We start from the raw sequence: 56,936 nt of genomic DNA, 5'->3' as shown, positions 1-56,936 counted from the left end.
CAGGCATCCTCCAAAAGTCGCTGCCTGCAGAAGGCATCCGCCTGACCGAACAAAAAAAGCTGTTCGGCCAAAGCCAAACCTGGCAAAAGTGCAGCAGCCTGACGGGCCCCATCCCAGGCGCCAGAAGACGGTGTGCCCGCTTGCTGCCAACTTTGCAGTTCCTGAATTGCCAAGGCTGGATCAAGAGAATCCAAAACTTGCAATAGATTGCGACACGTAATTGGGCTATCGGAACCGTCATCGAGACTTCGCCTGTAGCAGTCGATTGCAGCATGCAGCTGATTGAGCCCGCGATGGGCATCACCGAGCTTGTGCTCTAGCCAAAAACTCCTGGCGGGATCGACACGCCGCGGCTCCAAAACAAGCTGACATCCTCGATAGTCGCCCTGCATCAACAGCACATAACCAAGCGTGTCCCACACCTCGAGCGGTGAAGCAGGCGCAAGCTGCAGAAAACGGCGCAGTAGACCCTCGGCCTGTTCCCATGCACAATCGTCAACAGCTTGATGGAGCGATGCCCATAAGGCATTGAGCCGATGCTGCACAGTCGGTTGCTCTTGAATGACCCTCACCTCCTCAAACGATCAACCACGACAGTGTGACCTGAGCTGGCCCAACTCAGAGCTGCGCGAAGCCCTGGAGCGGGTGGATCTGTTCACCCTCTGGTTGGGACGCAGCATCGAAGCCTGCGTACGTGGTGATCAAAGCCTCGAGCAGTGGCAATCAGAAACGTTTGAAGTTGCGGCTCGGCAACGCTTTCTGGAGCTGGGATCCGCCCTCGATCGAGTTTGCCTTTCTGTGCTTCAGAGCGATGACACCCATCTCGCCCAGGAGTGGTATTTCAAACTTCAGGATGGCGATGCCGACTTTGGGAAATTGGCACCCCAATCTCTGGGAAGCAGTCGCGACAGTGGCGGTCACGTAGGCCCCCTTCGCATCGAAGAATTGCAAGCCCCACTGGATCGCATGGTGCTTCGCGCGCAGCCTGGAGTGATCCAACCCCCCTTGCGCATTCCCAACGGACGCAGCATTGTGCTGCGACTGGATAGCCGCCTCCCGGCCCAGTGGGACGACGCCACCAGCCGCGAGCTGACACTGCGCCTCCATCGCGACTGGCTTACAAACACGATCAACACCCTGCTGGCCTCCGATCCACGGCCCGAATCGGTCTGCTCCCTACCCCTTCCATGAGTCAAGACACTTCGTCGCTACCCGTACCACTGCAGGGAGTTCTTGCCTCTCAGCGATCCAAGCTGCAGTGGCTGCGCTATCGAACCGGTCAGGCACTGTTACAAGCCGATCGGCTGCCCCATCAGGTGATGTTCATCGCTGAAGGAGCCGTACGCCTGATCGCCGATGATCCAGCCACAGGGCCCTTCACGCTGGCCCGGCTTGGCAGCGGCGATGCGGTGGGCTGGTGTGGATTGTTGCGCAACCGCCCCTGTGAAGCAGCGATCGCCATGGAGCCCACCCTGGTGGCAGCGCTTCCTGCCAAACTGTTTCTTGAGCTGCTCGGTCTGGACCCTTCGCTACAACAGGGCTGCCTTGAACCCAACCGCAGCGAACTCGCCGAACTGCTGCTGGCATGGCTAGCTCGTCAACCCCAACGCTACGACGATCTACCGGGCCTGCTTGCAGAACTTTGGCGTCCCGGCGCACTCCAACTTGTCATCGGCGAGCAGCTCGGGGATACGACTGATCTTGACTCTGAGTATTTGTGGCTGCAAAGCGCACCTTTACCCAGTGAATCCCCCGTAGGGAGTGAGATCAAACACTGGAAAGCAGATTCGGCCAGCAACGCATTGCCCTTCGGCGGACGCTTGATTGGCATCCAGCGTGCCGCCCTCGACGAAGCCCTGTCTGCTCGCCGCACCCGACCGCAATCCGCCGACAAAGCTGATGGGCGCGTTCACGAAGATCTCTGGCGCCAGGCCGGCGATGCCGACGACTTACCAGGGCCCATTGATCCTGAAGAGCTCGGACTCAGCAGCGGCAGAAGACGGTTACCTCCGATGCATGAGCGCGGCGATGGTCCTCTGGACACAGCACTCATTTGCCTGCAAAGGCTGGCCAGCCGCTATCGCTTCCCCTTTCCTCGGGACATGGTGGAGCAAGTATTGCTCGACTGCGATCAGCGACTGGGTGGGATCTCCTTGCTGCACCTGGGTCAGATCCTGGAAAGCCTCGGCTTGGAGGTAAGACCGCTCAACGCACCTGCCAAGCAACTGCATCGGCTGCAGCCACCAGCGCTGGTGAAATTGCAGGACCGTTTCCTGCTGATCGAGGAGGCCAGTCCTCGTGGCTTGGTGGTGGCTGACCCAAGCCGCGGCCTTGTTTCATTGAGCACTACAGAACTTCAGCAGCTCAGCCCTGATGGCTTCCAGCTGATGCTGGTCAGGCCAGCGGAATCTGCTGATGTCGACGCCCAGGCAAGCCGATTTGATCTGGGCTGGTTCTGGCAAGTCATTAGCCCTTACCGCGCTCAGATGGGGCTGGTATTTATTGCTGGCTTCACCAACAAGGTGCTGGAGATTGGCTTCACGCTCGCCATTCTTCAAATCGTGGATGTCGTAATTACAACCCGCGATCTGAGCCTGCTTTGGCCAATCGGGCTGATGATGAGTTTGATTGTGGTGGTAAAGGGGGTTCTGGCGCTGCTGCAGAACAACCTCATAGTCGATCTCTCTGACCGTATCGACACCAGCCTCGGTAGTCAGGTGGTGGGGCACATGTTCCGACTGCCAATGAAATTTTTTGATCGGCGTACTGTCGGCGATCTCTCCAGCCGCTTCAACGACCTGCGCCGGGTACGCAGCTTCCTCACAGGAACCGTGATCAACACCGCCCTTGATCTGGTGTTCATCCCATTAGTGGCACTGGTTATGTTCGCAATTCAGCCCATCCTCGCGCTGGTTGTGCTGAGCAAAATTCCACTGATGTTCTTGGCCACCTGGTTCAGCAGCAAACCAATCAAACGCGGCATCACCCGACGCAACAGGGCTTGGTCGCGGGCTCAGGGGTTTCTTGTGGAATGCCTTAGCGCCATCCGGACAGTCAAAACCCAGAACTTTGCAACTCAAGCCCGGTGGCAGTGGCTTCAGCGCTATCGAAGCTTTTCCAGCGAAGACTTCCAACTGCAACGACTGCAAGTCTTTGCGCGTGAACTGAATTTCCTGATTCCTAAGGGGACCCGACTCGTTCTGATGATGGTGGGCGCCGTTTTGGTCGTTCAAGGTGGAACCTCTGTCGGTTCCATCTTCGTATTCCTGATCCTTGGCGGACAGCTTGCGAGCTCAATGATCCAATTATCCACGGTGTCAGACCAATACCAGGATGCCCGTGCCGCAATGGATTCCCTCGCAGACGTGCTTGGTCAAAAGCCAGAGGATTCTTTGGCTTCAAGCTATATGCTTCCTCTGCCTGCAATCGAAGGTCGCATCGACCTGGAAAATGTCTCGTTTTCCTATGGCCTCACCAGCAAACGCCAGCTCGATCAGTTCTCCGTGTCGCTGGAAGCTGGCCAGGTGATTGGTCTGGTAGGCACCAGTGGCAGTGGCAAGAGCACTCTGGTGCAGCTGATCGACGGTCTCTATCAACCCGAAGAGGGGCGTATTTACATCGACGGAACCGACATCAGCAAGGTTCAGATCGGCAGTCTGCGCCGGCAGGTGGGTTTCGTCCCCCAGGAATCGATCCTCTTCGATGGAACGGTGCTCGACAACCTGCGACTCAACATGCCTGATGCCCCCTACGAGGCCGTGATTGACGCCGCCAGAGTGGCCTGCGCCCATGAATTCATCATGAAGCTTCCAGATGGATACAACACCCGGGTTGGCGAACGAGGAGGCGGGCTCTCCGGAGGTCAGAAACAACGCATTGCCATCGCTCGCATGGTGCTGCAAAACCCTCGGCTGGTGATCCTTGATGAGGCCACCTCGGCCCTGGATCCCACCACAGAAAGCATCGTGATCGAACGATTGCATCAGCGTTTCGCCGGTCTCACCCTGGTGATCGTCACTCACCGGCTTGCCTGTTTGCGCAACGCTGATCGCATTTTGATGCTCGACAGCGGCGTTCTGCTTGAGGATGGCTGTTGGAACGAATTGATGGCGATGCAAGGCTCCTTTGCCAGCCTCGCCGCCCAACAGCAGGCTCACGCCGCCTGACCCCTCCGATCTTTCCGACTCAACCAGGCACCCATGGCTCGCTCGAAGTCCAACACCAGCTCTGCACTGGTCCATAGCCGGCGATCACGTCTTGATGCCGATGAGGAGGAAGCCCTTCGTCTGGAAACACGCCCTTCTCCCGTGCTTCCAGCAGTGTTGGCTGGCAGCCTCTCAGTGCTGATCCTGGGGCTGATCAGCTTTGCAGCTCTGGTGAAGGTTAATCAGGTGGTCACGGTGCCTGGCCGGCTGGTCACCCGCCGCAGCACTCAGGACCTCACCACACCAGAGCGAGGGGTGGTGCGCGAAGTGCTGGTTCAAAGCGGCCAAAGGGTGGAAGCCGGCCAGGCGCTGGTGGTGCTTGATCCACGCGTTCAACGCAGTGAAGTGGCCGAACTACGCAGCCAACTGGAATCGGAAATCAGTCGCCAGCAGTCGGATCAGGCCCGTATCCGCGAACGCATCACCGGTCTCGAGCGCCAGCTCGACATCGATGAACGGCTTCTGGCTCCGATCCGAGCCCTGGCAGCAGAGGGAGGCACCTCTCAGATACAGGTGATCGAAAAGGAACGAGAACTCGAAATCACTCGTCGCAACTTGGCCGAAGCTCGCCAGGAGGAGCAGACTCTGAATTTTGAATCACAGCGCACCCAGGCCCAGCTGCGCGCCGAGCTGGTGGACGCCCGCTCCAAATTGGATCTGGTCACGCTGCGTGCGCCGGTGTCCGGCACCGTGATCGATCTTCAGGCTCAGACAGGCCAGGTGGCGAATGGCAACGAAGCGCTGCTCAAGCTGGTTCCCAACGATGAACTGCAAGCCCAGACCTTCGCCAGAGATTCCGATATCGGTTTTATTCGAGCTGGGCAAACTGCTGAGATTGCCTTCACCAGCTACGACAAAAGCGTTTACGGCACCCTGCCAGCCAAGGTCAGCCTCGTGAGTCAGGACTCATTACCTCCGGAGCCTCCTTACGACTACCCCCATTTCCCTGTCAGTCTCGATCTCAGCGGACAAACATTGAAGAAAGACGGCAAGAGTTTCGAATTACAGCCAGGTATGGCCTTGAACGCTCAGATCAACTTGCAAAAACTGACACCGCTGCAATTGTTTTTCAGCCGCTTAACTCGCACAGCCGATGCCGTCCGCAGCATGCGCTGAAGCTGAAAGCGGCGAACAAGTTCGTGTGCTGTTGGTGCTGATCGCCCACCACCCACCGGCTGAGCATATTGAGCGGATCATCAGTTGTTTGTCTCAACTGTCAGATAGGTTTCGATATGCCGTGGTCATTAACAACCATCGACCAGGCGAGGCCGCTGAAGCTTTGTTGCCCAAAGCCGACATGGCCATCGTTCAACATGCCAATCCAGGCTTTGGACGTGGTTTTAATCAGCTTTGGCACCAATGGTGCACCCAGCATGGTGTGCCTCCCCTGGTAGCAGTACTGAACACAGACCTGTCCTGGGACAGTTCGGGATTTGAACGGCTGGTCTGCTGGCTCGAACAACACCCCGACGTCACCGCCGCCTCACCGGAGCTGCGCTTCCCCAACGGCCGTCGCCAGTTTCTCTGCAAGCGCAATCCCACCCTGCTGGCCCTGTTGAGCCGCCGCTTCATTCCCCGTCGACTGAAACCGCATCGTCTACGTCGCTATGACCACTGGTACACCATGCGCGATCAGCCCTATTCGCAGGTGTTCAAATCGACCTACCTGAGTGGCTGTTGCCTATGGATGCGCGGCTGGGCCGTGCAAGCGATCGGTGGCTTTGACCCCCGTTTCTTCCTCTACTTCGAGGACGCCGACATCACCCGCCGCCTCGCAAGCCATGGCCCAACCGTGAACCTGCCGATCACAACCGTGACTCACCACTGGGGCAGAGGCAGTTACAGCAGCATCTGGCTCACCCTGGTGAATTTACACAGCGCCTGGCACTACTTTCGCAAATGGGGCCTGCAGCTCTGGTGATACCCAATGTTGAAGTGTTGCTCGCCACCTGGAATGGAGCGCCTTACCTAGAGCAACAGCTGGAAAGCCTGCAGAGGCAGAGCCTGAAGCCAACCCGCGTACTGATGAATGACGACGGTTCCACAGACGGCACCCTCAGCATTCTCAATCGCTGGATCAAGGCACATCGCGGCTGGATCAAGCTTCTCGCTCCCCTTCACAAGCGCCTGGGCCCAACGCAAGCTTTCAACCGCCTGCTGCTCGCCAGCCAGGCGCCTTACATCGCACTCTGCGATCAAGATGATGTCTGGCATATTGATCGTCTAAAAACCGGCCTGCAACAACTTCAGGCCACAGAATCGAAATCCAAGCTCGGACAGCAGCAGCCTCTCTTACTACATTCCGATGCGACGTTGATTGATGCTCAAGGACATCAACTGAGCCGCTCGCTTTGGCAATGGCACCAGGTGAATCCACAACATTGCTCACTGGTGCATCTTGCTCAGAGGAACCAAGTCACGGGATGCACGATCCTCTGCAATCGATCGCTGCTGCAATGCGCTCTGCCGATCCCGAACGAGGCTGTGCTTCACGACTGGTGGCTTGCCCTGGTGGCCTGTCAGCAGCACGGACTGATTGCCTGCCGCCAGCGCTTGATCGCGCATCGACGCCATGGCGCCAACCACAGCGGACCGCACAAACAGCAAGAGCAACTGATGCAACGCTTGATCGAGCGTTTCAGCTCGCGTCGTTGCCAATGGCTTTGCCTGCATCAACGCCTTGGACTGAGCTGGTTGCAACGACTGGCATGGTGGCCGCAAGCCCTGATCACCCTTCTTCAACGCTGGAAAGCATGATCGGAACATTCCATAAGTCTGGTTATGTCCGGTGGTGATCCAACAACAGATCCGTCTCTAGCCGACCCCTGGCTACCCGTTGGCAAAGTGGTAGGCGTGCAGGGACTACGCGGCGAGCTGCGCGTCAACCCTGCCAGTGATTTCCCCGAACGCTTCACAAAGCCAGGCCCCCGCTGGCTGCAGGCCCAGGGAACATCACCTAAAGAGGTCATCCTCACCAATGGGCGGCAACTACCGGGAAAAAGTCTGTTCATCGTTTGCTTCGAAGGGATCGACAACCGAGAGGCAGCCCAGGCTCTGGTGGGTCAGAAACTTCTTGTGAGTTCAGCAGATCGACCCGAGCTGCAGGAAGGTGAATTTCACTTGCTCGACCTGGTTGGCCTTGAAGCCCGTCTCAACAACTCAAGTGAAATGATCGGCCTGGTGAGTGACCTGATCAGTGGCGGCAACGATCTGCTTGAGATCACGAGAAACGACGGCCACAAACTGCTGATTCCTTTTGTTGAAGCGATTGTTCCAGAGGTGCACTTGGAGGAAGGCTGGCTGCTGCTCACACCTCCGCCAGGCTTGCTTGAGCTTTAACACTTGTGATAAAGCCCTTGACCAAATGTGATGACAGGACTTGACCGAGTACGTAAAAATGGCTAGCGAATCGCCACCGAACGCGTGACCACCCCTCTGACTCCGGTGATCCTCTGCGGTGGCACAGGCACTCGTCTCTGGCCTCTCTCGAGAGCCAGCTATCCGAAGCAATACTGGCCCCTTGGCGGAAGTGGCGAGGAAACCCTGCTGCAGCAGACTCAGCAGCGCCTTGAAGGAATTAAGAGTCTCAATTCTCCTCTGCTTATCTGCAATAACGATCACCGCTTCATCGTGGCCGAACAGATGCGCCAGATCGGGGTTGACCCGGAGGCCATTCTCCTCGAACCCATGGGACGCAACACGGCCCCAGCTGTCGCAGTGGCGGCCCTACAGGCCACGGCCCGCGGTGAAGACCCACTGCTGCTTGTCCTGGCTGCAGACCACGTCATTCGAGATGCAGAGCACTTTCAGTCAGCGATTGAGGCGGGTCGCATTGCAGCCGAGGCCGGGCGACTGGTGACCTTTGGCATCGTGCCGACATCACCTGAAACCGGCTACGGCTACATCGAAGCCGCCGAATCACTGGACACCGGTTCCCTGAAGCCAGTGCCGATCGCTCGCTTCGTGGAAAAGCCCGACCTGGCCACTGCCGAACAGTTCCTGGCCAGCGGCCGATTCACCTGGAACAGTGGCATGTTCCTGTTCAAAGCCAGTGCCATACTGGCAGAGCTTGAGCGCCTGGCACCTGAGGTGGTGAGCTGTTGTCGCGCAGCACTTGAACAAGATGAGGCAGACCTCGATTTCCTGCGCCTCGAACGCGAAGCTTTCGCAAAGTGCCCCAATGACTCCATCGATGTGGCCGTAATGGAACAAACCAAGCTGGGATCAGTGCTGCCTCTCTCAGCAGGCTGGAGCGACGTCGGCAGCTGGAGTGCCCTGTGGGACACCGCCGATCACGACGACGATGGCAATGTGCTGCGCGGAAGGGTGATTAGTGAAGGCAGCCGAAACTGCTACCTGCGCAGTGAGCACCGCCTCGTTGTGGGCCTGGGCGTGGAAAACCTGGTGGTGGTCGAAACCGATGATGCCGTTCTGATCGCCGACCGCAGCCAGGCCCAGAACGTCAAAACGGTTGTGAAGCAACTGGAAGCTGATGGCAGCCCGGAGGGCAAAGCACACCGCAAGATTTATCGTCCCTGGGGTTCCTACACCGGCGTGGTGGAAGACAGCCGCTGGCAGGTCAAACGCATATCGGTGAAACCAGGTGCCAGCCTCTCCTTGCAGATGCATCATCACCGCGCCGAACACTGGATCGTGGTCAGTGGTACAGCCCTGGTGGAACGTGATGGAAAAACAGAGATGGTGGGCGAAAACCAGAGCACCTACATCCCGCTCGGCTGCAAACACCGTCTCACCAACCCGGGTCGCATCCCCGTGGAACTGATCGAAGTGCAGAGCGGCGCCTATCTGGGTGAAGATGACATTGTGCGCTTTGATGACGTCTACGGCCGCAGCGACATCGCAGCGGCAGCCCAGGCTGCAATCACTCCACAGTGACGCTCTTGGCCAGATTCCTGGGCTGATCCACGTCCAGACCTCGGTGAGCTGCAATGTGATAGCTCAGCAGTTGCATTGGCACCACCGTGAGCAAGGGGCTGATCCACTCGCTCGCGTCAGGAACCGGAAGGAGTTCATCAAACAACTCCGTGTCGGCGCAGATGGGGGCCACACCGATCAGCTGAGCATCCCGGGCCTTGGCCTCCTGTGCATTACTGAGCACTTTTTCGAACACGACGCCAGGTACGGCAATGGAGATGACCGGTACGTGCGTATCGAGCAGTGCAATCGGTCCATGTTTCATCTCGCCGGCCGGGTAACCCTCTGCGTGGATGTAACTGATTTCCTTGAGTTTCAGAGCTCCTTCCAGAGCAATCGGGTAGTTGATGCCGCGCCCGAGGAAAATCACATCCTGGGTTTCTGCAAAACGGTGGGCCAATGCCTCCGAAAGCTGATCATGTTGCTCCACAAGGGCACTGAGCTGTTGCGGCAAACCACGTAACTCACTGACCAACGCAGCAATCTCTGACTCGCTGCGGCTGCCGCGCCGTGCTGCAAAGGCCAGTGCAAGGGCATAGAACGACAGCAACTGACCGAGGAATGTCTTTGTGGCTGCAACGCCGACCTCGATGCCGGCTCCGATATCAAGGATGTAGGAGACCTGGCGAGCCAGTGAACTCTCCACCCGATTGGTCACGCCTAACTGACGAGGGGCATAAGCCGGATCCGCCTGAACCTGTCGCCGCTCAGCGTCCATGGCCAGAGCTGCCAACGTGTCTGCCGTTTCACCGGATTGGGTGACACCGATGGTGAGCGTGTTGGGAGCGAGTGGAGGAGGTGCGTAGCGAAACTCACTGGCATAAAACACAGTGGTAGGAATTCCCGCAAATTGCTCCAGCAGATAGGCCCCAACGAGAGCGGCATGTCGACTGGTGCCGCAGGCCAGAATCTGAATGCGCTCGATCCCGGCGTAAAAGTCTTGATCAAAAGGCAGGGCCACAGGATTGGAACCCTGCAGATTCAGCGGCAGATGCCTTTCCACCCATAGGCGTGCTGTGTCTGGCTGTTCATGAATCTCCTTGAGCATGAAGTGGCGGAACTGGCGCTTGTCGGCCACCTGGTCCTCACCGCTGAGCAGGGATGGATTCCGCTGCTGACGCTCACCCTCAGCGTCGTAGAGCTCAATGCCAAGCGGACTGAGCAGCGCCACCTCTCCATCTTCAAGCGGCAGGATTGTGCGAGTGAAGCCAGCCAGCGCAGGCGTATCGCTTGCACAGATGAACTCGCCCTCACCCAGACCGATCAACAGTGGTGCTGCTTTGCGAGCGACTACCAGAGCGCCTGGAACATCAGCCCACAACACCGCAAGGGCATAGGCACCCTGCAGTTTCGGAAGCACGGTTTGCACGGCAAGCAAAAGCGTGCTGCCGTCGGCAGGCAAACCATCACTGCGCAGCCGCTGTAATTCCGCTGAAAGCAGATGCGGAATCACTTCGGTATCGGTATCTGAGCGGAAGTTGACTCCTGCACCGGCGAGTTGCTCACGCAGGGCCCTGTGGTTTTCGATGATGCCGTTCTGCACCACCGCCACCTGCCCAGGGCCATCACAGTGAGGGTGAGCGTTGTGCTCCTCGGGCTTGCCATGGGTTGCCCAGCGGGTATGGCCGATTCCACAGAAACCAGGCGCAGATACCCGCTCCACCTTCTCGGTGAGATTCGCGAGCTTACCCTTGGCACGAATGCAATGAAGCCTGGCGGCAGCGTCTGAGGTCGAGGTCTCGATGGTGGCGATACCAGCGGAGTCATATCCGCGATATTCCAGTTGCCGCAAACCCTCCAGCAGCAGTGGCGCAGCTTCTCTGGAACCAATCACCGCAACGATTCCGCACATACTAAAAAGCCCGGGCAATGCCGGGCAGAGCTTATGAGTTAAGAGGGCTTAAAAAGAAACTCTGTGGTTGATGCGCCGATCAGTACGCAAGACCCATGCTTCTGGTGGTCTCGTTCCCCAGATAGACCCTGATACTGAGAAAGTCGGTGGGGCAGGCTGTTTCACAGCGCTTGCATCCAACACAGTCTTCTGTGCGAGGGGATGAGGCGATCTGACCAGCCTTGCAGCCGTCCCAAGGCACCATTTCGAGCACATCAAGAGGGCATGCGCGGACGCACTGTGTGCAGCCGATGCACGTGTCGTAGATCTTGACGGCGTGGGACATGCTCCCGTCTCGCAGCAGGTGACTTGGGAATAACTTAAAGGGGAGTGTCGAGACTGAGGGCTGGCTTGCGACGGGCCGTCACTGTTGTTAACGCCAGGTTCGGTGTCAAATCACGAAGTTTGAAAGAACGGGGCCAGCCCGTAGGATGCGGCGTCCCGTCTTCACGGCCATGTCCCAGGAAGCGATCCTCGAAAAAGTCCGCTCGATCGTGGCAGAGCAGCTCAGCGTCAATGCGGGCGAAGTCAAGCCCGAATCCAATTTTCAGAATGATCTGGGTGCTGACTCCCTCGACACCGTCGAGCTGGTCATGGCACTGGAAGAGGCCTTTGACATCGAAATTCCAGACGAAGCTGCTGAGGGCATCGCCACAGTCGGTGACGCCGTCAAATACATCGAAGACAAGCAAGCCTGAGGATCGGCAGCATGGTGGAGGGTCTCCAACGCGTTGTGGTCACGGGCCTCGGCGCGGTGACGCCGATCGGCAACAACGTCGCCGAGTACTGGTCCGGCCTCACCTCCGGCAGGAATGGGGTAGCAACAATTTCACTGTTTGATGCCTCACGGCACGCCTGCCGATTCGCCGCTGAAGTGAAGCAATTCGATCCGGCTGGATTCATTGAACCCAAGGACGCAAAGCGCTGGGATCGTTATTGCAAGTTCGGTGTTGTCGCAGCCAAACAGGCCCTTGACGATGCAGGTCTGAAGATCACCGAGGCCAACGCCGACCGGATCGGAGTGAGCATTGGCTCTGGAGTCGGAGGGCTGCTCACGATGGAAACCCAGGCCCATGTGCTTGAGGGGAAGGGTCCCGGACGGGTGAGTCCGTTCACAGTGCCGATGATGATTCCCAACATGGCCACCGGCCTTGCTGCGATCGCCCTTGGTGCAAAGGGGCCCAGTTCAGCCGTGGCCACAGCCTGTGCTGCGGGATCGAATGCGATCGGAGATGCATTCCGTCTGCTGCAACTGGGCAAAGCTGATGCAATGGTTTGCGGCGGTGCTGAGTCCGCCATCACGCCGTTGGGGGTGGCCGGTTTTGCCAGTGCCAAGGCACTGTCCTTTCGCAACGATGATCCAGCCACGGCCAGTCGCCCGTTCGACAAGGAACGAGACGGTTTTGTGATCGGTGAGGGCTCAGGGTTGTTGGTGCTGGAAACACTCAGTCATGCCGAAGCCCGCGGCGCCACGATCCTGGCTGAAATTGTTGGTTATGGCACCACATGCGACGCCCACCACATCACCTCTCCAACCCCCGGCGGTGTTGGCGGTGCAGCCGCGATGCGTCTTGCCCTGGATGACGCTGGCCTCAATGCTGAAAGCATCGATTATGTGAATGCTCACGGCACCAGCACTCCTGCCAACGACAGCAACGAAACTGCCGCCATCAAGAGTGCCCTTGGCAATCGCGCCAGCTCAATCCCGGTGAGCTCAACCAAGTCGATGACCGGCCATTTGCTGGGCGGCTCCGGGGGCATCGAAGCCGTGGCCTGTGTGCTGGCACTGCAGCACAATGCTGTCCCTCCAACCATCAATTACAGCAATCCCGACCCCGACTGTGATCTCGATGTGGTGCCCAACACCGCCCGTGAGCACACACTGGGAACGGTGTTGTCCAACTCGTTCGGCTTCGGCGGCCACAACGTCTGCCTTGCCTTCAAGCGCATGAACTGAACCCCTGGTTCAGGTTCACCACCGGTGCCCCTGACCATGCTGTTTCAGACTGCTCCAACCTCTTACTGCTTCTCCAAGCTCACGCCATGGTCGCCGCGCCCGCTTCTCTCGACACCCTCTGCATCAACAGCATTCGCATGCTGGCCGTGGATGCAATTAACAAGTCCAAGAGCGGCCACCCTGGCCTGCCGATGGGTTGTGCACCGATGGGGTACACCCTCTGGGACAAGTTCCTGCATCACAACCCCAAGAACCCCAAGTGGTTCAACAGAGATCGCTTCGTGCTGTCAGCCGGCCATGGCTGCATGTTGCAGTACGCGCTGCTGCATCTCACCGGCTACGACTCGGTGTCGATCGATGACATCAAACAGTTCCGCCAATGGGGCTCAAAAACACCGGGACACCCTGAAACCTTCGAGACCCCTGGCATCGAAGTGACCACAGGCCCACTGGGCGCTGGTATTTCCAATGCTGTGGGTCTGGCGATTGCCGAGTCTCACCTCGCCGCGAAGTTCAACAAGCCCGACGCCACCGTTGTCGATCACTTCACCTACGTGATCATGGGCGATGGCTGCAATCAGGAAGGGGTGTCTTCCGAAGCAGCGTCATTGGCTGGCCACCTGAAGCTGGGCAAACTGATTGCTCTTTACGACGACAATCACATCACCATCGATGGCCGCACGAACGTGTCCTTCACCGAGGACGTACTCAAGCGTTATGAAGCCTACGGCTGGCACGTGCAGCACGTCGCTGACGGCAACACCGATGTGGATGGCATCGCCAAGGCGATCGAAGCCGCCAAAGCTGTCACCGACAAGCCATCGATCATCAAGATCACAACCACCATCGGCTTCGGCTCACCCAACAAGAGCGATACGGCCGGCGTGCACGGAGCTCCCCTCGGAGACGAGGAAACGGAACTGACCCGTCAACAGCTGGGCTGGAACTACGGCCCCTTCGAAGTACCCCAGGACGCTTACGACCAGTTCCGACAGGCCATCGATCGCGGGGCCAGTCTGGAAGCCGAGTGGAACCAAACTCTCGCCACCTATCGCTCCAAGTACCCAACAGAATCAGCGGAGTTCGAGCGCATGCTGCGCGGTGAACTGCCCCAGGGCTGGGACAAGGACCTTCCCACCTACACCCCTGACGACAAGGGGCTGGCCACCCGTAAGCACTCCCAGATCTGCCTGGGTGCTCTTGGCCCAAATCTGCCTGAACTGATTGGTGGCTCTGCAGACCTCACCCACTCCAATTACACAGACATCAAGGGTGAAACAGGTTCCTACCAGCCTGAAACCCCCGAGAAGCGCTATCTGCACTTCGGTGTGCGTGAGCACGCCATGGCAGCCGTGCTGAACGGTATCGCTTATCACAACAGTGGCCTGATCCCCTACGGCGGAACCTTCCTGGTCTTCGCCGACTACATGCGCGGCTCGATGCGCCTGTCGGCTCTGAGCGAGCTGGGCGTGATCTATGTGCTCACCCACGACTCCATTGGCGTTGGTGAAGACGGACCCACACACCAGCCGATCGAAACAATCCCTTCACTCAGGGCCATGCCGGGAATGCTGGTGTTCCGACCAGGCGACGGCAACGAGACAAGCGGTGCCTACAAGCTGGCGATTGAAAATCGCCATCGCCCCAGTGCTCTCTGCCTCAGCCGACAAGGCATGGTGAATCAAGCCAATTCCTCGATTGAGAAAGTGGCACTGGGTGGCTACATCCTCGAAGACTGCGACGGAACCCCCGATCTGATCCTGATCGGTACCGGCACCGAACTCGACCTCTGTGTGCAGGCCTCCAAACAGCTGAACGCCGATGGCAAAAAAGTCCGCGTCGTCTCGATGCCCTGTGTTGAATTGTTTGACGAGCAGAGCGACGCTTACAAGGAAGAGGTGCTGCCCGGTGCCGTTCGCAAGCGAATCATCGTTGAAGCCGCAGAAAGCTTCGGGTGGCACCGGTTTATCGGTCTTGACGGAGACAGCGTCACCATGAATCGCTTCGGGGCTTCAGCCCCTGGCGGCACATGCATGGAGAAATTCGGCTTCACCGTGGAGAACGTCGTGGCCAAATCCAGAGCATTACTTGGCTGAGCCCAATTTTGCAGAATGCACAAAGCGGAGGATTGAATCCTCCGCTTTTTTTTGATCAGCACCATTGAGATCTGGATCAGATGCGTAATCTCATCACCGGCGGGGCTGGATTTCTCGGATCCCATTTGGTTGATCGCCTGATGCAAAAGGACGAAGAAGTCATTTGCCTGGACAACTATTTCACAGGAAGAAAGTCGAATATCAACGAATGGATTGGACATCCTAATTTTGAACTCATTCGCCACGATGTCACTGAACCGATCAAGTTGGAAGTTGATCGAATCTGGCATCTGGCCTGCCCCGCTTCACCGATTCATTACCAGTTCAACCCAATCAAAACAGCCAAAACAAGTTTTCTTGGCACTTACAACATGCTGGGCCTGGCAAGACGGGTTGGCGCTCGCTTCCTGCTGGCAAGCACGAGCGAAGTTTACGGAGATCCAGAAATTCACCCACAACCGGAAAGCTACCGAGGCTGCGTCAACACGATCGGAATTCGCAGCTGTTACGACGAGGGCAAGCGCATTGCCGAAACCCTTTGTTTCGACTACCAGCGCATGCACGGCACGGAGATTCGGGTGATGCGCATCTTCAATACCTATGGACCGCGCATGCTCCCGGACGATGGACGTGTGGTGAGTAACTTCATCGTTCAGGCCCTCCAGGGAAAACCTCTGACGCTCTATGGAGAGGGCAATCAAACCAGATCGTTTTGCTATGTGGATGATCTGATCGAAGGCATGCTTCGACTGATGAGTGGGGATACATCCGGTCCCGTCAATATCGGCAACCCCAATGAATTCACCATCCGCCAGCTGGCTGAGCTCGTACGTGATCAGATCAACCCCAACCTTGAACTGATCCGCAAGCCACTACCTCAGGACGATCCTCTCCAGCGCCAACCCGTCATTGATCTTGCCAGGAGGGAACTGGGCTGGGAGCCGAAAATCTCCCTCCAAGAAGGACTTCAACCGACAATCAATTGGTTTCGAGAAACACTCGAAACCAGAACCAGATAACCCGAAAACTCTGAAAATCATCACCCAAAAAATCAATGATCCTGGGTGATGCTCTTCAGAGCGGACTTACTCAGCCTTGTCCATTTTCACCCCGGACAATTCAGCTCCACCTTTCACCTCCAGCACCTTCTCCAAACCTTCGAGATCCTCATCGGTGATCTTGGTCTGCATCGGACAGTGTTTGGGGCCACACATCGAGCAGAATTCAGCCTGCTTGTAGATATCAGCAGGCAGGGTTTCATCGTGATATTGCTTGGCCCGCTCGGGGTCCAATGACAATTCAAACTGCTTGTTCCAGTCGAAAGCGTAACGAGCCCGGCTGAGCTCATCATCCCGATCACGGGCACCTGGACGATGCCTGGCGATATCGGCCGCATGTGCCGCGATCTTGTAGGCAATCAAACCCTCACGCACATCGTCGGCATTGGGGAGACCCAGGTGCTCTTTCGGTGTCACATAACAGAGCATCGCCGTGCCATGCCAGCCGGCCATGGCCGCACCGATCGCCGAGGTGATGTGGTCATAACCAGGTGCGATGTCCGTCACCAGAGGGCCCAGAACATAGAAAGGTGCCTCGTTGCACTCCTCCATCTGTTTTTTCACGTTGAACTCGATCTGATCCATCGGCACGTGGCCTGGACCCTCAACCATTACCTGAATATCCTTCTCCCAGGCACGACGCGTCAGTTCACCAAGGGTGTGGAGCTCGGCAAGCTGAGCCGCATCGGAAGCATCATGCTGACAGCCCGGGCGCAGCGAATCACCCAGTGAGAACGTGCAGTCGTAACGCTTGAAAATCTCGCAGATGTCGTCAAAACGCGTGTAGAGCGGGTTCTGGCGGTGGTGATACAGCATCCACTGGGCGAGTATGCCCCCTCCGCGACTGACAATCCCGGTGATACGGCCTTTCACCTTCACCAGGTGCTCAATCAGCAGCCCAGCGTGGATGGTCTGGTAATCAACCCCCTGCTGACAGTGCTTCTCGATGATGTGCAGGAAGTCGTCCTCAGAGAGGCGTTCAATCGAGCCATGCACACTTTCCAGCGCCTGATAGACGGGAACCGTGCCGATCGGCACGGGCGACGCCTTGATGATTGACGTTCGAACCTCATCCAGGTTGACGCCACCGGTGGACAGGTCCATGACGGTGTCGGCACCGTATTTCACCGCCAGATTCAGCTTCTTGACCTCTTCCTCGGCATCAGAGGCGTTGGGTGAGGCGCCGATGTTGGCATTCACCTTGCACTTGCTGGCGATCCCGATCGCCATCGGCTCCAGATTTTCATGATTGATGTTGGCAGGGATCACCATGCGCCCCCGTGCCACCTCCTCCATCACCAGGGTCTCGGGCAGGTTCTCCCTCCTGGCCACATAGACCATCTCCTCGGTCACCAGGCCCTGACGGGCGAAATGCATCTGGGACACGTTCGGCTGTCCGCGACGGGACTGAACCCAGGAAGCACGCATGATCCATTCAGCGAAGGAACTGCCAGGAGCCGGCCAGCTGGCCGCAGATCACATTGGTCACTTCCCTGTCGCCGGAATGACCCGGATCAGGTTCGGAGGGTGTGATCTCAGCCAATGGGATCGCAAACGATCCAGGGCACCCCTAGTGGTGCTCAATTACTAGCAACGCCGTTGGGAACACACCGTCAACGCAGCTGCAATCCGTTCAGCGCCGCTGCCACAACACGGTGGTCAACGTCTTTCTGGAGAGGCAACAACAGAGTTCTGGCCTGCTCGCTGATCGGATGATCAGCGTTTTCACGCACAATCCGACCCAGGATCTCCGCTCCGCTGACGCGCACCGTGCCGTCTCCATCCGTGATCGCTGCACTGGCCAGCTCCAGCAGCCAGCCGAAATCGATCTCGGATTGCTCCGCCAGAGCCGAGAGAATGCTGCAACGCACTAGCCAGGCGCTGTCGGCATCGAATGCGGCTTTCAGCAAGGGCCAGGCTCGCGCAACGCCATAACTGGCGAGGGCATTGGCCGCCTCGGCTCGCACATTCGCATCAGCATCGCTGCGCAGCAGCCGCTCCAGAACCACCCAACCCTGCTCGGTGCGCTTGTATCCCAGACCGCTGCAGCTCAAGGAGCGCACCAGGAAGGCCTCCTGCTCACTGCCCAGCACCAGAAGAGGAACAGCATCCTCATCGCTGCAGAATCGCAACTGGGTGAGCGCCGGCATCGCCCTGACTGGATCACCTGAACCGATGGCCTCCCTGAGAGCATTCAGATCGGGCTCACCCCCCTGTGATTGTTGCGGTGTGGACGCCATCGATTCAATTCTCCTGAAAACGGCTGCTTCGTAAAGCCACCAGCAGCTGGTGGCGACGGCGGCGGCGACCCACCACTGCGTGGATCACCAGGCCGGAGCCAACCAGGATGGCAGGAACGGACTGCCAACGCTCCGTGCCCTCACGCTGGACAAGAGCCAGAACTCCCAGACCGATCAGCAGGGGAGCCGCCAGGGACAACAACACGTGCAGACGCGTGCGAGGCGGGCGATTCATGGTGTCGGTTCCCAGGCCAACATCACAGCCGTCAGCACCCGAATACCGACCCCAAGGCAGCGTTCATCAGGGAGAAAGTGGCCGTTGTGCAGCGGCGCACATCCCTCAGGACCCGCCACACCGAGGCGAAACATCATTCCTGGCACATCTCTGATCAACTCAGCGAAATCCTCTGCCCCCAGAGAGGGCTGCTCCAACCGCAGGACCTGATCGGGACCTAATTGCTCGATGGCACATCGCTCGAGCAGGGCCGTGAGCCTGGTGTCGTTATCAACGGGAGGCGCAATACAGCGATAACGGACCGTGGCAGTGGCGCCGAAACCCTCGCAAAGAGACCGAACCGTTTGCTCGATCCAAGTGGGCAGCTGTTCATGCACATCGTTGGACAGACAACGAACCGTTCCAAGCAGGGTGACCCGATCGGCAATCACGTTGAACGCCTTGCCCCCTTCGATGCGTCCGAAACTCACCACCACAGGGTGAAGGGCATCAAGCCTGCGACTGATGGCTTCCTGGAGACCCGTGACCACCCTCGAAGCGATCCAGATGGCATCAACCGACTGATGAGGCCTGGCACCGTGGCCGGCCTGACCATTGATCTCGATCTCCAGCTCACCAGCCGCGGCCGTCAGGCTGCCGCTGCGCAAACCCACGCTGCCCACAGGCAAGCTGGGAAAGACGTGCAAACCCAGAAGAGCGTCCAGCCCCTCAGTGGCTCCCGCTTCACGCATCCAGCGAGCACCCTGCGCGATTTCTTCTGCAGGCTGGAACAGCAAACGCATCCCAACGGGTAATTGCGGCTCAGCCGCCAGCAATCTGGCGACCCCCAGACCGACCGTGCTGTGCAGATCATGTCCGCAGGCATGCATAACGCCCTGCCGCAGGGAGGCATAGGGCAGGTCCGTTAGCTCTTCAATGGGCAGTGCATCCATATCCACTCGCAAGCCGAGTTTCGGGCCCTGTTCGGGGCCAAGATCAGCCACTAGACCCGTGCGACCCACGCCTTCGCGAACGCGCCAACCGGCCTTTCGCAGGTCTCCGGCGATCAGAGCAGCAGTGTGATGTTCTTCACCGCTGAGCTCAGGATGGGCGTGCAGATGGCGGCGAAACTCGATCAGCTCCGGCAACAACGCTTCCAAACGCTCCGACCAGGTGGCTGTGAGATTCATGACATCTCCAGAGCGAGAAACCGCTCAAGATCGGCAATCGGCCGGGGAGGCCAGCGACGCACCTCAGCAAGCCAGGCCGAATCGCTGTAACTGGGATCAAGACCTGAAGCTGCAGCCCAATGGCTTTCCGCTTCACCACGCGACCCCTTACTCCAGAGCAAGGCACTCAAGGCTGCCCGTGCATCGGCGAACATCGGGTAGCGCCTGATCAGATTGCGCAGGTTTCGTTCGGCTTCCTTCAGATCATTGAGCTGGTACAGAGCCAGCGCATCACTCGCTCTGGCCATCGCAAATCCAGGCCTGGCATCGGCCGCCAAGCGATAGAGACGCTGGGCTTCCTGCCATTCACCCTCCGACCCACGCACATTGCCGAGGTTGTAGAGAGCCGATGCATCGTCTGGATTCCGCTCCAGAATCCAGTCGTAGTCTGCCGCGGCCTCGGACCAGCGCTGCAGAGCCTCTTCAGCAGTCCCGCGATTGAGATGGGGATCAGCATCGTCGGGTGCCAGCTCCATGGAACGAGTCTGATCGGAGATGGCACCCTCCGGATCACCAAGCATCAGTCGCACATTGCCGCGGTTACTCCAGGCCGCTGCATCGTCAGGGGCAATCTCCAGAACCTGATTCCAGACAGGAAGTGCTTGCTGCGGATCCCCCGCGCGACTGAGCGCAAGTGCACTATCAAACAGCTGTGGCAACTGATCAACCTCGGCAGCGAATGCGGCGCCGGGAATCGCCATCAGAAGCAGCGGTAAGAACCAGCCGGCGAGACGAAGCATCCATCTCATGCGCCTGACCCCCGGTCATTGCATGAACCCGAATGACAACTCGACACCACGATTCGCATCACACTGAGCGAGGGGTGATGAGTAGATCATCTGGTTGCAACCAAAACAGCTGGGTCACTGTTTTTCAATCTCAGAGCGTTTGTTCAGCGTATCGAGCACAACCGGCTCTGTGAGAAAGCTGAATAAACCTCAGATCTGTCATCAGGCCGCAGCGAGATGGTCGCGGCCTGCTGCAGTCACCACCCGGCCACGCGGAGTGCGCTGCAGGAACCCGAGCTGAAGCAGATACGGCTCAACAACCGATTCCAAAGTGCTTGGATCTTCTCCAAGCGCTGCGGCCAGAGTGTCCAGTCCGGCAGGACCACCCCCGTGGGATTGGAGCAGCAGCTCCAGCAGCCTTCGGTCACTGGCATCGAGTCCACGACCATCCACTCGATGAAGGGTGAGAGCTTCATCGACCAACAGTCTGTCGATCGGCCGGGAACAGTCACGGACACAGGCCACATCTCGCACCCGACGCAGCAGCCGGTTGGCAATGCGAGGCGTCCCCCTGCAGCGGAGAGCAATCTCAGCGCAGGCATCAGCCGTCAGATCAAGCGCAAGCAATCCTGCAGCACGCTCCACAATCGACCGCAAGTCGTCCAGGCCATAGAACTCCAGACGCTGAATCAAACCGAAACGATCACGCAGCGGTGAACTCAGCGCACCGGCTCGTGTTGTGGCGCCGACCAGGGTGAAGGGAGGAAGGTCCAGCGAACGGGTACGTGCGGTGCTTCCCTTGCCCACCGTGAGGTCAAGTCGGTGATCCTCCATCGCCGGATAAAGCAGCTCCTCAGCCACCCGACTCAATCGATGAATTTCATCGATGAACAGCAGCTCCCGTGGCTGCAGGTTCACCAACAGACCAACGATGTCGCGGGGGCGCTCAAGAGCAGGGGCACTGGTGATACGGCACTTCACCCCCAACTCTTCAGCCAGCACCATGGCCATGGTTGTCTTGCCCAGACCGGGAGGGCCGTAGAGCAGCACATGATCGAGTGCATCTCCCCTCCCCAGCGCGGCTTTCACCGCAATGCCAAGCACCTGTTTGAGCTCGCGTTGACCGATGTAGTCCCGCAGACACCTGGGCCGTAATCCGTCGTCACGTGACGCAGGCACTGCCGGATCGAGATCATCTCCTGGCTGCCGGGCCGCGTCGACAACCCGATTGGGCTCACGCTCCTTGCGTGGACGCGGGGATCCTGCGCTTGAGGAAACAATGGCCATGTGGGAAGAGTACCGAGACCTGGATAGGGTCGGAGCATCAAGCGGCCGAAAGGCCAGACAGGCCATGGCCAAAGGTGGAGGCAAGAAAAACGCGGCAGCAAGGGCGGCGGCCAATCGCTTGCTGGCTGACAACAGGCTCGCCAGGCATCAGTACGACATCCTCGAAACGCTGGAAACCGGCATTGAACTGGTGGGCACCGAAGTGAAATCGATCCGGGCTGGCCAGGCCAACCTCAGGGACGGATTCTGTCTGATCCGCAATGGGGAAATGCAGCTGCACAACGTGCACATCTCACCCCATACCCATGCCAGCGGTTATTACAACCACGATCCGCTGCGCGTACGCAGGTTGCTGGCCCACCGACGCGAAATTGACAAGCTGCGCGGGCAACTTGATCAGAAGGGGCTGACGCTGATCCCTCTCAACATGCACCTGCAGGGATCCTGGATCAAGCTCACCATCGGTCTCGGCAAAGGCCGCAAGTTGCATGACAAACGTGCGGCCGAAAAGGACAAACAGATCAGGAAAGAAACACGGGCTGCCATTGCGCGCTACTGAATCACTGCTGCCTCAAGCACAGCGGTCTCAGGGGTTCTGATCACTGAACTGCCGCCACGGTGCAATTGATTCAAGGGTGGATTCAAGAGTGGACTCTCGGTTGGATCCATCGGTTGTATCGGCCTCTTCAACAGGGGGATCCTCCGCACCTGCAGGCCTTGGACCGGGAGGTTCGGGAAGCTCCTCGACGGGGCCCTGCACCCCGGTCGCCGGATCGGGAATCGGGTTGAGGTCAACCTCCGGCAACGGCGTCGGTGCCGGTGCATCGGCACGGCAGGAGAGTGTCAGCAAGCCTGAAGACACACCGTCATTGGTCACCAATACCTGAACCGGCGATCCAGCTTCCACCGGCAGAGTCACAACACGCAGCGGTCCTCGCTCGGCAGCCACCTCACCATCAGATCCGTAGACAGTCATCTGCATCAGTGGTGTGCCGTTGATGCCCAACACCAGCCGGCGACCCGCTGGGACTGAAATCGAGATCAGGCGTGCACCACCAGCTGGCACGCGACTGGAAAGAACCGTGGGCGCCGGTGAACGCGCTTTGACCTTTTCAATGCGGACATCCTCAAGACTGCGCAACGCTGCGGCGATCCACAGCTGACGGAAAGGCTCGGGCGGCTTGACCCCTGCAGGAACGCCCGGAAGCAACGCCTGTGCCGAAGCGCTGACCAGCTGCTCGACGACCTTATTGTTCACGCCCTGCGACACAAGAGCCTGGCGCTGCTTCTGCCAATCAGCAGGCTTGAGCTGTCCAAGGCGACTGCGCTGCCCTGGCGGCAGTTGCTCAACCCTGGCTAACCACTCCTCTGCGAGTTCATTCCAGACGCTCCTCAAAGGCGCGTCTTCGAGGGAATCGCTGGGCAGGCGGCCACCACGCTCCGGGAAACGGGCCATCAGGCTTGCATCCACCAACTGCAGAAACCAACTGCGATCAACCTGCAGGGCACGCAGACGACTGAGCAGCTGCTGGCGTTGATCGACCTCCGCAGGAGGAAGGCTCGCGGAAGGAGAACGACCGATCACGTCACGCTCAGTGGAGGGGGCACCCGCAGGGGGATTGCCGCGCGTCAGCAGAAACCAACCGATGGCTGTTCCAACCAGAGCCGAAACCAGCAGGGCACCGACCACCGGCCATAAACGGCCTTCTGCCGCAAGCTGACGCTGCTCTGCGGAGGGCCGGCGCCGTTTTTCCTGCTGATCAACCGCGATTCTCGGCAGGTCAGGAGACCCATTCGCAGCGGGCAGTGAGTCATCTGCAACCACAGGGGCCAGAACCAGGGTGCGATCGGCACGGGGCTGTGGCCCTGTTGTTTCAGGCATCGACACAGCCTGCAAAGCCTGAAGGGCCTCAGCAGCGCTTTCAAAACGGTGCTCAGGCTGCTCAGAAAGCAAACGTTCCAAGACCTCCCGGTAGGAAGGATCGAGGTCGAGATCGGTGGGCAGCAGCCAGCCCTCTTCATCGCCCTTCAACAGCTGCGCGGGAGGTCGACCGCTCAACAGGGTCAGAGCCGACACGCCAAGACCATGCAGATCCATCCAGGCTGCAGCAGGTGCGCGTCGCACCTGAGCGCGAGGAGCAAAGACCGGCGACGCAGCAGTCAGAGGCTGCTGACCACTGCGCTGCAACAAGCCGAAATCCAGCAACACGGGCAGACAATCCTGATCACGCCTGAGCAGGTTGCGGGGGTTGATGTCGCCATGAACCAACTCCTGACCATGCAGCACTGCAAGCGGCGGCAGCAGCTGCCTCATCAGCAGGAGCACCTCACCGGAGCCGAACACCAACTGACGCTGCAGACGTTGGTTCTGGATCTGGCTCAGAGTGGAGCCCTCCTGCCACTCCCGCACGAGCCAGAGGCTGCCCTGTTCCTCGAGCAGACCTCCAAAGCGTGGAATCTGCGGATGGAGCAGTGACTGCATCGATGACCACAGACTGCGGAAGCGGTCCTGGGTCTTTTGATCGTTGAGTTGCCGCAGCGCAACAGGTGCGTCAGACGCCAGCTGATCAGCGGCACGCCAGAGGATCCCCTGGGGATGGTCCGGATCCGAAGACAGACAGCTGTCCAGGCGATACCGGTCGGCCAGCAACGTGCCGATCACAAAGGAGCTGCGGTTTGGGCTGATGGTAGGGGCAGTGCTGCGCTGACACTCGACAGGGATCCCACTAACGTCACCGCCAGCATGATTCCCCTCCATGGCCTCCGGCTCGCTCCTAAATCGATTGATGGAGGTGCGGCGTACCAGTGAGGCGCTGATTGAACCACTCAACACGGAAGACCTCAACCTGCAGGGCATGGCCGATGCCAGCCCACCGAAATGGCACCTGGCTCACACCACCTGGTTCTTCGAAACCTTCGTGCTGAAGCCCCACCATCCCGACTATGTGCCTGCGGACCCTCGCTGGAGCTATCTGTTCAACTCCTATTACGAGGCTGTTGGCCCACGTCAGCCACGGCCCCAGCGAGGACTGCTCAGCCGACCACCGATGGAGGAGGTCTCAGCCTGGCGGAAGCGAGTGAACCAGGCACTCGAGGAGCTTTTGGAGCGCCACAGCGAAGCTCCGTGGCTGAAGCTGGTGGAGCTGGGTCTTCACCATGAGCAGCAGCACCAGGAACTAATGCTGATGGACCTACTGGATGGATTCAGTCGTCAGCCCCTGGAACCGGCCTATCGCACTGACTGGTGTGGGCAGATTGCTGATCAGCCCGTCACACCCTGCATCAAAACAGACTCACAGAAGAACGGACCCTGGCTCGACTGCCGCGGAGGGCTGGTGGAAGTGGGCCACAACGGTGATTCCTTCCACTTCGATAACGAAGGCCCGCGGCATCGAACCTGGCTGGAACCTTTCCGCATTGCCACTCAGCTGGTGAGCAATGCCGCTTACCGATGCTTCATCGATGATGGCGGTTATCAGCGTCCTGAGCTCTGGATGAGCGAGGGCTGGACGGAGCGCAGCGAGCGCAACTGGGAAGCACCCCGCTACTGGCGACGTGATCCTGATGGCCAAGGTCCCTGGCGCTGGGAGTTCACCCTGGCTGGCCGCTGCCCGCTGGAGGATCACCTGCCCGTGCGTCACCTCAGCTGGTTCGAAGCGGATGCCTACGCACGCTGGTCCAGCGCCCGCCTTCCCAGCGAAGCGGAATGGGAACTGGCCAGCACTGAACACGGTGATTCACTGCAACAGAGCCATGGTCAGCTCTGGCAATGGACCTCAAGCCCATACCGCCCCTACCCAGGATTCCAACCTGCAGCCGGCGCTGTCGGCGAATACAACGGCAAATTCATGACTTCCCAGTTCGTGCTGCGGGGCAGCAGCCAGCTCACACCCAGAGGGCATTCCCGCGACACTTACCGGAACTTTTTCACCCCGGCCAGCCGCTGGATGGCGGCGGGTCTGCGCCTGGCCCAATGACAACCCAAACGCCTGCGCGTCCCCAGCTGATCGATCTGCATCCACCCAGCGCGGACATGAAACGACTCGTGCAAGACGGCCTGAAACGTGAACCCCGCCAGCTGCCGGCCTGGTTCCTGTACGACAACGAGGGGTCACAACTGTTCGATCAGATCTGCCAGCAACCGGAATACAGCCTTACCCGAACGGAAATCGCCCTGCTGGAGTCATCAGCTGCAGACATCGTCAATGCCATCGGATCAGGAGTGATCGTTGAATTCGGCGCAGGCAGCGCACGCAAGGTGGGGCCGCTTCTGGAGGCGATGCACCCTCACGCCTATGTGGCTCTCGACATCAGCGCTGAGCATCTGCGCCGGTCAACAGCGACACTTCAGGCTCAACATCCTCGGGTGCCGATGTTGGGGATCTGCTGCGACCACAGTCAGCTTGAGGCCCTGCCAGACCATCCACTGATCCAAGGTGAAAGAAAAGTGGGGTTCTTTCCTGGAAGTTCCCTCGGCAACTTCACTCGTGACGAGGCCGTTGCGCTGCTGCACAGATTTCGCGTACTTCTCAGTGGCGGACCGCTTTTGCTGGGACTTGATCAACCAAAGGCAAGCTCCAGGCTGGAGGCCGCTTACGACGATGCGGCAGGCATCTCTGCTGCCTTCGCCCGGAACCTGCTGCGAAGACTGAACAAGGATCTGGATGCTGACTTCAACCCAGACAAGTTCCTCTATGAGGCTGTCTGGCAGGAAGCAGAGAGCCGCGTCCGCATGGCCCTGATCAGCGAGGTTCACCAGACGGTCTCGGTAGCTGGCGAGCCATGGACCTTCAGCGCAGGACAGCCCCTTGTGACCGAATACAGCGTCAAGTACTCAGCGGAGATGGCCCGTGAACTGGCCAAAGACGCAGGCTGGCGCTGGTGCGGTCGCTGGCACGATCCTGCCGATGACCTCTCCCTGCACTGGCTGGAAGCTGCAGACTGAGCTGAGACGCATCAAGCCCTGGACTGATGTCACCGACATGGCTCGATCAGCTTGAACGCAACCTGGAAGAGCGGTTGGATGCCTTTTTGCGCTCCAATCCCGACCAGGACCGCATGCTGCGGCAACAGCATCTGCAGGATAGACAGCGCGATCTCAGCAGCCGACGCGACCAGATGCAGATCCAGGCCAAAGACCTTCGACGCCAGCTGCTTTCACTGGCAGAACAGGTTCAGGCCTGGGGAGAACGTACAAAAAAAGCCAGCAACGCCGGAGCCGATGACCTGGCGTTGCGGGCTGAAAAGCATGTGAACAACCTGATGAATCAGGGAAGGGATCTCTGGAACGAGCTGGATGAACTGGGTCGGAATTTCCGAGACCTGGATCAACAGATTTCCCTGCTCAATCAGAAGGCCTCACAACAAGGAGGAGATCGCAGCCTGGATGAAGACTGGGCCTTGTTTGAAGCCCATCAGGAACTTGAAGAGCTGAGGCGTCGCCAGGGCCTCAGCTGATCGGCCAGGCAATCAGGACTTGGGAGCTGGAGGCTCGAGGCTGACATTCTCGGGCGGAGGAGTGGGATCAGGATCGGCAATCAGCATGTGCTGAAGCACGATCTCAGGACGCTCGCTGTCACGCCAGCGAATGCGATAGGCGGGCATCTTTGTGCCTCGACTGGTGGTCTGCTCAACAGGCTCCATCACCCAGCCGCGGCGGGAGCGCCCCTGGGGATTGCGCTTGACCACCGCATCGGCGTGCTTGAAGCGGAAACCTACGCGCTCACCACTCATTGGAAAGGGACCTTGCCACTGTGCTCCATTATCCACCCTGAGGGCGCAAGGCAACCGTCCCTGACAATCAGACCTCTGGACGCAGAAGCGGGAAGGCAATCACATCGCGAATCGAGGGGCTGTCAGTGAGCAGCATGACCAATCGATCGATGCCGATACCGAGGCCACCCGTGGGAGGCATCCCCACCTCCAGAGCATTGACGAAATCCTCATCAAGACCCTGAGCCTCAAGATCGCCGGCGGCTTTGCGCTCCTGCTGAGTCTCCAGACGCTGTCGCTGATCCACTGGATCAGTGAGCTCACTGAAGGCATTGGCATGCTCTCTGCCAACGATGAACAACTCAAACCGTTCCACCAAGCCAGGCTTGCTGCGGTGTGGACGTGCCAGAGGCGAAATCTCAAGGGGATAGTCCAACACAAATGTGGGCTGGATCAAAGTGGACTCCACAGCCTGCTCAAACGCCTCATTAAGAAGACGTCCCACGGAATCTGCCAACGCAGGAGCATGCAGACCCTGCATCTCCATGGCCGCTGCGGCTTCCTCCCGGGTTTTGAAAGCCTGGAAATCCAGGCCGGTGGAGTCCTGCACCAACTCATGCATGGTGGCCCGTTTCCAGGGAGGGCTCAGATCAATCTCAGTGCCTTGGTAAGTGATGATCTGGCAACCGCAGACCTCCTGACAGACAGCACTGATCATCTGCTCAGTGAGCTCCATCATCCCGAGGTAATCGGAATAGGCCTGATACACCTCAACTGAAGTGAATTCAGGATTGTGTCGGGTGCTGATGCCCTCATTGCGGAAAATTCGACCAAGCTCATACACCCGCTCGAAGCCCCCCACAACCAGCCTCTTGAGGTGCAGTTCCGTGGCGATCCGCAAGGTCAGCGGAAGGTCCAGAGCGTTGTGATGCGTTTCAAAGGGTCTGGCATCAGCCCCACCCGGCTGACTCTGCAGAACGGGTGTCTCGATTTCCAGGAAGTCGCGATCATCCAACCAGCGCCGGATCGCGCTCACCGTTAACGCACGGCGCCGAAACGTTTCCCGCGACTGAGGCGTCACGATCAGATCGAGATAGCGCTGTCGGTAACGCTTTTCCACATCGGCAAGGCCATGCCACTTGTCAGGCAAAGGCTGCAGCGATTTGGTGAGCATGGTCCACTCAGACACTTTCACAGACAGCTCACCGCGATCAGTCCGGCGCAGGATTCCGCGCACCCCGATCAGATCACCCGCATCGACAAGTGCCGTGATCTGTGCAAACGACTCACCCAGAGATGATTTTTCCAGAAACAGCTGAATCGTGCCTGTCTCATCAGACAAGGTGAAGAAGGCAAGTTTGCCCATCACCCGTCGCGTCATCACCCGACCTGCGACCGCCACGCTGAGATCTCGCTCTTCGCCTTTGGGCAGGTCAGCGTGGGCATCCTGCAACTGCGCCATCCGATCGGTGGGATCGAAGTGGAGGGCATAAGGCTCTACACCCAGCGCTCTGAGAGCATTCGCCTTCTCCAAACGGGTCTCTCGCAGTTCAGACACAGGAAAGAGTTCAGATGGGCGCCATCCTGCCGGTCGACGGTGCCGGCAAGCCAGAGAAAAGTCAGAGCTCTACAGAGCCAACTCAGCTTGCAACTGCAGCAGGAGCGTTGTCACCCATGCGCTGAGAGGAATAACCAATGCCACGCACAGTGAGAATCAGCTCTGGATTACGAGGATCCGGTTCAAGCTTGCCGCGCAGGCGGGCCACGTACACATCAACAACCCGAAGGTCTGCGGCACGACGCGGCGGATAGCCCCAGAGCTGCTCAAGAATCTCAGCACGGGGAACGACTCGGCCAGGCTCCCTGAACAGGAGTTCAAGCAGGCTGAACTCGGTGTAGGTGAGTGAAATTCGTTCACTGCCGCGAGTGACCTGACGGCGATTGGTATCGACAACAAGGTCACCCACACGCACCACGCCTTGGCCGGTGGGAAGCTCGCGAGGCTCAGCAGTGGCAGAACCTCTGCCCACTCGACGGAGAATTGTGGCGATTCTGGCTTCAAGCTCTTTGGGACTGAAGGGCTTCGGCAGATAGTCATCCGCACCGAGATCAAGGCCGGCGACTCGCTCTGAAATGGCTTCCAGTGCCGACAGAAAAATGATCGGTACACAGGATTCGGCCCGCAGACGCCGACAGACTGCAAAACCATCAAGTTTCGGCAGCATCACATCCAGAACCACGAGGTCCGGAGATTCGCGATGGAAGACCTCTAAAGCTTCCTCTCCATCCTCTGCGCAGACAACGCGGTAACCGGCGAGTTGCAAACGCATCACCAGGACCCGACGCACAGCTGGCTCGTCATCAACGACAAGCAATGTGGCTTTGGCAGACTCTGGAGCTCCCTGGAGAGTCCCATCGCCATCATGTCGGTGGGATGGGCCGTCGGGCATACACTCCATCAGGTAAGAATTGCAACCCTACCGTTCGACGTGTGCGGAACGGGCTCCGGGATCCAAACCGGGGACAGGTTTTGGCTTCTTTTAAGAATTGAAGCGGTGTCCAGCCCAGGGGTTCAGGGCCAGCGGGCAGCGGCGTAGCGGTTCCACTGCTGCTCTGCTTCAAGCACGGCCTGATCACTGCTGATCTGGCCCAACATGGCTCGCTGCAACTGGGTGTAGACAATGCTTTGCAATCGCTTGACCCCAGGAGTCGCAGGCACAAGCACCCGTGCACTGTTCAACGTTTCAGCCGACAGCAGACGCGCGTCACGGATCTGAGCCTCGGCCGCATCGGATGGCTGCTCGGCCTCAAGCTCCGCACGAACAGCCGCCAGGGCCTCCAGAGAGGAGGGAAGAACTCTTGCCTCGCGGGCAAAACGAGCCTGATTAGTCCCGTTGGTCAGAAACAGTGCCAGTTCAACAGCGTCGCGAGCCTGCTGACTCTGCCGAGGCACCGCCAGCGTCATCAAGGCCACGTTGGCGGTGCCGTCGGGGCCGGTGAGCGGTGGCTCAGGTGAAGTGACCGCCGCCACGCCTGGAGCATTGGTCTGAATGCTGCGCAGAAACTCAGGACCGCTGGCCAGCAATGCCAGTTCACCGCTCTGATAGAGCTCGATGGCCCGCCGCTGGCCCTGGCTCACCACTTCCCGGGGCAACAAGCCTTCGCGATACAGATCCGTCCAGAATGCAAAGGCCTTTCTGCCAACCGGCGTGTTGAACGCAGCTCTCTGACGAGCATCAAGAAGGGTCACACCCATCTGTACCAGCGACTCCAGCAGCTCCGCGGAATCATCGGGGACAACCGTGACAAAAAGACCGTAACGACCTGTGCGCTCGCGGATGCTGCGTGCATAGGCAGGCACCTCCTCCCATCGACGAGGAGCCCCAGAGAGTCCAGCCTGACGCAGAAGATCGCCGTTCACCAGGCTCAGGCGGACCGTCAGATACCAGGGGATGGCAATCTGACCCGCCTGAGGATCCCTGGCCGCCTTCCAGACCGATGGCAGGTAGATCTGCTCTGCACCCGGCGGCAACAGCGGCGTGAGATCGGTGAGGCCACCCTTGCTGGCCAGATTGGCCGCAAAGGGGGGATTGAGATTCACCACATCAGGGGCAGTGCGGGCAAACACGGCCGCCAGCAGCTTGCGCTCCACCGATCCCCAGGGGAGATCAGTCCATCGAACCGGAGCCTCTGGATGCAGCGTGTCCCAGGCCCCAAGCACGCCATTCATGTACGGATTGAACTTGGGGGCCAGTTGCAGAGTCCAGAGCTGCAGAGTGCCGTCAGGGACTGATCCCGGACGACACCCCCAGATGAACACCGACAAACCGGATAGAGCCAGGCCGGTCAGGAACCTGCGCCGTCGCAGAGAGAAGATCATGCTGGAGCTCGCCGTCGCCACAGAAGCAGCTGCCAGGATCCAACCAATGGCGCCAGCAGTCCAGTGATCAAAGACTGGGCGAAAATGGTCTGCAGTGCCCACGTCTGGAGGAATCCCTCGGACGATCCCAGCACCAGCCACTGAATCCATAAAGACAGGCCGAGCACCAGCGTTCCAATCCAGGCCAGCAGGCCCAGGTTGAGGCTGCGCTGAATCGGCGGACCGCGACGGCCCAGACGCCCCCACCACCAACCCATCAGGACAAGGGCGGGAATCTGACTGACGTCACCGAGGCTCAGACCATCCAGAGCAAGCCCAATCGCAGCTCCTGCAATCGCACCTGCAAAAGGGCCATCCACCAGCGACCAGGGAAGCAGCCAGAGGATTGCCCAGCTGGGCGGAACACCATCCAAACTGAGCCAGGGGGGTGGTGCCACCTGCAAGACCGGCACCAGAAGGGCGGATGCCACACAGATTGGTTGTCGATGCAGGAACGTCATTCTCTAGCGCACCTTCACCTGAACCCAATCAATGGCATCAGGCGGCGCAATCAGCTGCACCAGAGCAGTAGGTGCCGGAACCGATCTGGCATTGAGCGACTGCACCACTGCCACCGGCAGGTTGGGGGGCAACAGCGTGCTGGCAGGAGAGGTGCTGACCAGGTCACCCGGGCGGGCCTGGATGTCCTTGTCAAGAAACTGCAACTGAGGCCGGGCTGTTCCAAGGCCCACCAGCAGACCATGCTGCTGAGTGCGCGGCAACCAGACACCGATGCGACTGCCTGGAGCCGTCAGCAGGCGAACCGTGCTGGTGATGGGCGTCACGCTCTGAACCCTGCCGACCAGGCCTCCAGGGCCCACCACGGCATCGTCCTTTGCCACACCTTCCAGAGATCCCTTGCCCAGCATCAACTGTTGCCACCAGCCCGATGTTGAACGGGAGATGACCGCAGCCTGAAGCCAGTCACCGGATGACTGCTGATCCAGGGCCAAAAGCCCGCGCAGTCGTGCATTGTCCTGCTCCAAAAGCTCCAGGCGGGAGAGCTGCTCCTGCTGTTGAGCAGACTCAATCCACTCGCGTTGAGCGGAGCCCGGCCAGAAAGGACGAGTCAATAAAGCGAAGGCATCAGCAAATCCAGCCCCTTTGCTGAATCGGACCATTCCCAGAGCCAGCAGCAAGAGCAACCACGGCCACAGACGCTTCATGGAGCGCAGCCTTGCCCCCTGGGGCCTCTGGGTGGAGCCCATGGTGATCAGAGAGCAGCAGCTGAGCGAACGAATTCAGGTGTGTCAAGCACCCTCTGAAGGCGCTTGTAATCATCAAGAACCTGCCCACAACCTTTGACCACACACAACAGTGGCTCCTCTGCGATGTGGGTGAAAATCCCCGTCTCATGGCTGATCAGATCACTGATGCCGCGAACCAAAGCGCCACCTCCTGCCAGCATGATGCCTCGATCAACAATGTCGGCGGCAAGTTCCGGAGGAGTGCGCTCGAGGGTGCGCTTCACAGCCTCAACAATCACGTTCAGAGGTTCAGAGATGGCTTCACGCAGATCACCTGCCTGCAACTGAATCGTTCGAGGCAGCCCGGAGAGCAGATGAAGGCCCCGAACATCCATCACCGTCTGATCAAACTCTTCATCGGGGAAGGCGGAACCGATGCGGATCTTGATTTCCTCGGCAGTGCGCTCACCCACAACAAGGTTGTGCACTTTCTTGAGATAGACGCCGATGGAGTCGCTGATTTCATCTCCAGCGACTCGTACGGACTCGCTGAGCACCGTGCCACCGAGGCTGAGAACCGCCACCTCCGTGGTGCCGCCTCCGATATCAACAATCATTGTGCCGACAGGCTCGGTGACCGGCAGTCCGGCACCAATGGCAGCCGCGACAGGCTCGTCAATCAGATGAACCTCGCGCGCTCCGGCGAGACCGGCTTCACGCACGGCACGACGCTCCACACCGGTCACCCCACTGGGAATTCCCACGACAAGACGAGGGGCCACGATGCCGCGGCCTTCATTACCTTTTTGGATGAAGGTTTTGAGCATCTGTTCAGCCGCATCGAAATCAGCGATCACACCATCCCGCAGAGGGCGAACAGCACGGATATTTCCAGGCGTGCGGCCAAGCATCAGTTTGGCCTCGTCTCCAACGGCCATGGTCACACCGCGTTCGAGATCCAGAGCCACCACGGAAGGCTCCTGCAGCACGATCCCCTTGCCCGAGACGTAAATCAGGGTGTTGGCAGTGCCCAGATCGATGCCGATGTCACGGGACAACTGGAAACGGCGGAACAGCACTGGCGAGTACACATTTCAGCGAATCATAGGTGCAGTTTCAGGGCTCTCCTGTTACGAATTCGATGGAGGGTGGAACTTCTAGAAGGCAGCCACAGCAACCGTCAGTTCTGACAACCGTGGCGCATCATTGACCCACAACAGGAGAGATTCAATGGGTGTCAATTCCGTGACTCTGGTTGGCCGTGCCGGACGGGATCCAGAAGTCAGGTATTTCGAATCGGGAAGCATGGTGGCGAACCTCACCATCGCCGTGAACCGCAGAAGTCGCGACGACGAACCCGACTGGTTCAATCTTGAGATCTGGGGAAAACAGGCCCAGGTTGCTGCCGACTACGTGAAAAAAGGGTCCCTGCTGGGGATCATCGGCAGCTTCAAGCTGGACCGATGGAATGACCGGAACAGTGGTGAAGAACGCAGCAAGCCTGTGGTTCGCGTTGACCGGCTTGAACTTCTTGGCTCGAAAAGAGACAACCAGGAGGCAAGCAGCAGCTTCGGAGGCGGGAGTCCCAGCGATGAAGAAGTGCCCTTCTGAATCCTGAGTCAGCCGATCAGTCCGCCATCAATCCGCGGACTGTCGACGCCTCCAGATCCGGAGACCTAACCAGATCCCCCCGGCCAGCACAGCGACCACCAGAAGAATCTTGATCACTTTGCTGACCGGATCAATCCAGACCTCCACATTGCTGTAACCCTCACCGAGCACCATGCCCGCAACAGTCAGCAAGAGGGTCCAGATCAGACTGCCGGCGGTGGTCCAGATCAGAAACGGCGTCACCGGCATCAATTCAATTCCTGCAGGCACAGAAATCAGAGTGCGAATGCCGGGCACCAGACGTCCCCAGAACACCAGAGCGGTCCCATAGCGACTGAACCAGCGTCGACTGCGGGACAACTCCTGAGGACTGATGCCAATCCAGCGGCCATGGCGACTGAGCCATTGCTCAATTCTTTCTTCATTGATCAGCCTGCCAATTCCATACCAAGGCAGTGCACCAAGAACTGTTCCCACCAAGCCCGCGATGACCACAGGGATCAGCTGCAGCTGGCCTTGCTGAACGTAAAAACCTCCGAGAGGCATGATCAGCTCGGAAGGAATCGGTGGAAACAGATTCTCCAGAAACATGGCTGCAAAGATTGCGCCATATCCCGCCCAGGGGTTGGCTTCTACCGCCTGACCAATCCAGTCAGGCAGTTGTGAAACGTATTCGGTGAGCCCCATGGACCGCTCTGAAGTCGACGCAAGTCTTCCATGAAGTGGGCCGTCCGACGCATTGGAGCTGATTAATCGTCCTCAAGAATCAACACGACTGCTTTTCAAGACTCCTGTCAATTCAACACTTAACCAACCAAAAGCAACAACAAAACCAATCAGAGAGCCTAACAATTTATTTTTGATCTGGCGGATTCGCAATTGGCAGCAGCTTGATCAAGATGGTTTCACGATTCAGACGAAATAGTCGAAATTCTGACCGACAAAGGGATTGAGCTGCAGCGCAGTCCGGCAGATTGGAGCGATCAAAATCAGCATCCTTGACACGATCGAGATTTAAACCATAAAAAGCAAGTTGGCGCAAACCATGAGACCAACCGTCTTGAAGAAGCCTGGGCACGAGTCGGTCAATCAATGGGAATTTTCGGACGGTATTGGATAGCAGTGGAGAGGCTGGCATCACACCTTCAACCAGTGCATGACGAAACTCATCTGCAGGAGAAACACTTTGAAGTTCAGAAACCCCCCAGATCAGACGAGATATTCTTTGCTGTTCAAACAGATTCTGCGCCTGAAAAGAATGGCCATAGGCATAGGAGAAGACCAGCAAAAACCACGCGAAAGCCACTAGCGAACTTTTAGCGCAGACGGTGCTCATCAAAGAAAACCAACTCTCACATGCTGACGTGAATCTGAATAGATGAGCGCAACCAATTGAACAGATACAAACGTCATCAATGGTCCCAAGAACAGCAACATTCGAGGCACATCAAGCATCGAGTCCTTGAGTAACAGCAATGGACCGGGAGAGGCACAAGCAACCAGAATCGCAAAACCAAGAAGAGCCAAGCCACGGGGAAAACCTGCCCTTCTCAGTACCATCCACCCATAGGAAGCAACAAGGCCAAGCAAAGCCAACAAAGGAAGACCCAGACCAAAATCGTCAACAACCTGAGCCCAAACTTCAACCAACCTTCCAGCAAATGCAAGAGAGAAAATTTTGGAAGTATCCATCACCTGACTCAACCTTTCCCCATAACCATTCCACTGCTCAACCATCAACAAAGCAACGATGCGATAAGCAAGCAATGCCGCGCCAAAAGCAACAGCAGATCGTAAAAAGCGTGCGCGCAGACTCATCACAGCAAGGCGACCGCTCAACAGATGCAGCTCAGCGCCGATCATCAAGAATCCAGCAGAAGGAATGAATCCTGAGGCCCCAGGCTGATACAAACAAAATGCAAACAACAATAAAAAGACAGCAACAAATAAAACCGAACCACGAAGCGAAGCCTGAAGAAGAATCGCAGCAACAACGGCCAATGCAACGGACAGTGACATCAAGATGGAATCGAAGCCCTAGGAGAGATTTTCCAATCCGTAAGGCTGCGCAAAAAGGGGCAGCACAGCCAAAGCTGACCAAACAGAAGAACGCAGGCCGAAAGCTTTCGCAATCAGCAACCCCACACAGGCATACAAAAAGATAGACAGCAACAGATAAAGAGGCGCAACCGCTGTACCAGGCCGCCCAAAATTAATCAAATAAAATACAACATCAGCCAGCGGTCTTCCAACATGATCCCAACCCAAATGACCACGGAAAGAACGCCGATAATCATCAATATAACGATGCACAAACAGCATGACTGGCAACAGAGCAATGACGCCAGCGGCAAAGATTGAAAGAAATTGAAGGCGACAGTTCCTCCAACAGAAACCTCTCAATGGCCCCGGAAAATCAAGAAGCTTCATCAGCCATTCAGTCATCGTGGAAGCCTTGCTCTGGTCGGTTCAACATGCGCCTCATCGGGCATGCATCAAGGATTAGCAGTTGGAGGTATTGAAGCAAGCAAAGCAATCAGATGAACCGAAAAAGCAAATCTTGTTCTACTGTTCTGCCATTGTTTGCAGTGACAATTCACTCGTGCGACGCATCACATCAACCGATTGTTCAGATCGCACTGGATGTGAGGCTTTCAATTGACTTTGTCTCTCGGACACAAAGAACGAGCCGCGCCAGTGCATAGGCTCGACCAAGGCATCAACCTGGGGAAGCCCGACCTTGTTGCTCCAGTGGCCGGGTGATGAACATAAAAAAGCCAGGACGCGTGAACGCCCTGACTGAGATTGAAGATCACAGCAGTGATGCTTCGAGACTGATCAGTAACGGTAGTGATCGGGCTTGTAGGGACCCTCCACAGGCACATTGATGTAGTCAGCCTGATCCTTGCTCAGTTCGGTGAGCTGGGCACCAATGCGCCCCAGGTGCAGACGAGCCACCATCTCATCAAGGTGTTTCGGCAATACATACACCTCCTTTCCATATTCTTTGCCCTTGGTGAAGATCTCAATCTGAGCAAGCACCTGATTGGTGAAGGAGTTACTCATCACGAAACTGGGGTGACCCGTGGCGCAGCCCAGATTCACCAAACGACCTTCCGCCAGCAGAATGATCTTGTTGCCGCTGGGCAGTGTGATGTGATCGACCTGGGGCTTGATGTTTTCCCACTCATACTCTTTGAGTGATGCCACATCGATTTCGTTATCAAAATGACCGATGTTGCAGACAATCGCCTCATCTTTCATCTTCACCAGATGCTCACTGCGGATCACCTGATAGTTACCGGTGGCAGTCACGAAGATGTCCATCTCATCGACAACATCTTCAAGACGGACAACGCGATAGCCCTCCATGGCTGCCTGCAGAGCACAGATGGGATCCACTTCTGCAATACAGACAGTGGCGCCCAGCCCACGCAGGGACTGAGCGGAGCCCTTGCCCACATCGCCGTAGCCAATCACCAGGGCCTGCTTACCAGCCACCATGACGTCGGTGGCACGCTTGATGCTGTCGACCAATGACTCACGGCAGCCGTAGAGGTTGTCGAACTTGCTCTTGGTGACTGAGTCGTTGACGTTGATGGCGGGGAAAGGCAGCTCACCGCTCTTCTGCATCTTGTAAAGACGTGCCACACCAGTGGTGGTCTCTTCGGTCACACCTTGAATCTGTGCTTTGGTGCGGCTGTAGAAGCTGGAATCCTGAGCCAGTTTCTTCTTGATGGAGGCGAAGAGATAGGTCTCTTCCTCATTCGAAGGGTTGTCCAGAACTGTGATGTCCTGCTCGGCCTTGCTTCCCAGCATCACCAAGCCGGTGGCATCGCCACCGTCGTCGAGGATCATGTTGGGTGAGCCACCATCACCCCATTCGAGGATGCGGTGCGTGTACTCCCAGTACTCCTCAAGAGTTTCACCCTTGACCGCGAAGACTGGGATTCCCTTGGCAGCAATGGCTGCAGCAGCGTGGTCCTGAGTCGAGAAAATGTTGCAGGAGGCCCAGCGCACATCGGCACCGAGCTCGACCAGGGTTTCAATCAGTACCGCAGTCTGGATCGTCATGTGCAGAGAACCGGCGATACGGGCACCCTTCAGAGGCTTTTCGCTGCCGTATTTCTTGCGCAATGCCATCAGACCGGGCATCTCGGTCTCGGCGATATCGAGTTCCTTCCGACCAAAATCAGCCTGATTGATATCAGCAATAACGCAATCGACGCCAAGCTTCAGCTCAGCAGAGGACGTGGGCGCTGCCACCATGGTTTGTGTGCTCCCTAAGAAGGATGTGGAGTTGAATATCTGCGGAGACGCCGAGGCTTCGGGCTCGCTTATCAAACAATCTACCGATCGGAGCTGGATCCTGAAGGATCTGGAGGCCACGCGAGCCCTGGGCAGGTATCTGGTGCAACAGCCTGACCGGCCATCACTGCTGCTGCTTGAGGGCACGCTCGGCGCGGGGAAAACCTCTCTGGTGCAGGGTCTCGCTGCTGCTGCGGGGATTGAGGAGCCAATCACAAGCCCCACCTTTGCCCTCTCTCAGCACTACCCCCATGGCAAGCCACCATTGGTTCACCTGGACCTCTACAGACTTGAGCTGGCTGCTGCAGCCGATGAGCTGTTCCTACAGGAAGAGGAAGAAGCACTGGGGATGGGTGCCATTCTCGTTGTGGAATGGGCTGAACGACTGAGCCTGAGGCTGCCGGAAGCCTGGCGAATGCAGCTGTCCCACCGGATTGAAGGCGGGCGGCTGGCCACTCTTCGCAGAAACAATCAGCCCATTGCGGACTGAACTAAATGTCTTTAAGACCTGGGAACACCATTCTCAGATCAGCGCTCTGCACGATCAGGAATCGAGTTGCTCAAGAAACTCCACCACCCTGCAGGGAAGGGGTTGCGGATCGATCGCCCCTGCACCGGCACAGACCAGTGCTCCGCAGGCGGCCGCGTAGCGGACCACCTGCTCCACCACGGCTGCGCTGAGCTCAAGTGGCTGACCGATTGACGGGGTGAGAGCCACCAGCTGATGCAGCAATCCAGCCGTGAAAGCATCACCAGCCCCTGTGGTATCGACGATCTGAGGCGGTGCCAGAACCGCCATCGACCCGCTGTGGCTCGCCATGAACCATCGCACCGGATGACCACCGTCAGTCACCAGCACATCGGGCTGCTGCGAGAGCGAAGCGCTGATCTCTGCGGGATCGCTGCTGTTGAACAACCACTGCGCTTCCTCCCTGGCCATTTTGATCAATCCGGCTTTTTCAAGCAAAGGACGCATCAGAGCCAGAGCCTGCGCAGGAGGGCCTGCCAGCGGGTCCGCAGCAGGATCCCAGAACGTCGGTCGCCAGTTCACATCCAGGGCAATGCGCAACCCGTCGCGCTCAGCCTGATTGACCGCTGAAAGCAAGGCTGAAGAGGAAGCCTCCGAAGCCAGGGGGATCGTGCCGACCAACAACCAGCGTGCCTCCGCGGCGAGAGCGCACCAGATCGGATCAAGAACGGTCTGGTTCAGGGCCTGATCAGCAAACCCCTCACCGCTGTCACCGGCAAACCCTTGAAAAACACGTTCGCCGCTGGAATCACGACGGACAAGCACCACACGACTGGGCCGATGCGGATCAATCTGGAGACCGCGCAGATCAACACCACGATTACTGAGCATCTCGTGAAAATTTTTTCCGATGACATCGGCACCCAATCGCCCGATGAAAGCGACCGGGGTTCCAAGTCGGGCCAATGCACAGGCCACGTTGGCCGGGGCTCCGCCCAAACGGTCATCACAGTCCTGAGGAGCAGCAGTGGCGGGATCTCGGCCCAGCGGTCCAAGCCGATCGACAAGGGCCTCACCGAGACAAAGCACCTGCGGAGCGGAATCGGACATCAGACCTGCGGCGGTTATCGGCAGCGTGGCCAGAAATCACTTGCACGTCAGGCAGCGCAAGCAGAGATACAGATTCAGCGGAAGTGCTCCAGCAAAGCGGCAATGATGCGGGTATTCGCTGCCGGGAAGGGGTAATCGGCGAGTTCGGACGGTTTCACCCAGCGCACCTGCTGGCTGGCCAGAGGCTGGGGATCACCCGAAAGCCAACGACAGAGATGAACCTCAAAGCGCAGCTTTTTGTGACTGTAAGCGTGATCCAGCTTGATGAGCTCCTGCTCAACACTGACTTCAATCGCCAGCTCCTCTCTCAGCTCGCGGCTGATGGTCTCCGCAATCAACTCGCCAGGCTCCTGCTTGCCACCTGGAAATTCCCACAAGCCCCCCAGCAGTCCCTCGTTGAGGCGCTGATCAATCAACACCTCACCTGCCTCGTTGACAACCACACCCACACCAATCACCTGGAAGGGAGTCTCGCGGGGTGCTTCTTTCACTGGGTACTGCTGGGCGGAACCGGAAGCGTAAGCAGCACAGCGTTGATCCCAGGGACAAACCTCACAAGCAGGATTTCGAGGGGTACAGACCGTGGCGCCAAGATCCATCAGTGCCTGATTGAGTGCGCGGCTCAGGCCAGGCACTTCATCAATCAACTCCTCACTCCAGGCCCAGAATTGAGTCTGCGCCCTCATGGGTGGCTCTGGATGGGCATACACCCTTGCCAGCACCCGACGCACATTGCCGTCGAGGATGGCCAGCGGACTGTTGAAGGCTGAGGAAAGGATGCCAGCAGCTGTGCTTCGACCGATGCCCGGCAATGCCATCCAGGTCTCCGCTGCAAGCGGCCAGTGACGAAACTGCGTGGGGTCGTTGACAGCCGTTTTTTTGTGCTGCAGTTCAGAGAGCAGCAATCGGGAGGAGGCATGCAGGCGGCGTGCCCTTGAGTAGTAGCCGAGTCCTTGCCAGAGCAACAACACCTGCTGCTCCGAGGCAGCGGCAAGCGCTTCAAGCCTCGGGAAGGCCTCCATCCATCGCCGCCAGTAAGGAAGCACCACCTGCAACTGGGTTTGCTGCAGCATCACCTCAGCCACCCAGACCGGGTAAGGATCAAGATCCTCATCAGCCTTGGGCCAGCGACCATCAGCGGTGAACATCCAGGGCTTCAGGGATGCATCCTTGCGGCCATGAAACTGCCACCATCTCAGAAGCTGGCGACAGAGGACAGCTGACTGAAACTTCCCATCGTTCAGCTCCAGATCGAACGTGGCATCCTGCCTTGGAACAATCACCTCTGCAGGACAGCCTCGATCGCATCCGCCGCACCCAAAGCCCCTCCTGCGTCTGCAGCCTCCCGTGCAAGTGCGTTAGCGGCAGCTCGAAAGTCAGGTTCGTCCAAAACACGTCTAACGGCAGCACGGATCGCCGCCGGTGCGGGGTGAGCTGTCCCTAGATCAATCGATGCACCTGTCCGCTGCAGACGTGCACAAACCTCCGGTTTGTCTTCACTCTCACCTGCGGTGACCATCGGGATCCCATGAGACAGCACGGCTTGAACTCCCTGAAACCCTCCGTTGGTCACCACCAGCGACGTTTTTGGCAGCAAAGCGCCATAGGGGACGTAGCTGGCCACCCTGGCGTTCGCAGGTAATGGGCTTAGCGCCTCGAGCCCCTCATCGATCCGACCGGTGCAAGCCACCACCAGAACAGGCTCATCAGCAAGTGCTTCGAGAGTGGGGCGCAGCAGTTGGGCGGAGTCATTACTAATGGTGCCTTGCGTGACATGCACAACCGTGGCGTGGTCGAGATCACCCCACCACGCTGGAGGCGTAAACGCTTCATCATTGTTTTCGAGCAAGGGGCCTGTAAAGACCACCTGCGGAGGGCAATCAGGCCGTGGATACTCGAAACTCCTCACCGTGCCGCTCAGCACCAGATGCGGTGAGACAACATCAAACAACCAAGGACGACAAGGCGACAACGCCAGCGACTGCCGTGCTTGATCGGCATGACGCCGAAGAGACCGGAACAAGACGGAGCGCGTCAGCCCCCGTAGTAGTTGATTCCGGATCCTGCCCCGCCAAGAATCATCGGGTTGAAGCGCCAGACCAAAGGGTGCCAACGCCCTACTGGGCAAAGTGAGAACAGTGCAACACAACTGAGCCCAGGGCCGACCAGTACGTTCCGCCCACCAGGAACCGGCCATCAGAAAGCTGTCGCAGACCAACAGATCAGCTGGGGTCTGTTCGTGGAGCCGGAGCAAATCCCTACAAAACCCCTCAGAGGGTCCGATAAAAAACGTGGCGAGATCGAAGCGCAACTTGGCCAAGCCACGCAGGCGATCGCGCTCAGCCTGCAGGTGATCAGGCACCAGATCTGGGCGGGAGTAGTCAAACCCGTCCTCAAAGGCACAGAACGACGCGCCGCTTCCCTCAACACGCTCCCGAAAGGCTGCACCCGCCAGCCAGCGCACCCGATGACCGCGGCGAACCAGCTCGCGAGAAATCGCGAGCATGGGCTTGACGTGACCGAAGACGGGAACAGACAACAACAGAATTTCAGCCACATCCAATCCAAATCACCGTTGTGGATTCTGGCTAAGAGGTCGTGCCAAGGATTTCTGAACAGGGCTGCAACCACACCATCGATGGCCAAAGAGAGAGCACAACTCATAAAAAGTTGGCCTTGAAGAGATGCTGCAGAGAGGTGCATCACCTCGGCGATCCAAATGGGATAAGGATTAAGCGCCTCTTCAGCCGCAGGCCAACGGCCATCAGCCCTAAACATCCAGGGCTTTTGGTTTCGATCGCATCGTCCGTATTGCTGCCACCAGCTCAGCAAAGACCTCGAAGCAATTACAGAACGCGATGAAAGCAACAGCGAATCTCCGTGCCGCTCAAGCAGCGGTCTGGATCGATCCTTCAAAGCGTGCAGGACTCCCGGCGGAACAGACCTCCGAGGTAATGACGCACCACTGAAGGGTCCTTGCAACCCTGCTGAAACAGAAATCCCGCAATGGCTGCCTGCACCAGCCTGTATTGGTCCCACTGAGGATGCTCTTCGATAAAAGTGCCCATGGCGCGATGAAGATCCTCCGCCAACTGATTTTCCACACTGACGTGCGGGGCCATCGCATCCGGGGTCTCGTGCAACTCAGCTCATCAACTGTCAACCCTCCCATCAGGCCACGCCAACCGACGAGCTGTCAAAACAGCGGATTGTGTGCGAACCAACAACCACTAATCGCGAAAAGCGTGTTTTGACGCAGCTTTTGCCTACTTGCAGAAGCAATGTTTCTCAATCGGAAGCGATCTGTACGGGTTTCGTCAAGGGCTGTAGGTCTTTTCCCCTGCTGCAACCAAAAGGGGGGATCGCAGCTTGAATCTGCCCCCACAGAACTGTGGAAAAACTGTGCAAAACAGGCCGATCAACCCGAAAACGACCTTTGTTCACGACTACTGATCAATCCAATCGGATCAACAAAATCATCAAGTTCTGCACGCCAATGACCGTTCAACAGAACGATGCACACCGGCTTTGCGATGCAGTGCTGTTCGAAAAAAACCGGTAACGTCCGCCTTATCCGAGTGGGACTCTGTGCGGCGAACCCTGTTGTGCTCTCTTGCCGCCGCAGCGCTATTAACGAGCTGCGGCAAGCCAAAATCAACCGGGTCAATGCTGACCGTTCAAACGGCCAAGATCTCTGAAGCGACCTTCAAGCCGACGATCGAAGCCATCAGCCTGCTTGAGTCGACCACAACAGTTTCACTCAAACCAGAAACGGATGGTCGCGTTGTCAAGGTGCTGGCCAAAGACGGACAACAAGTCAAAGCTGGTCAACCGATTCTGGTACTCGACAATGTGCAGCAGAGTGCAGCACTCGATTCAGCCACTGCCCAAGCGCGCACAGATCAGCTCAATGCTGAGCGTTATCAATTTCTTTTCGAAAAGGGAGCTGTCTCCGCCAAAGAACGAGACCGTTACGCCACACAAGCGATTGCTTCTCGCGATAGCGCCCGCGCCAGTGCAGCTGATCTCGGCTACAAGTTTGTACGTTCGCCAATCGACGGCGTCATTGGTGATTTAGACACCGTAAAGCTCGGTGATTACGTGAAGACAGGGGAGCCGATCACTGGCATCGTCAACAACTCCACTCTGTGGACCTTGATGCAGATCCCAGCCACACGAGCTAGCGATGTGCGCATTGGACAAACTGTGAATGTTGCATCACAGACCAATCCACCGGTAACCGGACAAGGATCGGTGACATTTATCTCTCCTTATTTCGGAAATAATCCCGATCAACAAGGGCCCAACACCTTGATGGTGAAAGCGTCATTCCCAAACCTGACCGGCCAACTCAAGACTGGACAATTTGTGAAGAGTCAGATCGTTATCAGTCAAAAACAATCGTTGGGTGTGCCCGTGCAGGCGGTGTTCATGCAAGCCCAACAGCCATTTGTCTTCGTCACGGTTCCACTCAGCAAAGCTTTGCCGCAAATCAAAGCCTCATCGGCAGTGCCGAAAGCCAAGAAAGCAATGCTTGAAAAGCTTCCACCAAGCACCCCCATCGTGGTTCAGCGTCAAGTTGAGCTAGGGAACCTCCAGAAAAACCTTTATCCGGTCAAATCAGGACTGAAGCTTGGAGAAACAGTTGTCGTCAGCAACACGGCACTGCTAAGCAATGGCATGCCTGTGAAAGTAAGCCAAGGATCCAGCAACAGCAAAAGCAACTGATCCGCCATGGCTTTTTCCGACAACTTCATCAAACGGCCTGTTCTAACCACCGTTTGCAGCATCTTGATCGTGCTGATGGGATTAATTGCAATTCCCAATCTGCCGATTGCCAACCTTCCCAACATCGCCCCACCGTTAATCTCCGTTACGGCGAACTACGGCGGCGCAAACTCACTGGTCACAGAGCAAGCCGTAACCAACCCTCTGGAACAGCAGATCAATGGAGTACCAGGGGCTTCATACATCACCTCCACAAGCAACATGGAGGGGCAAAGCCTGATTTCAGTCTTCTTCAACGAAAACACAGATATCGATATCAACCAGGTGAACGTGCAAAACCGCGTGTCTCTGGCAATGCCACAGCTGCCATCCCAGGTCAGAGACCTAGGTGTCTCGGTTAAGCAGTCCACACCATCAATCCTGCTTGCTTATCAGATCTCATCATCGAAAGGCCAATACGATGCTGCTTACCTTAATGGTCTTGTTTACGAACAGCTTTATTACCCATTAGGACGGGTTCCAGGAGTTGCAAACGTCAACATTTTAGGTGGAAGTAATCCAGCCTTTTGGTTGTTTGTCGATCCCGACAAACTAGCTGCCAATCAACTCACCGCCAATGAAGTGGTTGATGCAGTCAAATCTCAAAATAGCGTTGCAATTGGCGGACTCATAGGCGGACCACCAGCATCCGGCGATCAGGCCTACACATATCCAATATTGGTCCAAAACAATGGCAACCTTCTCTCGATTGAAGATTTCAACAATCTCATCATCAGCAGAACAAAAACCGGAAATCTTCTTCAACTAAAAGATGTTGGAGAAGTTCGCTACGGCTTCAACAATTTCACAACATCAGCCGTTAATACCGATAATTATGATGCGATTACTATTGCTGTTTACCAAACTCCTGACAGCAATGCTCTCGACGTTGCTGATGCAGTGGTCAAGCAAATGGAGTCGTTTGCCTCCATCGTGCCACCTGGAGTGACGGTCTCTCAGATTTACAATATTGGTCAATTTATTGAATCTTCCGTTGAAGGCGTCATTGATGCACTCGGCCTTGCCATTGTTTTAGTACTACTGATCCTATTCCTCTTTCTTCAGAACTGGAGAGCAACAGTGGTGCCTAGCTTGGCGATTCCCATCTCCTTGATTGGTACTTTCGCCTTCATCAAGGTGTTCGGATTCTCTATCAACCAACTGACTCTTCTGGGTCTAGTCCTGGCGACAGGTCTTGTGGTTGACGACGCCATCGTGGTTATCGAGGCGGTATCCAAAAACATTGAATCGGGGATGAAGCCACGACAAGCAGCTCTTGCCTGCATGGGTGAGTTGTTTGGGGCCCTCGTTGCCACTGCATTAGTACTGATGGCGGTCTTTGTACCTGTGGCCTTTTATCCGGGCAGCATTGGAATCATTTACCAACAGTTTGCGCTCACAATCGCATTCTCGATTGCAATCTCAGCTTTTAACGCGCTTACTTTTTCACCAATGCTATCAGGTCTTCTTCTAAAGAGTGGCGAAGCACCCACGCCAAAGGGTTGGGCTTGGCCAGTGGCAGGTGTGGTTGTTGGTCTCGCTTTCGGACGCTTCAGTGCTGCTGCTTTTGGCAACTGGACTTATGTATTAGGAGTTGTAGTTGGGGGACTAGCCGGGGCGAATCTTCCAATGATATTTCGCATTTTCAATACCAGTTTCACACGCCTCCAATCAACGTATTCGCGTTTACTTCAAACGATGATCCGAGCACGGCGGTGGGTGATGGTAGGTCTGGCCAGCGGGATCGTGGTAACCGCCTTAGCCTTCACAGCTCTGCCGTCTGCCTTCATTCCTAATGAAGATCAGGGATACCTTGCTGGCATCTATGAATTGCAAAACGGTGCATCCCTGAACCAAACACAGGACATGGCTGCTGAAATCGCGACGATCCTCAAGCAAGAGGACACGATCTTGAATGCGAATGTTATCAGCGGCTTTGGCTTCAATGGCTCAAGCCCAGATCAAGGGGTGATTTTGGTTGGCCTAAAACCCCTTAGCGAACGATCAGGAAAGGCCAACAGCTCGTTCGCGATTGCTGATCGACTGAATGCCAAGCTCTCCCAGCTGAGTAGCGGCATGGCCAAGCTGAGCCAACCAGCTGCGGTTCCAGGCTTCTCCCCGCAAGGAGGTTTCTATTTTCAATTCAATGATCTCTCCGGCAATTACACATTTAGCGAACTCGACGAACAAGCACAGCAACTGATTAAATCAGGCAGAGAAAGTGGCAAGTTCTCCAAGCTGTTCACTCAGTTCACACCAAGTGCTCCGGCCTTCGAACTCAATATTGATCGCGAGATCATGGGAGCGCTCAATATTGATTATCAGGACGCAATGAAGACCATCTCCACCTTGGCGGGGAGCAGCTTCACGGGACTGACCTATGAAGATGGCGAAGTACGCAATGTGTACGTGCAAGCCGGCGATCAAAAGCGTGCAGGTTTGGAAAATATCCTTGATTACTACGTTAAAAATCGGAACGGAGATCTGATCCAGGTGTCTCAGTTCGCAGAGGCACAACTCTCTAGCGCACCATCAATCATCAGCCACTACAACCTTTATCGATCAGTGCTTATTCAAGGTGTCCAGGCTGCAGGCAAGAGTTCTGGCCAAGCACTGGATGCGATTCAAAGTCTTTTCAAACAACAAAATTTCAACAATATTGGCTCAGCCTTCACTGGCTTGGCGCGCCTGCAGCTTTCCGCAGGCAGCGCCAGTGTGCTGGTGTTCGGGCTAGGCATTCTCATCGTTTATCTGGTGCTCTCCGCCCAGTACGAGAGCTACGTGACACCAGTCATCATTTTGATGACAGTCCCCCTAGCCATGCTCGGGGCGCTGGTTTTCCTGGCGATACGCTCAATTGACCTAAATATCTATGCACAGGTTGGTTTGGTCACACTGATTGGTCTCGCCGCCAAGAACGGAATTCTCATTGTCGAAGTCGCAGAACAACATCTTGAAGCAGGAATGACTGCCACAGACGCAGTGGTTGCATCAGCAGAATCACGCTTAAGGCCAATCCTGATGACCGCCATTGCAGCCTTAGCTGGCTTCCTACCTCTAGTAGTCGCCAATGGGGCCGGCGCTCAGAGCCAACAATCGCTTGGAACTGTGATTTTCGGAGGCCTTGTTGTTGCCACTGTTCTCTCTCTTGGTGTGGTTCCTCCCTTCTATGTGGTGATCAAAAGTCTTGAGGCCCGTTGGTTCGGGAAAAAGCAACAGAATGAGAACAACGATGAATTAATCACTGGTGCCAGCTGAATCAATCTGGACCTGGAAGCAAGCCGATGGCAGCACCCTCGAGGTCGCCTGGCAGTGCCATTCAGACACTGGAGACGTCAGGCACAACAGCAAGATTCCCGCTGTGGTCTTGGTGCATGGCTTCGGAGCCAGCAGCAATCACTGGCGACACAATCTGCCTGTCCTGGGACGACAAACACACACGTATGCCCTGGATCTGATCGGCTTTGGCGACAGCAGCCAACCGCGAGCCCTGCTGGCGGGGGAGCGAGCTGCTGGGGATCGCGCCAAGAGCAGTCAAGCCCTTCTTTACAGCTTTGATCTCTGGGGCCAGCAGGTTGCCGACTTTTGCAACGCCGTCGTGCAAGGTCCGGTGCTTCTGGTGGGGAACTCAATCGGCGGTGTGGTGGCGTTACGCGCTGCGCAACTTTTAGATGATCACTGCAAAGGCGTTGTGCTGATCGACTGCGCTCAACGGCTGATGGATGACAAACAACTGGCTACCCAACCAGCCTGGATGGCCTGGATCAGGCCGCTATTGAAGACCCTGGTCAGCCAACGCTGGCTGAGCACCGCCTTGTTCCGCAATGCTGCACGCCCAAGGGTGATCAGAAGCGTTTTAGGGCAGGCTTATCCCAGCGGTAAGAATGTCGATGACGAGCTGGTGGAGCTTCTCTACAAGCCAACGCAACGACCTGGAGCAGCAGAAGCGTTTCGAGGGTTCATCAATCTGTTCGATGACCATCTGGCACCGAATCTGCTCAACAACCTTCAACAGCCGGTGGATCTGATCTGGGGCCAAAAAGATCCCTGGGAACCTGTGACTGAAGCTCAGGAATGGGCAAAACAATTCAATTGCATTCAGTCATTGACAATTCTGACCGAAGCAGGCCACTGCCCCCACGACGAAAATCCGGAGGAAGTCAATAAACAACTAGAGAAAATACTTGGAAAATATTAATTTCGCACAATAAAAGGGGTACTCATCATTTTTTATAGCTTGAAACTTAGTTGCCGCTGAAAGAATTCAGCAAGCAACATACGCTTCAACCTGATCACTGAGACGGCGCAAACCTGCAAGGCCATCGCGCTCGAGATTACGAACACGATCCCTGCTGATGCCGATCACACGTCCAATACCGGTCAGGCTCATGGGGTCTTCACCGTCCATCCCGTAGCGCATCCGCAGCACTCGCTCCTGCAGCTCCGGCAGCTGGCCCAGCAGATCACGCAGATCTCCCTTCAGGCACTCACCCTCCACCTGCTCACTCGGCAGTTCTCCATCTCCCGCCAGCAGATCCAGCAGTTCCGTGTCATCACCATCACCCACCTTCATCTCCAGGCTCACTGGCTGACGCGCACGGCACATCAGGTCCTTCACCTCCTCCTCAGGCAGCTCCACAAATCCCGCCAGTTCCGTCACCGATGGCGTGCGGCCAAGTTCCTGACTCAGTTCACGCTGACCTTTCTTCAGTTTGTTCAGCATCTCCGTGATGTGGATCGGCAAACGGATCGTCCGGCTCTTCTCCGCAATCGCACGCGTGATCCCCTGACGGATCCACCAGTACGCATAGGTGCTGAACTTGTAGCCACGCGTCGGATCGAACTTCTCCACACCACGCACCAGACCGATCGTTCCCTCCTGGATCAGATCCAGCAGTTCCATATTCCGCTTGGTGTATTTCTTGGCAACACTCACCACCAGACGCAGATTCGCCGCCACCATCCGCTCCTTGGCGCGGCGACCCGCCTGCAGCTTGCGCTTCAGTTGCGCTGCACTCAGTCCTGCAGCCTTGGCCAGTTCCGCCGCAGGCACCATCTCTCCTCCACGCTGATCACTCAGCTCCGCTTCCTGCGCCTCCAGATCCATCAGTTCCTGCACCTGACGCCCCAGCGTGATCTCCTGCTGGTGGCTCAGCAGCGGCACGCGACCGATGTCACGCAGATAGGAACGCACCAGGTCGACATCGGCACCTGCTGAACGAACAGCAACCGTCTTACCGCCAGAACCCTTGATGGCAACGGCTTTTTGAGGAACAGCCTGGAGAGGGGTCGCTACGGACGCAGCGGCGATAGCAGGAGCCATGACGCTTCATTGAGTTGTGTAAAGAGTACTCCTAAGAAACGTAAACGTCCTCTCAGAAATGAACAGCGGCGAGTAATTGGGTAGAAATACCTGTGCTTGCCAGCAGCTGGGGCATGTTCAACAACAACCACTCCGCTGTTTTCAGGTAAATGAAGGTGCCCACCACATCCGTGCAGGTGGTGATGAACGGTGTGGACATCAGCGCCGGGTCCCAGCCCAGACGGTTGAACAACAGGGGAAACGCCGCACCGGCAGTCGCCGCAAGGGTTGTGATCGTCAACAAGCTGGTTCCGACCGACAACCCCACCAAAGGGCTCTGACCTCGCCACCAGGCAAAAGGAACCACCAGCAGCATCATCAACAGACCAAGCAACAGCCCGGCTGTCGCTTCACGAGCCACTGCCCTGAACTGGCCAAGAGAGGTGATGCTCTGTGTACTCAAGCCACGGATGACCACGGTGGAACTCTGGGCGCCAACGTTGCCGCCGGTTCCGGCCAGCAGCGGAATGAAAGCAGCCAGAAGCACCACCTCCTTGAGTACCTCTTCATTCAGTGCAATGACCTCCGAAGTGACAAAGCTGGCCAGAACCAACACCGACAGCCACACAACCCGGCGCCGGGCAACAGTGAACAGATTGCTCTGGAAGTAATCGTCTTCATCACCGGCTTCCACAGCACCTGCGGCATAGAGATCGCGGGTGGCCTCCTGCTCGATCACGTCAATCACGTCATCCACGGTGACGATGCCCACCAGACGACGCTCGCGATCAACCACCGGCACAGCCAGAAAGTCATACCGCTGGATCGCCCGAGCCACCTCTTCCTGATCGGTATCGGTGTTGACGCTCACGACATCCCTCGTCATCACATCGCCGATCCTGTCCTCAGGATCGGCTGTGACGAGATCCCGCAACGACAAGATCCCAGTGAGATGGCGCTGGCCATCGGTGACATAAAGGCTGTAGATCGTTTCCGTTTCACGTGCACGACGTCGCACGATGGTGAGTGCCTCGGCAGCGCTTTGAACCTCCTTTAAATCGATGTATTCCGTTGTCATCAGACGACCGGCCGTCTCACTGGCGTACCCAAGCAGCTGAGCCGTCACACGACGCTCCACCGGACTGAGCTCCGTCAACAGACGACGCACGACCTTGGCCGGCAGTTCATCAAACAGACGCACCCGATCATCGGGTGACATCTCCTCGACCAGTTCCAGCACCTCGCCGGAACGCAGGCGTTCCAAAAGGCTCTGCTGAATCGGCGGCTCCAGATATTCATACACCTCGATCGCCTCGTCCTTACCGAGCAAACGAAACGCAAGCGCCTGCATGGTGCGAGGCAGGCTGCCAATCGCCTCGGCCACATCGACTGGCTGCACCGGTGCAAGCAGCAGCTTGACGCCGTCGTAATTGCCCACGCTCAGCATCGACTCGAGCTGACGAGCAACCACTTCCACGACCAACTGGTGGGAAGGAACGTCGCTCAAAGCGACGCTTTCACTGGAGTCCGGTGCCTGATCCATGCCCCGTCACCAGCGCATCCAAGTGTATGCCGATGCAAGACAGTTATCGTCTGCGCCATTCGACATCGAAAGCCATGGCCACCAGCATCAGCAGCGTTTCCGTGCGCACCCCCGACGGCAGCGAGAAATCTCTTGGGGCCTACGCCGGCAAGGTTCTGCTGATCGTGAATGTGGCAAGCCGCTGCGGCTACACCAAGCAATACGCCGGCCTCCAGGCCCTGCAGGATAAGTACGGCGCACAGGGCCTTTGCGTGCTGGGATTTCCCTGCAACGACTTCGGAGGCCAGGAGCCAGGAAGCCTCGATGAAATCAAGAGCTTCTGTTCAACCACCTACGGCGCCAGCTTCGAACTGTTTGACAAGGTGCACGCCACAGGCAGCACCACTGAGCCGTACACCACGCTCAATCAAACAGAACCTGCCGGAGATGTGGCCTGGAATTTTGAGAAATTCCTGGTCGGCAAGGACGGCACCGTGCTCAATCGTTACAAGAGCGGGGTGGCTCCTGAAGACGCTGATCTCAACAGCGCTATCGAGGCGGCTCTGAACGCTTGATCGCCAGCGCGTAAAGGCTGCGGCCAATCCATAACCCAAGGGCTGCGCCACCAAGGCCCAGCCCCAGCGTCATGGCAATCAACCCGAAAGCGGCCAGCTGCTGGCCGGAAGCAATCAGATCCACGCTGCTCACCATCCAGCTGCTGAATGTGGTCAACGACCCACAGAAGCCGATACCAATAAGCAGCTGAACCCTGGGCCGGTAGGGCAGGCCCAGCAGCAGGCCCAGGATCAGTGATCCGAGCACATTGACCAGCACGTCTCGATCCTGCAACAGCACACCGAACTGCCAGCGCAACAACGCCCCTGGGACGGCTCCAAGGCCAACCAACAAAAGCTCCTCAAGCTCCTTTCGCAAAGAAAGGGACTGCTCAGGCATCGCTCATCCCCAGCCCGTACCCTGCGCCAGCAACCAGAAGACCAGCGATCACCGAACCAGCGGCAAGCAAGACGGCTTCGCCCCAGCGGCGTTCACGCAACGTGACGAGGACCTCCACTGCAAAGGTGGAGAAGGTGCTCAGGCTGCCAAAAAAGCCCGTTCCAACCAACAAAATCAACACCGAGGCTCCATCGGAACTACCGCAACGGCCCGCACGCTGCAGGCCCAGAACCAGACCCAGGGAGAATGCAGCGACAAGATTCACGGCAAAGGTTCCCCAGTGCTTGCGCGGGAGCAACGGCTCAAAGTGATTGACCACCCTGAGGCGCAGCCAGGCCCCTGGGATGGCACCGAGTCCGACCATCAGCGCCTGATAGAGACTGAACTCAGTGATGAATCCAACCTCGCTGCTGATCGACAGAGGCAGATAGCCCAGATCCGGAGGCAACCTGAACCTGGATCCAGTCACTGCCATCTTCACTGCGCCAGCGTCGCAACAGCTGCAGCGGTGTACCGATCTCAAGTCGGCGCAAAGCGGGAGCTGCAACCAGCGGACTGGAGTGGAGCAGGCAGTTGCTGCCACTGAGCAAGGGACCGTTGCCCTGCTGGCGACGGATCTGGGGCAAGCGACGCTCCGCTCCACCAGCCGGTAAAGCGACAGGGCCGAACAACGACACACCGAGCAACCAGCCCCAGCGCAGCATCACCGTTGCGGAGTGGTTCATTCAGATATCAAGTGCTGACATGTCGAGCTCAGCGCTATGGGTTTCGATGAACTCACGACGTGGCGCCACTTTGTCGCCCATCAGAATCGTGAAGATACGATCAGCTTCCAATGCATCTTCAACTTCAACCCGCTTCATTGTGCGGGTGGAAGGATCCATGGTGGTCTCCCAGAGTTGCTGGGGCATCATTTCACCAAGACCCTTGAATCGCTGAATGTTGTAGTTGGCCTTTTCACCGAAACCATCCAATGTTGATTGCAATTGCTGCTCGTTGTAGCAATAGGAATGTTTTTTGCCGCGCTCAACTTTGTAGAGCGGCGGACATGCAATGTAGATGTAGCCACCCTCCACCAACTCTTTCTGATATCGATAGAAAAAGGTCAGGATCAGGGTACGAATATGTGCACCATCCACATCAGCATCGGTCATGATCACAACTCGGTGGTAACGCAGATTCTTGGCATCAAAATCTTCACCCTTGATGCCAAGACCTAAAGCAGTGATCAGAGCCTGAATCTCAGTGTTTTTGTAAATCTTGGCATCATCAGTTTTCTCAATATTGAGGATCTTACCCCTCAAGGGAAGAATGGCCTGAAAACGACGATCGCGACCCTGCTTGGCGGAGCCACCGGCAGAATCTCCCTCAACAATGTAGATCTCGGATTCAGCAGGGTCGCGGGAACTGCAATCCGCCAATTTGCCAGGCAATGTTGAACTTTCCAACACGCTCTTACGACGTACCAGCTCGCGCGCGCGGCGAGCTGCTTCTGCAGCATTGAAGGCTTGAATAGCCTTCTCGAGAATCATATCGATCACACCCGGATTGAATTCCAGGTACTGACTCAACGCCTCACCAACGAGATTGTCGACGATGCCACGAACTTCCGTGTTGCCCAGCTTCGTTTTGGTCTGACCCTCGAATTCGGGCTCAGGCACCTTGACTGACAACACCGCAGTCAGCCCCTCGCGAATGTTTTCTCCGGCGAGATTGCTGTCAGCCTCTTTACGTTTGCCGCGCTTACGCGCAAAGGTATTGAGTGTGCGCGTAAGAACGGTTTTCAAACCTTCAATGTGAGTGCCGCCATCCACTGTGCGGATGTTGTTGGCGAAACCAAGGATGCTGTCGGAATAGGCATCAACGCACCACTGCAATGCCGCTTCAATCGAAACGCCATCTTTTTCAGCGTTCACATAAATGATTTCGGGATGCAATGCATCTTTTTCAGCATTCATATATGCGACATACTCCTTGATGCCGCCTTCGTAGAAATAGACTTCTTCGTGGGGATTTCCCTCGGCATCCAAAGCCGCTTCACGCTCATCGCGGAACACAATCCGCACTCCTCCATTGAGGTAAGCGAGTTCACGCAATCGTGCTGACAGCGTGGCGTAATCAAATTCGATGCCGACAGTGAAAATTTCAATATCGGGCTTGAAGCACACACTGGTGCCTGTGAGGCCATTCTCAGCGGCTGGCTGGTCTTCAGACTGCAGGCTGCCTATGGGCGCACCACGCTCAAAGCGCTGACGGTGCACCTTGGCCTGTCGACGAACGGTGACTTCCACCCATTCACTCAGAGCGTTGACGACAGACACGCCGACACCGTGCAAACCGCCTGAAACCTTGTAACCACCGGCACCGAATTTGCCGCCGGCGTGGAGCACGGTGAGCACAGTTTCAAGAGCACTCTTGCCGGTGCGGGGGTGGACATCGGTGGGAATGCCGCGTCCGTTATCGGAGATGCAAGCGGATCCGTCTTGGGCGAGAACAACCTGGATTTCAGTGCAATGGCCTGCCAGGGCCTCATCCACCGAGTTATCAACAACCTCGTAAACCAGATGATGCAGTCCCCTCGGCCCCGTGGAGCCGATGTACATGCCGGGACGCTTGCGAACGGGCTCAAGCCCCTCAAGAACCTGGATCTGTTCGGCGCCATAGGCCGCCTGTACTTTCGCGGCTTCGCTCATGCGATTTGGATCGGCCAGGCTTCCTGTCAGGCTGAATCTACCACCGGCTTGCCAGAGGCGCTTGCAGAGGCCTCTGAGACGTCATTCTTTTAGGGGGTGCACCCCCCATCCCGCTCCATGTCTGACCTCAGCCCATCGGCAGCGCCAGTATCAGCACAGCTCCCACCACTGGTGGTGGTGTTGCTCGGGCCCACCGCCAGCGGCAAAACGGCTCTGGCCCTCGAGCTTGCGGAGCGCTTTGAGCTGGAGATTCTCAACATCGACTCACGGCAGCTCTACACGGGAATGGATGTGGGCACCGCGAAACCCACCCCGGAACAGAGAGCGCGGGTGCCGCATCATCTGCTCGATCTGCGCGCGCCTGATCAGCCGATCACCCTGCGCGAATTTCAGGAAGAAGCGCTGGCAGCGATCAACCGCTGCCTGGAACAACGCGGTGCCGCTTTTCTGGTGGGGGGCAGCGGCCTGTATCTCAAGGCGCTGACTGCTGGGTTGCAGCCACCCTCGGTTGCACCTCAGCCGGCATTGCGCCAGCAACTCACAACGATCGGCCAGGAAGCCTGTCATCAGTTGCTGGTGGATGCAGATCCAGAGTCAGGCAGGAAAATCGCAGCAGCCGATGCAGTGCGTACCCAACGCGCTCTGGAGGTTCTCTATGCCACCGGCAGGCCGATGAGCTCTCAGACCAGTGCCAGCCCGCCTCCGTGGCGCGTTCTGGAACTGGGCCTCAATCCAGCGAATTTGCGCCAGCGCATCAACCAGCGCACCCAACTGCTCTATGAGCAAGGGCTCATTGAAGAGACCAAGCGACTGAAGCAGCAGTACGGGGCTGACCTGCCCATGCTGCAAACCATCGGCTATGGAGAGGCACTGCAGGTGTTGGAAGGCCAGCTTGATCGAGCCAGCGCCACCTCATCTACCACCAAACGCACGCAACAATTCGCCAAGCGCCAGCGCACCTGGTTCAGACGTCAACACCAACCCCACTGGTTGAGTGATATCGATCCGTTCAACGAAGCCAGTCAGCAGATCGAAGCCGGTCTAGGGTGAGTCGTGAAACCCCGCCGGGCCCTGACTGTTCTCCGGCAGCCTCTTCATCACTGAATGCCACCACGTCCCCGTTTTGACCGCCGTGCTCCTGTCAGGGAGCTCCCCAACATCAACGACCGCATCAACTACCCACAGCTTCGCGTGGTCGATGCAGACGGCACCCAGCTTGGAGTGATTGATCGGGAAGAAGCGTTATCAGTGGCCAAAGAACGGGAATTGGATCTTGTTCTGGTCAGCGAAAAAGCTGATCCTCCGGTTTGCCGGATCATGGATTACGGCAAATACAAATTCGAACAAGAGAAAAAGGCCAAGGAAGCCAAGAAAAAATCGCATCAGACAGAAGTTAAGGAAGTCAAGATGCGATACAAAATCGATCAGCACGATTACGACGTGAGGATCGGCCAGGCTCAGCGTTTTCTCAAGGCCGGTGACAAGGTGAAATGCACCGTGATCTTCCGAGGCCGAGAGATTCAGCACACCGCTCTGGCTGAG

General features: G+C 57.4%; 55 protein-coding genes and 1 riboswitch (2 of these 56 running past the window's edge). Of the genes, 23 read left to right on the top strand and 32 right to left on the bottom strand.

All coding sequences use genetic code 11. The features are described from left to right. Positions 1-572, bottom strand: the 5' portion of a protein-coding gene (locus tag SIB73_RS13330; RefSeq protein ID WP_413404385.1) for a tetratricopeptide repeat protein. 160 nt of this gene lie to the left of the window's left edge; the window shows 572 of its 732 coding nt (coding positions 1-572); it begins with the start codon at positions 570-572; its stop codon lies beyond the left edge, outside the window. Here SIB73_RS13330 and SIB73_RS13325 point away from each other — a divergent pair. The 7 genes from SIB73_RS13325 (at position 562) to SIB73_RS13295 (ending at position 9,101) form a co-directional block, all read left to right on the top strand. Then, entirely contained in the window at positions 562-1,191 is a 630-nt protein-coding gene (locus SIB73_RS13325; protein WP_413404387.1) for a peptidylprolyl isomerase, read from the top strand. The genes SIB73_RS13330 and SIB73_RS13325 overlap by 11 nt on opposite strands. Further along, positions 1,188-4,166, top strand: coding sequence for a peptidase domain-containing ABC transporter (locus SIB73_RS13320; protein WP_413404389.1), 2,979 nt, complete (start codon positions 1,188-1,190; stop codon positions 4,164-4,166). Before SIB73_RS13325 ends, SIB73_RS13320 begins: the two co-directional genes overlap by 4 nt. 33 nt (positions 4,167-4,199) lie before the next feature. Then, positions 4,200-5,321, top strand: a complete 1,122-nt coding sequence (locus SIB73_RS13315) for an HlyD family secretion protein (protein WP_413404391.1) — start codon at positions 4,200-4,202, stop codon at positions 5,319-5,321. Continuing rightward, the gene (locus tag SIB73_RS13310; RefSeq protein ID WP_413404392.1) at positions 5,299-6,126 is read left to right on the top strand and encodes a glycosyltransferase; all 828 of its coding nucleotides are present in this window, start codon (positions 5,299-5,301) and stop codon (positions 6,124-6,126) included. Before SIB73_RS13315 ends, SIB73_RS13310 begins: the two co-directional genes overlap by 23 nt. After that, entirely contained in the window at positions 6,105-6,962 is an 858-nt protein-coding gene (locus SIB73_RS13305; RefSeq protein ID WP_413404394.1) for a glycosyltransferase family 2 protein, read from the top strand. The genes SIB73_RS13310 and SIB73_RS13305 overlap by 22 nt, the downstream gene beginning before the upstream one ends. A 24-nt stretch (positions 6,963-6,986) precedes the next feature. Continuing rightward, complete coding sequence (gene rimM / locus SIB73_RS13300; RefSeq protein WP_413404396.1) at positions 6,987-7,544, top strand: ribosome maturation factor RimM; 558 nt, start codon at positions 6,987-6,989, stop codon at positions 7,542-7,544. Between the two features lie 84 nt (positions 7,545-7,628). Further along, positions 7,629-9,101 carry a mannose-1-phosphate guanylyltransferase/mannose-6-phosphate isomerase gene (locus SIB73_RS13295; RefSeq protein WP_413404398.1) on the top strand — a complete coding sequence of 491 codons (1,473 nt, stop codon included), beginning with the start codon at positions 7,629-7,631 and terminating at the stop codon, positions 9,099-9,101. Here SIB73_RS13295 and glmS read toward each other — a convergent pair. Further along, entirely contained in the window at positions 9,088-10,992 is a 1,905-nt protein-coding gene (gene glmS / locus SIB73_RS13290) for a glutamine--fructose-6-phosphate transaminase (isomerizing) (RefSeq protein WP_413406152.1), read from the bottom strand. The two genes, SIB73_RS13295 and glmS, sit on opposite strands and share 14 nt — an antisense overlap. A gap of 79 nt (positions 10,993-11,071) precedes the next feature. Beyond that, positions 11,072-11,317 (bottom strand): photosystem I iron-sulfur center protein PsaC, encoded by a 246-nt coding sequence (gene psaC / locus SIB73_RS13285; protein ID WP_392345685.1) that lies wholly within the window; start codon positions 11,315-11,317, stop codon positions 11,072-11,074. Between the two features lie 169 nt (positions 11,318-11,486). Between psaC and acpP the strand changes: the two genes are divergently transcribed. The 4 genes from acpP (at position 11,487) to SIB73_RS13265 (ending at position 16,103) form a co-directional block, all read left to right on the top strand. Beyond that, positions 11,487-11,729 carry an acyl carrier protein gene (gene acpP, locus SIB73_RS13280; RefSeq protein WP_413324198.1) on the top strand — a complete coding sequence of 81 codons (243 nt, stop codon included), beginning with the start codon at positions 11,487-11,489 and terminating at the stop codon, positions 11,727-11,729. A gap of 11 nt (positions 11,730-11,740) precedes the next feature. After that, complete coding sequence (fabF, locus tag SIB73_RS13275) at positions 11,741-12,988, top strand: beta-ketoacyl-ACP synthase II (RefSeq protein WP_413404400.1); 1,248 nt, start codon at positions 11,741-11,743, stop codon at positions 12,986-12,988. Positions 12,989-13,074: 86 nt separating this feature from the next. After that, positions 13,075-15,084, top strand: coding sequence for a transketolase (gene tkt / locus SIB73_RS13270; protein WP_413404402.1), 2,010 nt, complete (start codon positions 13,075-13,077; stop codon positions 15,082-15,084). Positions 15,085-15,164: 80 nt separating this feature from the next. Then, complete coding sequence (locus tag SIB73_RS13265) at positions 15,165-16,103, top strand: UDP-glucuronic acid decarboxylase family protein (RefSeq protein WP_413404404.1); 939 nt, start codon at positions 15,165-15,167, stop codon at positions 16,101-16,103. Between the two features lie 66 nt (positions 16,104-16,169). Here SIB73_RS13265 and thiC read toward each other — a convergent pair whose 3' ends face one another. From thiC to ruvB, 6 genes are all read right to left on the bottom strand, one after another. Further along, the gene (thiC, locus tag SIB73_RS13260) at positions 16,170-17,570 is read right to left on the bottom strand and encodes a phosphomethylpyrimidine synthase ThiC (protein ID WP_413404406.1); all 1,401 of its coding nucleotides are present in this window, start codon (positions 17,568-17,570) and stop codon (positions 16,170-16,172) included. A gap of 45 nt (positions 17,571-17,615) precedes the next feature. Then, positions 17,616-17,724: riboswitch (TPP riboswitch) on the bottom strand. A gap of 31 nt (positions 17,725-17,755) precedes the next feature. Then, positions 17,756-18,382 (bottom strand): HEAT repeat domain-containing protein, encoded by a 627-nt coding sequence (locus tag SIB73_RS13255; RefSeq protein WP_413404408.1) that lies wholly within the window; start codon positions 18,380-18,382, stop codon positions 17,756-17,758. A 4-nt stretch (positions 18,383-18,386) separates the two neighbouring features. Continuing rightward, complete coding sequence (locus SIB73_RS13250; protein ID WP_413404410.1) at positions 18,387-18,617, bottom strand: DUF3188 domain-containing protein; 231 nt, start codon at positions 18,615-18,617, stop codon at positions 18,387-18,389. Further along, positions 18,614-19,786 (bottom strand): amidohydrolase, encoded by a 1,173-nt coding sequence (locus SIB73_RS13245; protein ID WP_413404412.1) that lies wholly within the window; start codon positions 19,784-19,786, stop codon positions 18,614-18,616. The genes SIB73_RS13250 and SIB73_RS13245 overlap by 4 nt, the downstream gene beginning before the upstream one ends. Further along, entirely contained in the window at positions 19,783-20,565 is a 783-nt protein-coding gene (locus SIB73_RS13240; RefSeq protein WP_413406153.1) for a tetratricopeptide repeat protein, read from the bottom strand. Before SIB73_RS13240 ends, SIB73_RS13245 begins: the two co-directional genes overlap by 4 nt. 210 nt (positions 20,566-20,775) lie before the next feature. Continuing rightward, positions 20,776-21,840 (bottom strand): Holliday junction branch migration DNA helicase RuvB, encoded by a 1,065-nt coding sequence (gene ruvB / locus SIB73_RS13235; protein ID WP_413404414.1) that lies wholly within the window; start codon positions 21,838-21,840, stop codon positions 20,776-20,778. 64 nt (positions 21,841-21,904) lie between these two features. Here ruvB and smpB point away from each other — a divergent pair, with 64 nt between their 5' ends. Continuing rightward, positions 21,905-22,399, top strand: a complete 495-nt coding sequence (smpB, locus tag SIB73_RS13230; RefSeq protein ID WP_413406155.1) for an SsrA-binding protein SmpB — start codon at positions 21,905-21,907, stop codon at positions 22,397-22,399. Between the two features lie 27 nt (positions 22,400-22,426). Here the strand turns inward: smpB and SIB73_RS13225 are convergent, their stop codons facing one another. Continuing rightward, positions 22,427-24,502, bottom strand: a complete 2,076-nt coding sequence (locus tag SIB73_RS13225) for a protein kinase domain-containing protein (protein WP_413439623.1) — start codon at positions 24,500-24,502, stop codon at positions 22,427-22,429. Positions 24,503-24,596: 94 nt separating this feature from the next. Between SIB73_RS13225 and egtB the strand changes: the two genes are divergently transcribed. The 3 genes from egtB to SIB73_RS13210 are packed head-to-tail and all read left to right on the top strand — an operon-like array spanning position 24,597 to position 27,297. Continuing rightward, positions 24,597-25,817, top strand: coding sequence for an ergothioneine biosynthesis protein EgtB (gene egtB, locus SIB73_RS13220; protein ID WP_413404418.1), 1,221 nt, complete (start codon positions 24,597-24,599; stop codon positions 25,815-25,817). After that, a complete protein-coding gene (egtD, locus tag SIB73_RS13215) occupies positions 25,814-26,785 on the top strand; it encodes an L-histidine N(alpha)-methyltransferase (protein ID WP_413404420.1) in 972 nt (323 codons plus the stop codon). Before egtB ends, egtD begins: the two co-directional genes overlap by 4 nt. 26 nt (positions 26,786-26,811) lie before the next feature. Then, a complete protein-coding gene (locus tag SIB73_RS13210; RefSeq protein WP_413404422.1) occupies positions 26,812-27,297 on the top strand; it encodes a hercynine metabolism protein in 486 nt (161 codons plus the stop codon). A gap of 12 nt (positions 27,298-27,309) precedes the next feature. Here the strand turns inward: SIB73_RS13210 and SIB73_RS13205 are convergent, their stop codons facing one another. The 7 genes from SIB73_RS13205 to SIB73_RS13175 form a co-directional block, all read right to left on the bottom strand. Continuing rightward, entirely contained in the window at positions 27,310-27,573 is a 264-nt protein-coding gene (locus tag SIB73_RS13205) for a hypothetical protein (RefSeq protein ID WP_147011917.1), read from the bottom strand. A 67-nt stretch (positions 27,574-27,640) separates the two neighbouring features. Further along, positions 27,641-29,110: a lysine--tRNA ligase gene (gene lysS, locus SIB73_RS13200; RefSeq protein ID WP_413404424.1), complete on the bottom strand. Its 1,470-nt coding sequence runs from the start codon at positions 29,108-29,110 to the stop codon at positions 27,641-27,643. Between the two features lie 82 nt (positions 29,111-29,192). After that, entirely contained in the window at positions 29,193-30,002 is an 810-nt protein-coding gene (gene rpaB / locus SIB73_RS13195; protein WP_413404426.1) for a response regulator transcription factor RpaB, read from the bottom strand. Between the two features lie 122 nt (positions 30,003-30,124). Then, complete coding sequence (locus tag SIB73_RS13190; protein WP_413404428.1) at positions 30,125-31,432, bottom strand: extracellular solute-binding protein; 1,308 nt, start codon at positions 31,430-31,432, stop codon at positions 30,125-30,127. After that, positions 31,429-31,932: a rod shape-determining protein MreD gene (locus SIB73_RS13185; RefSeq protein WP_413404430.1), complete on the bottom strand. Its 504-nt coding sequence runs from the start codon at positions 31,930-31,932 to the stop codon at positions 31,429-31,431. Before SIB73_RS13185 ends, SIB73_RS13190 begins: the two co-directional genes overlap by 4 nt. A 3-nt stretch (positions 31,933-31,935) precedes the next feature. After that, on the bottom strand, positions 31,936-32,679 hold the full coding sequence (gene mreC, locus SIB73_RS13180) for a rod shape-determining protein MreC (protein ID WP_413404432.1): 744 nt from the start codon (positions 32,677-32,679) through the stop codon (positions 31,936-31,938). Between the two features lie 5 nt (positions 32,680-32,684). Next, on the bottom strand, positions 32,685-33,737 hold the full coding sequence (locus SIB73_RS13175; protein WP_413406158.1) for a rod shape-determining protein: 1,053 nt from the start codon (positions 33,735-33,737) through the stop codon (positions 32,685-32,687). 151 nt (positions 33,738-33,888) lie between these two features. On the opposite strand from SIB73_RS13175, the gene SIB73_RS13170 reads away from it, so the two are divergent. After that, positions 33,889-34,269 carry a single-stranded DNA-binding protein gene (locus SIB73_RS13170; RefSeq protein WP_413404433.1) on the top strand — a complete coding sequence of 127 codons (381 nt, stop codon included), beginning with the start codon at positions 33,889-33,891 and terminating at the stop codon, positions 34,267-34,269. A gap of 27 nt (positions 34,270-34,296) precedes the next feature. Here SIB73_RS13170 and SIB73_RS13165 read toward each other — a convergent pair whose 3' ends face one another. From SIB73_RS13165 to ahcY, 5 genes are all read right to left on the bottom strand, one after another. Continuing rightward, a complete protein-coding gene (locus tag SIB73_RS13165) occupies positions 34,297-34,956 on the bottom strand; it encodes a DedA family protein (RefSeq protein WP_413404435.1) in 660 nt (219 codons plus the stop codon). A 166-nt stretch (positions 34,957-35,122) separates the two neighbouring features. Further along, positions 35,123-35,575: a hypothetical protein gene (locus tag SIB73_RS13160; protein WP_413439622.1), complete on the bottom strand. Its 453-nt coding sequence runs from the start codon at positions 35,573-35,575 to the stop codon at positions 35,123-35,125. Positions 35,576-35,604: 29 nt separating this feature from the next. After that, complete coding sequence (locus tag SIB73_RS13155; RefSeq protein WP_413404439.1) at positions 35,605-36,288, bottom strand: hypothetical protein; 684 nt, start codon at positions 36,286-36,288, stop codon at positions 35,605-35,607. Between the two features lie 18 nt (positions 36,289-36,306). Further along, positions 36,307-36,714 (bottom strand): glucosyltransferase domain-containing protein, encoded by a 408-nt coding sequence (locus tag SIB73_RS13150; protein ID WP_413404441.1) that lies wholly within the window; start codon positions 36,712-36,714, stop codon positions 36,307-36,309. A 393-nt stretch (positions 36,715-37,107) separates the two neighbouring features. Then, positions 37,108-38,538, bottom strand: a complete 1,431-nt coding sequence (gene ahcY / locus SIB73_RS13145; RefSeq protein WP_413404443.1) for an adenosylhomocysteinase — start codon at positions 38,536-38,538, stop codon at positions 37,108-37,110. On the opposite strand from ahcY, the gene tsaE reads away from it, so the two are divergent. After that, positions 38,537-39,067 carry a tRNA (adenosine(37)-N6)-threonylcarbamoyltransferase complex ATPase subunit type 1 TsaE gene (tsaE, locus tag SIB73_RS13140; protein ID WP_413406160.1) on the top strand — a complete coding sequence of 177 codons (531 nt, stop codon included), beginning with the start codon at positions 38,537-38,539 and terminating at the stop codon, positions 39,065-39,067. The two genes, ahcY and tsaE, sit on opposite strands and share 2 nt — an antisense overlap. Positions 39,068-39,121: 54 nt before the next feature. Here the strand turns inward: tsaE and SIB73_RS13135 are convergent, their stop codons facing one another. From SIB73_RS13135 to SIB73_RS13120, 4 genes are all read right to left on the bottom strand, one after another. Further along, entirely contained in the window at positions 39,122-40,156 is a 1,035-nt protein-coding gene (locus SIB73_RS13135) for a carbohydrate kinase family protein (protein WP_413404445.1), read from the bottom strand. 74 nt (positions 40,157-40,230) lie between these two features. Continuing rightward, positions 40,231-41,304: an 8-oxo-dGTP diphosphatase MutT gene (gene mutT / locus SIB73_RS13130; RefSeq protein WP_413406162.1), complete on the bottom strand. Its 1,074-nt coding sequence runs from the start codon at positions 41,302-41,304 to the stop codon at positions 40,231-40,233. Between the two features lie 131 nt (positions 41,305-41,435). After that, on the bottom strand, positions 41,436-42,695 hold the full coding sequence (locus tag SIB73_RS13125) for a glycosyltransferase (RefSeq protein WP_413439621.1): 1,260 nt from the start codon (positions 42,693-42,695) through the stop codon (positions 41,436-41,438). A gap of 373 nt (positions 42,696-43,068) precedes the next feature. Then, positions 43,069-43,278, bottom strand: coding sequence for a DUF2811 domain-containing protein (locus SIB73_RS13120; protein WP_413404449.1), 210 nt, complete (start codon positions 43,276-43,278; stop codon positions 43,069-43,071). 544 nt (positions 43,279-43,822) lie between these two features. Here SIB73_RS13120 and SIB73_RS13115 point away from each other — a divergent pair. From SIB73_RS13115 to SIB73_RS13105, 3 genes are read left to right on the top strand one after another with little or no spacing between them, the layout of a single operon-like run. Continuing rightward, on the top strand, positions 43,823-44,884 hold the full coding sequence (locus SIB73_RS13115) for an efflux RND transporter periplasmic adaptor subunit (protein ID WP_413404451.1): 1,062 nt from the start codon (positions 43,823-43,825) through the stop codon (positions 44,882-44,884). A 6-nt stretch (positions 44,885-44,890) separates the two neighbouring features. Continuing rightward, the gene (locus tag SIB73_RS13110) at positions 44,891-48,181 is read left to right on the top strand and encodes an efflux RND transporter permease subunit (protein WP_413404453.1); all 3,291 of its coding nucleotides are present in this window, start codon (positions 44,891-44,893) and stop codon (positions 48,179-48,181) included. After that, positions 48,168-49,121 (top strand): alpha/beta fold hydrolase, encoded by a 954-nt coding sequence (locus SIB73_RS13105; RefSeq protein ID WP_413406164.1) that lies wholly within the window; start codon positions 48,168-48,170, stop codon positions 49,119-49,121. Before SIB73_RS13110 ends, SIB73_RS13105 begins: the two co-directional genes overlap by 14 nt. Before the next feature lie 66 nt (positions 49,122-49,187). Here the strand turns inward: SIB73_RS13105 and SIB73_RS13100 are convergent, their stop codons facing one another. After that, complete coding sequence (locus SIB73_RS13100) at positions 49,188-50,246, bottom strand: RpoD/SigA family RNA polymerase sigma factor (RefSeq protein WP_413404455.1); 1,059 nt, start codon at positions 50,244-50,246, stop codon at positions 49,188-49,190. A 52-nt stretch (positions 50,247-50,298) separates the two neighbouring features. Next, on the bottom strand, positions 50,299-51,768 hold the full coding sequence (mgtE, locus tag SIB73_RS13095) for a magnesium transporter (RefSeq protein WP_413404457.1): 1,470 nt from the start codon (positions 51,766-51,768) through the stop codon (positions 50,299-50,301). Positions 51,769-51,842: 74 nt separating this feature from the next. Between mgtE and SIB73_RS13090 the strand changes: the two genes are divergently transcribed. Then, a complete protein-coding gene (locus tag SIB73_RS13090) occupies positions 51,843-52,322 on the top strand; it encodes a glutathione peroxidase (RefSeq protein WP_413404459.1) in 480 nt (159 codons plus the stop codon). Here the strand turns inward: SIB73_RS13090 and SIB73_RS13085 are convergent. From SIB73_RS13085 to gyrB, 4 genes are read right to left on the bottom strand one after another with little or no spacing between them, the layout of a single operon-like run. Further along, the gene (locus SIB73_RS13085) at positions 52,297-52,701 is read right to left on the bottom strand and encodes a FluC/FEX family fluoride channel (RefSeq protein WP_413404461.1); all 405 of its coding nucleotides are present in this window, start codon (positions 52,699-52,701) and stop codon (positions 52,297-52,299) included. The two genes, SIB73_RS13090 and SIB73_RS13085, sit on opposite strands and share 26 nt — an antisense overlap. Further along, positions 52,694-53,065 carry a fluoride efflux transporter FluC gene (locus tag SIB73_RS13080; protein ID WP_413406167.1) on the bottom strand — a complete coding sequence of 124 codons (372 nt, stop codon included), beginning with the start codon at positions 53,063-53,065 and terminating at the stop codon, positions 52,694-52,696. The genes SIB73_RS13085 and SIB73_RS13080 overlap by 8 nt, the downstream gene beginning before the upstream one ends. A 22-nt stretch (positions 53,066-53,087) precedes the next feature. Further along, complete coding sequence (locus tag SIB73_RS13075; RefSeq protein ID WP_413404463.1) at positions 53,088-53,426, bottom strand: SH3 domain-containing protein; 339 nt, start codon at positions 53,424-53,426, stop codon at positions 53,088-53,090. Then, positions 53,427-55,394, bottom strand: coding sequence for a DNA topoisomerase (ATP-hydrolyzing) subunit B (gene gyrB / locus SIB73_RS13070; protein WP_413404465.1), 1,968 nt, complete (start codon positions 55,392-55,394; stop codon positions 53,427-53,429). A gap of 117 nt (positions 55,395-55,511) precedes the next feature. On the opposite strand from gyrB, the gene miaA reads away from it, so the two are divergent. Together miaA and infC are read left to right on the top strand one after the other, a co-directional pair. Next, positions 55,512-56,444 carry a tRNA (adenosine(37)-N6)-dimethylallyltransferase MiaA gene (gene miaA, locus SIB73_RS13065; RefSeq protein ID WP_413404467.1) on the top strand — a complete coding sequence of 311 codons (933 nt, stop codon included), beginning with the start codon at positions 55,512-55,514 and terminating at the stop codon, positions 56,442-56,444. A gap of 54 nt (positions 56,445-56,498) precedes the next feature. Continuing rightward, positions 56,499-56,936, top strand: the 5' portion of a protein-coding gene (infC, locus tag SIB73_RS13060) for a translation initiation factor IF-3 (RefSeq protein ID WP_413404469.1). 225 nt of this gene lie beyond the right edge of the window; the window shows 438 of its 663 coding nt (coding positions 1-438); the start codon lies at positions 56,499-56,501; its stop codon lies beyond the right edge, outside the window.

Source organism: Synechococcus sp. MIT S9509 (assembly GCF_047303035.1).
GTDB lineage: Bacteria > Cyanobacteriota > Cyanobacteriia > PCC-6307 > Cyanobiaceae > Synechococcus_C.
This window is presented reverse-complemented; position numbering and strand designations above follow the sequence as displayed.

Excerpts from the sequence above, each read along its gene's own strand:
- SIB73_RS13325 (WP_413404387.1), top strand. The coding sequence starts at position 562 with ATGACCCTCACCTCCTCAAACGATCAACCACGACAGTGTGACCTGAGC.
- SIB73_RS13320 (WP_413404389.1), top strand. The coding sequence starts at position 1,188 with ATGAGTCAAGACACTTCGTCGCTACCCGTACCACTGCAGGGAGTTCTT.
- SIB73_RS13315 (WP_413404391.1), top strand. The coding sequence starts at position 4,200 with ATGGCTCGCTCGAAGTCCAACACCAGCTCTGCACTGGTCCATAGCCGG.
- SIB73_RS13310 (WP_413404392.1), top strand. The coding sequence starts at position 5,299 with ATGCCGTCCGCAGCATGCGCTGAAGCTGAAAGCGGCGAACAAGTTCGT.
- SIB73_RS13305 (WP_413404394.1), top strand. The coding sequence starts at position 6,105 with ATGGGGCCTGCAGCTCTGGTGATACCCAATGTTGAAGTGTTGCTCGCC.
- rimM (WP_413404396.1), top strand. The coding sequence starts at position 6,987 with ATGTCCGGTGGTGATCCAACAACAGATCCGTCTCTAGCCGACCCCTGG.
- glmS (WP_413406152.1), bottom strand. The coding sequence starts at position 10,992 with ATGTGCGGAATCGTTGCGGTGATTGGTTCCAGAGAAGCTGCGCCACTG.
- psaC (WP_392345685.1), bottom strand. The coding sequence starts at position 11,317 with ATGTCCCACGCCGTCAAGATCTACGACACGTGCATCGGCTGCACACAG.
- acpP (WP_413324198.1), top strand. The coding sequence starts at position 11,487 with ATGTCCCAGGAAGCGATCCTCGAAAAAGTCCGCTCGATCGTGGCAGAG.
- fabF (WP_413404400.1), top strand. The coding sequence starts at position 11,741 with ATGGTGGAGGGTCTCCAACGCGTTGTGGTCACGGGCCTCGGCGCGGTG.
- tkt (WP_413404402.1), top strand. The coding sequence starts at position 13,075 with ATGGTCGCCGCGCCCGCTTCTCTCGACACCCTCTGCATCAACAGCATT.
- SIB73_RS13265 (WP_413404404.1), top strand. The coding sequence starts at position 15,165 with ATGCGTAATCTCATCACCGGCGGGGCTGGATTTCTCGGATCCCATTTG.
- thiC (WP_413404406.1), bottom strand. The coding sequence starts at position 17,570 with ATGCGTGCTTCCTGGGTTCAGTCCCGTCGCGGACAGCCGAACGTGTCC.
- SIB73_RS13255 (WP_413404408.1), bottom strand. The coding sequence starts at position 18,382 with ATGGCGTCCACACCGCAACAATCACAGGGGGGTGAGCCCGATCTGAAT.
- SIB73_RS13250 (WP_413404410.1), bottom strand. The coding sequence starts at position 18,617 with ATGAATCGCCCGCCTCGCACGCGTCTGCACGTGTTGTTGTCCCTGGCG.
- SIB73_RS13245 (WP_413404412.1), bottom strand. The coding sequence starts at position 19,786 with ATGAATCTCACAGCCACCTGGTCGGAGCGTTTGGAAGCGTTGTTGCCG.
- SIB73_RS13240 (WP_413406153.1), bottom strand. The coding sequence starts at position 20,565 with ATGCTTCGTCTCGCCGGCTGGTTCTTACCGCTGCTTCTGATGGCGATT.
- ruvB (WP_413404414.1), bottom strand. The coding sequence starts at position 21,840 with ATGGCCATTGTTTCCTCAAGCGCAGGATCCCCGCGTCCACGCAAGGAG.
- smpB (WP_413406155.1), top strand. The coding sequence starts at position 21,905 with ATGGCCAAAGGTGGAGGCAAGAAAAACGCGGCAGCAAGGGCGGCGGCC.
- egtB (WP_413404418.1), top strand. The coding sequence starts at position 24,597 with ATGGCCTCCGGCTCGCTCCTAAATCGATTGATGGAGGTGCGGCGTACC.
- egtD (WP_413404420.1), top strand. The coding sequence starts at position 25,814 with ATGACAACCCAAACGCCTGCGCGTCCCCAGCTGATCGATCTGCATCCA.
- SIB73_RS13210 (WP_413404422.1), top strand. The coding sequence starts at position 26,812 with ATGTCACCGACATGGCTCGATCAGCTTGAACGCAACCTGGAAGAGCGG.
- SIB73_RS13205 (WP_147011917.1), bottom strand. The coding sequence starts at position 27,573 with ATGAGTGGTGAGCGCGTAGGTTTCCGCTTCAAGCACGCCGATGCGGTG.
- rpaB (WP_413404426.1), bottom strand. The coding sequence starts at position 30,002 with ATGCCCGACGGCCCATCCCACCGACATGATGGCGATGGGACTCTCCAG.
- SIB73_RS13190 (WP_413404428.1), bottom strand. The coding sequence starts at position 31,432 with ATGATCTTCTCTCTGCGACGGCGCAGGTTCCTGACCGGCCTGGCTCTA.
- SIB73_RS13185 (WP_413404430.1), bottom strand. The coding sequence starts at position 31,932 with ATGACGTTCCTGCATCGACAACCAATCTGTGTGGCATCCGCCCTTCTG.
- mreC (WP_413404432.1), bottom strand. The coding sequence starts at position 32,679 with ATGGGCTCCACCCAGAGGCCCCAGGGGGCAAGGCTGCGCTCCATGAAG.
- SIB73_RS13170 (WP_413404433.1), top strand. The coding sequence starts at position 33,889 with ATGGGTGTCAATTCCGTGACTCTGGTTGGCCGTGCCGGACGGGATCCA.
- SIB73_RS13165 (WP_413404435.1), bottom strand. The coding sequence starts at position 34,956 with ATGGGGCTCACCGAATACGTTTCACAACTGCCTGACTGGATTGGTCAG.
- SIB73_RS13155 (WP_413404439.1), bottom strand. The coding sequence starts at position 36,288 with ATGTCACTGTCCGTTGCATTGGCCGTTGTTGCTGCGATTCTTCTTCAG.
- SIB73_RS13150 (WP_413404441.1), bottom strand. The coding sequence starts at position 36,714 with ATGACTGAATGGCTGATGAAGCTTCTTGATTTTCCGGGGCCATTGAGA.
- tsaE (WP_413406160.1), top strand. The coding sequence starts at position 38,537 with ATGGTTTGTGTGCTCCCTAAGAAGGATGTGGAGTTGAATATCTGCGGA.
- ahcY (WP_413404443.1), bottom strand. The coding sequence starts at position 38,538 with ATGGTGGCAGCGCCCACGTCCTCTGCTGAGCTGAAGCTTGGCGTCGAT.
- SIB73_RS13135 (WP_413404445.1), bottom strand. The coding sequence starts at position 40,156 with ATGTCCGATTCCGCTCCGCAGGTGCTTTGTCTCGGTGAGGCCCTTGTC.
- mutT (WP_413406162.1), bottom strand. The coding sequence starts at position 41,304 with ATGTTCACCGCTGATGGTCGCTGGCCCAAGGCTGATGAGGATCTTGAT.
- SIB73_RS13120 (WP_413404449.1), bottom strand. The coding sequence starts at position 43,278 with ATGGCCCCGCACGTCAGTGTGGAAAATCAGTTGGCGGAGGATCTTCAT.
- SIB73_RS13115 (WP_413404451.1), top strand. The coding sequence starts at position 43,823 with ATGCTGACCGTTCAAACGGCCAAGATCTCTGAAGCGACCTTCAAGCCG.
- SIB73_RS13110 (WP_413404453.1), top strand. The coding sequence starts at position 44,891 with ATGGCTTTTTCCGACAACTTCATCAAACGGCCTGTTCTAACCACCGTT.
- SIB73_RS13100 (WP_413404455.1), bottom strand. The coding sequence starts at position 50,246 with ATGGCTCCTGCTATCGCCGCTGCGTCCGTAGCGACCCCTCTCCAGGCT.
- mgtE (WP_413404457.1), bottom strand. The coding sequence starts at position 51,768 with ATGGATCAGGCACCGGACTCCAGTGAAAGCGTCGCTTTGAGCGACGTT.
- SIB73_RS13090 (WP_413404459.1), top strand. The coding sequence starts at position 51,843 with ATGGCCACCAGCATCAGCAGCGTTTCCGTGCGCACCCCCGACGGCAGC.
- SIB73_RS13085 (WP_413404461.1), bottom strand. The coding sequence starts at position 52,701 with ATGCCTGAGCAGTCCCTTTCTTTGCGAAAGGAGCTTGAGGAGCTTTTG.
- SIB73_RS13080 (WP_413406167.1), bottom strand. The coding sequence starts at position 53,065 with ATGGTCGGACTCGGTGCCATCCCAGGGGCCTGGCTGCGCCTCAGGGTG.
- SIB73_RS13075 (WP_413404463.1), bottom strand. The coding sequence starts at position 53,426 with ATGAACCACTCCGCAACGGTGATGCTGCGCTGGGGCTGGTTGCTCGGT.
- gyrB (WP_413404465.1), bottom strand. The coding sequence starts at position 55,394 with ATGAGCGAAGCCGCGAAAGTACAGGCGGCCTATGGCGCCGAACAGATC.
- miaA (WP_413404467.1), top strand. The coding sequence starts at position 55,512 with ATGTCTGACCTCAGCCCATCGGCAGCGCCAGTATCAGCACAGCTCCCA.